General features: G+C 68.5%; 43 protein-coding genes (1 of these 43 running past the window's edge). 24 read left to right on the top strand and 19 right to left on the bottom strand.

All coding sequences use genetic code 11. The features are described 5' to 3' along the window. Window positions 1-1137 carry the 3' portion of a single-stranded-DNA-specific exonuclease RecJ gene (gene recJ, locus D7Y15_RS07640; RefSeq protein ID WP_120579145.1) on the top strand. Its footprint begins 579 nt before the window's first position, so the window shows 1137 of its 1716 coding nt (coding positions 580-1716); the start codon falls outside the window, past its left edge; it ends in the stop codon at window positions 1135-1137. Window positions 1138-1162: 25 nt separating this feature from the next. Here the strand turns inward: recJ and D7Y15_RS07635 are convergent, their stop codons facing one another. The 4 genes from D7Y15_RS07635 to D7Y15_RS07620 form a co-directional block, all read right to left on the bottom strand. Beyond that, on the bottom strand, window positions 1163-1402 hold the full coding sequence (locus D7Y15_RS07635) for a YHS domain-containing protein (RefSeq protein ID WP_120597215.1): 240 nt from the start codon (window positions 1400-1402) through the stop codon (window positions 1163-1165). A 201-nt stretch (window positions 1403-1603) separates the two neighbouring features. Further along, the gene (locus tag D7Y15_RS07630) at window positions 1604-2380 is read right to left on the bottom strand and encodes a hypothetical protein (RefSeq protein WP_121752150.1); all 777 of its coding nucleotides are present in this window, start codon (window positions 2378-2380) and stop codon (window positions 1604-1606) included. An 11-nt stretch (window positions 2381-2391) separates the two neighbouring features. Next, window positions 2392-3687, bottom strand: a complete 1296-nt coding sequence (locus D7Y15_RS07625; RefSeq protein ID WP_121752149.1) for a hypothetical protein — start codon at window positions 3685-3687, stop codon at window positions 2392-2394. Window positions 3688-3710: 23 nt separating this feature from the next. Beyond that, the gene (locus D7Y15_RS07620; RefSeq protein ID WP_121752148.1) at window positions 3711-4811 is read right to left on the bottom strand and encodes a hypothetical protein; all 1101 of its coding nucleotides are present in this window, start codon (window positions 4809-4811) and stop codon (window positions 3711-3713) included. Between the two features lie 190 nt (window positions 4812-5001). Here D7Y15_RS07620 and aspS point away from each other — a divergent pair, with 190 nt between their 5' ends. The 5 genes from aspS to D7Y15_RS07595 all read left to right on the top strand — a co-directional run bounded on the left by aspS (window position 5002) and on the right by D7Y15_RS07595 (window position 11428). Further along, on the top strand, window positions 5002-6819 hold the full coding sequence (gene aspS / locus D7Y15_RS07615; RefSeq protein WP_121752147.1) for an aspartate--tRNA ligase: 1818 nt from the start codon (window positions 5002-5004) through the stop codon (window positions 6817-6819). Between the two features lie 182 nt (window positions 6820-7001). After that, window positions 7002-8258, top strand: a complete 1257-nt coding sequence (locus D7Y15_RS07610) for a carbohydrate porin (protein ID WP_121752146.1) — start codon at window positions 7002-7004, stop codon at window positions 8256-8258. A 59-nt stretch (window positions 8259-8317) separates the two neighbouring features. After that, window positions 8318-9241, top strand: coding sequence for a cupin-like domain-containing protein (locus D7Y15_RS07605; RefSeq protein WP_121752145.1), 924 nt, complete (start codon window positions 8318-8320; stop codon window positions 9239-9241). Between the two features lie 484 nt (window positions 9242-9725). After that, window positions 9726-10538, top strand: a complete 813-nt coding sequence (locus tag D7Y15_RS07600; RefSeq protein WP_121752144.1) for a cupin-like domain-containing protein — start codon at window positions 9726-9728, stop codon at window positions 10536-10538. Beyond that, window positions 10535-11428: a hypothetical protein gene (locus D7Y15_RS07595; protein ID WP_126934539.1), complete on the top strand. Its 894-nt coding sequence runs from the start codon at window positions 10535-10537 to the stop codon at window positions 11426-11428. Before D7Y15_RS07600 ends, D7Y15_RS07595 begins: the two co-directional genes overlap by 4 nt. Before the next feature lie 12 nt (window positions 11429-11440). Here D7Y15_RS07595 and D7Y15_RS07590 read toward each other — a convergent pair whose 3' ends face one another. After that, window positions 11441-14215, bottom strand: coding sequence for a CHAT domain-containing protein (locus D7Y15_RS07590; RefSeq protein ID WP_158629018.1), 2775 nt, complete (start codon window positions 14213-14215; stop codon window positions 11441-11443). A 126-nt stretch (window positions 14216-14341) separates the two neighbouring features. After that, a complete protein-coding gene (locus D7Y15_RS07585) occupies window positions 14342-16006 on the bottom strand; it encodes a M14 family metallopeptidase (protein ID WP_121752141.1) in 1665 nt (554 codons plus the stop codon). 125 nt (window positions 16007-16131) lie between these two features. Between D7Y15_RS07585 and D7Y15_RS07580 the strand changes: the two genes are divergently transcribed. The 5 genes from D7Y15_RS07580 (at window position 16132) to D7Y15_RS07560 (ending at window position 20506) form a co-directional block, all read left to right on the top strand. Then, window positions 16132-17073 carry a hypothetical protein gene (locus D7Y15_RS07580; RefSeq protein ID WP_120580155.1) on the top strand — a complete coding sequence of 314 codons (942 nt, stop codon included), beginning with the start codon at window positions 16132-16134 and terminating at the stop codon, window positions 17071-17073. Next, entirely contained in the window at window positions 17060-18166 is a 1107-nt protein-coding gene (locus D7Y15_RS07575) for a hypothetical protein (protein ID WP_121752140.1), read from the top strand. The genes D7Y15_RS07580 and D7Y15_RS07575 overlap by 14 nt, the downstream gene beginning before the upstream one ends. 1 nt (window position 18167) lies before the next feature. Then, window positions 18168-19124, top strand: coding sequence for a DUF1152 domain-containing protein (locus tag D7Y15_RS07570; protein WP_233604856.1), 957 nt, complete (start codon window positions 18168-18170; stop codon window positions 19122-19124). Between the two features lie 131 nt (window positions 19125-19255). After that, a complete protein-coding gene (locus D7Y15_RS07565) occupies window positions 19256-19606 on the top strand; it encodes a hypothetical protein (protein ID WP_199745895.1) in 351 nt (116 codons plus the stop codon). Between the two features lie 114 nt (window positions 19607-19720). Continuing rightward, window positions 19721-20506 (top strand): hypothetical protein, encoded by a 786-nt coding sequence (locus D7Y15_RS07560; RefSeq protein WP_148712719.1) that lies wholly within the window; start codon window positions 19721-19723, stop codon window positions 20504-20506. Window positions 20507-20510: 4 nt separating this feature from the next. On the opposite strand, the gene nth is transcribed toward D7Y15_RS07560, so the two are convergent. From nth to D7Y15_RS07545, 3 genes are read right to left on the bottom strand one after another with little or no spacing between them, the layout of a single operon-like run. Beyond that, entirely contained in the window at window positions 20511-21146 is a 636-nt protein-coding gene (nth, locus tag D7Y15_RS07555) for an endonuclease III (protein ID WP_121752138.1), read from the bottom strand. 10 nt (window positions 21147-21156) lie between these two features. Next, a complete protein-coding gene (locus D7Y15_RS07550; protein WP_121752137.1) occupies window positions 21157-22323 on the bottom strand; it encodes an iron-containing alcohol dehydrogenase in 1167 nt (388 codons plus the stop codon). A 1-nt stretch (window position 22324) separates the two neighbouring features. Continuing rightward, window positions 22325-22642: a putative quinol monooxygenase gene (locus D7Y15_RS07545; protein ID WP_121752136.1), complete on the bottom strand. Its 318-nt coding sequence runs from the start codon at window positions 22640-22642 to the stop codon at window positions 22325-22327. 87 nt (window positions 22643-22729) lie between these two features. On the opposite strand from D7Y15_RS07545, the gene D7Y15_RS07540 reads away from it, so the two are divergent. Together D7Y15_RS07540 and D7Y15_RS07535 are read left to right on the top strand one after the other, a co-directional pair. Then, window positions 22730-23623, top strand: a complete 894-nt coding sequence (locus tag D7Y15_RS07540) for a 1,4-dihydroxy-2-naphthoyl-CoA synthase (protein WP_120564234.1) — start codon at window positions 22730-22732, stop codon at window positions 23621-23623. Window positions 23624-23776: 153 nt separating this feature from the next. After that, window positions 23777-25438, top strand: coding sequence for a hypothetical protein (locus tag D7Y15_RS07535; protein ID WP_121752135.1), 1662 nt, complete (start codon window positions 23777-23779; stop codon window positions 25436-25438). Between the two features lie 235 nt (window positions 25439-25673). Here the strand turns inward: D7Y15_RS07535 and D7Y15_RS07530 are convergent, their stop codons facing one another. Beyond that, complete coding sequence (locus D7Y15_RS07530) at window positions 25674-27737, bottom strand: lipoxygenase family protein (RefSeq protein WP_121752134.1); 2064 nt, start codon at window positions 27735-27737, stop codon at window positions 25674-25676. A 236-nt stretch (window positions 27738-27973) separates the two neighbouring features. On the opposite strand from D7Y15_RS07530, the gene D7Y15_RS07525 reads away from it, so the two are divergent. Both D7Y15_RS07525 and D7Y15_RS07520 read left to right on the top strand, forming a co-directional pair. Further along, entirely contained in the window at window positions 27974-30004 is a 2031-nt protein-coding gene (locus D7Y15_RS07525) for a lipoxygenase family protein (RefSeq protein WP_121752133.1), read from the top strand. A gap of 21 nt (window positions 30005-30025) precedes the next feature. After that, a complete protein-coding gene (locus tag D7Y15_RS07520) occupies window positions 30026-31444 on the top strand; it encodes a cytochrome P450 (protein WP_121752132.1) in 1419 nt (472 codons plus the stop codon). Window positions 31445-31494: 50 nt separating this feature from the next. On the opposite strand, the gene D7Y15_RS07515 is transcribed toward D7Y15_RS07520, so the two are convergent. Beyond that, a complete protein-coding gene (locus D7Y15_RS07515) occupies window positions 31495-32478 on the bottom strand; it encodes a GlxA family transcriptional regulator (RefSeq protein ID WP_158629017.1) in 984 nt (327 codons plus the stop codon). Between the two features lie 112 nt (window positions 32479-32590). Here D7Y15_RS07515 and D7Y15_RS07510 point away from each other — a divergent pair, with 112 nt between their 5' ends. Next, on the top strand, window positions 32591-33148 hold the full coding sequence (locus D7Y15_RS07510; protein WP_121752158.1) for a cysteine hydrolase family protein: 558 nt from the start codon (window positions 32591-32593) through the stop codon (window positions 33146-33148). 49 nt (window positions 33149-33197) lie between these two features. Here D7Y15_RS07510 and D7Y15_RS07505 read toward each other — a convergent pair whose 3' ends face one another. The 4 genes from D7Y15_RS07505 to ada form a co-directional block, all read right to left on the bottom strand. Beyond that, complete coding sequence (locus D7Y15_RS07505) at window positions 33198-34262, bottom strand: DUF3103 domain-containing protein (protein WP_233604855.1); 1065 nt, start codon at window positions 34260-34262, stop codon at window positions 33198-33200. A gap of 163 nt (window positions 34263-34425) precedes the next feature. Next, the gene (locus tag D7Y15_RS07500; RefSeq protein ID WP_121752129.1) at window positions 34426-35280 is read right to left on the bottom strand and encodes a CARDB domain-containing protein; all 855 of its coding nucleotides are present in this window, start codon (window positions 35278-35280) and stop codon (window positions 34426-34428) included. A 169-nt stretch (window positions 35281-35449) separates the two neighbouring features. After that, window positions 35450-36130, bottom strand: coding sequence for a 2OG-Fe(II) oxygenase (locus D7Y15_RS07495; protein ID WP_233604854.1), 681 nt, complete (start codon window positions 36128-36130; stop codon window positions 35450-35452). A 17-nt stretch (window positions 36131-36147) separates the two neighbouring features. Beyond that, complete coding sequence (gene ada / locus D7Y15_RS07490; RefSeq protein ID WP_121752127.1) at window positions 36148-37221, bottom strand: bifunctional DNA-binding transcriptional regulator/O6-methylguanine-DNA methyltransferase Ada; 1074 nt, start codon at window positions 37219-37221, stop codon at window positions 36148-36150. Window positions 37222-37451: 230 nt separating this feature from the next. Between ada and D7Y15_RS07485 the strand changes: the two genes are divergently transcribed. The 7 genes from D7Y15_RS07485 (at window position 37452) to D7Y15_RS07455 (ending at window position 50842) form a co-directional block, all read left to right on the top strand. Then, window positions 37452-40724 carry a C45 family autoproteolytic acyltransferase/hydolase gene (locus D7Y15_RS07485; protein WP_121752126.1) on the top strand — a complete coding sequence of 1091 codons (3273 nt, stop codon included), beginning with the start codon at window positions 37452-37454 and terminating at the stop codon, window positions 40722-40724. Window positions 40725-40871: 147 nt separating this feature from the next. Beyond that, window positions 40872-41492, top strand: a complete 621-nt coding sequence (locus tag D7Y15_RS07480) for a TetR/AcrR family transcriptional regulator (protein ID WP_120596180.1) — start codon at window positions 40872-40874, stop codon at window positions 41490-41492. A gap of 1 nt (window position 41493) precedes the next feature. Beyond that, window positions 41494-43125: a DHA2 family efflux MFS transporter permease subunit gene (locus D7Y15_RS07475; RefSeq protein ID WP_120577572.1), complete on the top strand. Its 1632-nt coding sequence runs from the start codon at window positions 41494-41496 to the stop codon at window positions 43123-43125. Window positions 43126-43128: 3 nt separating this feature from the next. Then, complete coding sequence (locus D7Y15_RS07470; protein ID WP_120577573.1) at window positions 43129-44361, top strand: HlyD family secretion protein; 1233 nt, start codon at window positions 43129-43131, stop codon at window positions 44359-44361. A 228-nt stretch (window positions 44362-44589) separates the two neighbouring features. Further along, the gene (locus D7Y15_RS07465) at window positions 44590-46599 is read left to right on the top strand and encodes a LodA/GoxA family CTQ-dependent oxidase (protein ID WP_121752125.1); all 2010 of its coding nucleotides are present in this window, start codon (window positions 44590-44592) and stop codon (window positions 46597-46599) included. Beyond that, window positions 46596-47768 carry a tryptophan 7-halogenase gene (locus D7Y15_RS07460; RefSeq protein WP_121752124.1) on the top strand — a complete coding sequence of 391 codons (1173 nt, stop codon included), beginning with the start codon at window positions 46596-46598 and terminating at the stop codon, window positions 47766-47768. Before D7Y15_RS07465 ends, D7Y15_RS07460 begins: the two co-directional genes overlap by 4 nt. After that, window positions 47765-50842 carry a hypothetical protein gene (locus D7Y15_RS07455; protein WP_148712718.1) on the top strand — a complete coding sequence of 1026 codons (3078 nt, stop codon included), beginning with the start codon at window positions 47765-47767 and terminating at the stop codon, window positions 50840-50842. The genes D7Y15_RS07460 and D7Y15_RS07455 overlap by 4 nt, the downstream gene beginning before the upstream one ends. An 83-nt stretch (window positions 50843-50925) precedes the next feature. Here the strand turns inward: D7Y15_RS07455 and D7Y15_RS07450 are convergent, their stop codons facing one another. From D7Y15_RS07450 to D7Y15_RS07440, 3 genes are all read right to left on the bottom strand, one after another. Further along, on the bottom strand, window positions 50926-51963 hold the full coding sequence (locus D7Y15_RS07450; protein WP_120577577.1) for a hypothetical protein: 1038 nt from the start codon (window positions 51961-51963) through the stop codon (window positions 50926-50928). Between the two features lie 198 nt (window positions 51964-52161). Next, window positions 52162-52644 (bottom strand): GNAT family N-acetyltransferase, encoded by a 483-nt coding sequence (locus D7Y15_RS07445; protein WP_121752122.1) that lies wholly within the window; start codon window positions 52642-52644, stop codon window positions 52162-52164. Between the two features lie 5 nt (window positions 52645-52649). Further along, the gene (locus D7Y15_RS07440; protein WP_233604853.1) at window positions 52650-53945 is read right to left on the bottom strand and encodes an MFS transporter; all 1296 of its coding nucleotides are present in this window, start codon (window positions 53943-53945) and stop codon (window positions 52650-52652) included. Between the two features lie 184 nt (window positions 53946-54129). Here D7Y15_RS07440 and D7Y15_RS07435 point away from each other — a divergent pair, with 184 nt between their 5' ends. Next, window positions 54130-55698: a glucan 1,4-alpha-maltotetraohydrolase domain-containing protein gene (locus tag D7Y15_RS07435; protein ID WP_121752121.1), complete on the top strand. Its 1569-nt coding sequence runs from the start codon at window positions 54130-54132 to the stop codon at window positions 55696-55698. A 245-nt stretch (window positions 55699-55943) separates the two neighbouring features. Here D7Y15_RS07435 and D7Y15_RS07430 read toward each other — a convergent pair. Continuing rightward, a partial coding sequence (locus D7Y15_RS07430; RefSeq protein ID WP_121752120.1) for a hypothetical protein occupies window positions 55944-57671 on the bottom strand: 1728 nt, incomplete at its 5' end.

Below are 57671 nucleotides of genomic sequence, written 5' to 3'. Positions count from 1 at the left end.
GCCGCGGGCGTGGCCTTCAACCTCTGCATGGGCCTGCGCAAGCGGCTGCGCGACGACGGCTTCTTCGCCACGCGCAAGGAGCCCAACCTCAAGGCGCTGATGGACCTGGTGGCGCTGGCCACCGTGGCGGACGTGGTGCCGCTCACCGGCGCCAACCGCATCCTCGTGGCGCACGGCCTCCAGGAGCTGTCCCAGGGCCGCCGTCCCGGCATCCGCGCGCTGAAGGAGGTGGCTGGCCTGGAGCCGGACGCCACTGTCACCGCGGGGCAGGTGGGCTTCCGCCTGGGGCCCCGCATCAACGCCGCGGGGCGCCTGCATGACGCGTCGCTGGGCCTGCAGCTGCTCTGCGCGGACTCCGTGGAGACGGCGCGCTCGCTGGCGCAGGTGTTGGATCGCGCGAACGCGGAGCGGCAGGGCATTGAGAGCGGCATCCTCACGCAGGCGCTGGCGCAGGCGGAGGAGCACAAGGACTCGCGCGGGCTGGTGCTCTACGACGAGGGCTGGCACCCGGGCGTCATCGGCATCGTGGCGTCGCGCGTGGTGGAGCGCTACCACCGGCCCACGGTGATGGTGGGCGTGAAGGACGGGGTGGGGAAGGGCTCGGCGCGCAGCATCGAGGCGTTCCACCTGTACGACGCGCTCACCGGGTGCTCGGACCTGCTCATGCGCTACGGCGGGCACAAGCACGCCGCCGGCCTCACCATCGACGCGAAGCAGCTGCCCGCATTCCGCGAGGCCTTCGCGAAGATTGCCCTCCAGCGGCTGACGCCGGAGGACATGATTCCTCGCTGCCGCGTGGACGCGGTGGTGAACCCTCGCGACCTGGACGCGACGGCCGTGGAGTCGCTGCAGAAGCTGGGGCCCTTCGGTCAGGGCAACCCGGAGCCGGTGCTGGTGCTGCGCGGCCAGCAGGCCCGGCCTCGCGTGCTGCCCGCGAAGTCCGGGGTGCCTGGCGCGGGGCACCTGAAGCTGGCGCTCGTGGACGCTCCGGAGCTGGATGCCATTGGCTTCGGCATGGCGGACCGCGTGTCGCTGGTGGAGGGACCGGTGGACCTGGCCTTCCAGGCCGGCTTCGACACCTTCCGTGGCCAGCGCAAGCTGTCCCTGCGCCTCAAGGACGTGCGTCAGGCCGCCTGACTCAAGTCCGAGGTTCCTGCCCGCGCTACGCGAGCCCCCAGCGCACCCGGCCCGGCGACATCAGCGCGCCGGCCCGCGCCAGCTCGTTGAGGCGGAAGCGCTCCGCCTGCCGCTCGAAGGCGGTGCGGCAGCCCTCCGAGCAGAAGAAGTACCGGCGCTTCTTGTACTCCGACGAGGGATGGCCCTCCGGCGCCTCCAGGTGCCTGCCGCACACCGGATCCCAGTGCCGGGTGTTGCCCTGCCCGTGTTCCTGTTCGCCGTTCATCTTCCACCTCCAGCCCGACGCCCCTGACTCCCCCAACCGGCGCGAATGTAAGCAGGGGGCATGCCAGGGGTCCATCTCCTTGGAATACCAAGCAGGGGGCCGTGCCCGCGGGCGCGAGGGAGGGGAAAAAGTTCAGCCCCCGCCACCGCTTCCCGGGTGGGAAGGGAGCGGGGGCCGAAGGACCCAAAACGGGGCGGTGCTTCAGAAGCCGACGCCGGCGCTGCCACCCAGGAAGAAGTCGTTGGCGTAGCCGCGCCGCAGGCCCATGGCCTCGATGCGGAAGGTGAGGTGCAGCGTGCGCGACAGGGCGGGCCGGCCGCGGATGCCCAGGCCGTATTGGACGACGGGCTTGAGGCCGTTCACCTGGGTCTCTTCCTCGCCCACGGTGATGCCGGTGTTCTGGTACGCGAGTCCACCACCGGCCTGAAGGTACAGACCGAAGGGCGAGTCGCCGAATTGGAACAACCAGGCGGGTGCGAGCGTGAAGTAGTGAAGCCGCGTGTCCCCCTTGATGAATTCCGTGCCGTCACTGAGGCTGCCGTAGAGCCAGCGCAGGTCCGCGAAGAGGGCCTCGCGCAGGGTCGCGTTCTCCGTGAAGAAGTTGCGGCCGAACTCCCAGGTGGCGCGCACGCCCAGGCCGGGCTTGTTGTCGGAGAAGTCGCCTCGGGCGCTGTCCACCATCAACAGACCGGCCACCAGCTCCACCGCGACGCCCAGGTTGGGGTCGTCCAGGCGGGACATGCCGCGGAAGCCGTCGTCGTTGGTGGCCTCGGCGGCCTCGCGGAACTCGTCCGTTTCGTCCACCAGCCTGCGGCGGCGATCGTAGGCGTCGTCGTCGTCCTTCTGGGCCTTCTCCTGGGCGCGTTCGGCTTCCTGCTCCGGGTAGGCGTAGGGGTCGTCGTCATCCGCGCTCTGGGCGAACGCGACAGGGGTGAAGAGCAGGCTGCCGGCGAGGCAGGCCTTGAGCCAGGTGTTCAAGGGAGCGGGCCTCACTGGAAGATGCTGGGGCAGGTGGTGCCGCCCGCGGCGCTGGCCGGGCAGAGGTTGGCGCCGATGAGCAGCTCGCGCGGGATCTGCAGGTGGTCCATGAACTCGTTGCAGACGGCCTTGCGCAGATCCAGGTCGGAGATGTGCGAGATGATGGCGGCGGCGGGGACCGCCAGCGAGAACTGGGACTGATCCCCCAGCACCAGCTGCGTGTACTGGTAGATGCCCGGCTTCGCGGGGTCCGTGTCGTAGTACGCGGAGACGATGTCGCGCTGCAGCTGGGCCTCCTGGCCGGTGGAGCGGCCCGCCTGGTAGAGCGCGGTCGCCAGCAGCGTGCCCACCTGGTACTCGGCGCCGTCGGCGGAGAAGGTGCCCACGTCCTGCTGCTGCACGCGGGCGTACAGGAGCGCGCTCATGCAGCGGTCCCCTCGCGACAGATCTCTCGCGTCCGTCACCCCGGCGAAGGGGCCGCCGTCGAAGGAGGTCGACATGAAGCGCGGATCACACCCGCTGACGCTGCGGCAGGTGGCGCCGTAGGCGTGGTAGTCCGCCAGGCCCTCGTCGAAGGACTTGAGCACGTTGGCGCCCTGGCTGGGGTTCCCCGCGGACCAGTTGGACAACGCCACGGGCAGGGACTGCCCGGCGTACGCCAGCCGGTTGAACACCAGGTGCGAATACTCGTGCGCCATCACCGCCGCGTTGAGGGGCAGGGGCGCGCGCTGGATCTGATCGAACGGCAGCACCATGAAGGACTGGAGCACCGGGTAGAAGATGGCGTTGTCGCGCGCTGGCTCCTTGCTCACCTGCGCCTGGATGAACTCCGGGAAGTAGTAGAGCGTCGGCGTGGGCTCGAAGGAGACGACCTTCACGTTGGCGACGGTGCGGAAGTACTCGTTGGCGCGCTCGAGGTTGTAATACGAGGTCACCATGTTCCAGGAGTGGAAGTCCGCGGGCCAGAGGACGTCATCGCCCGTCTTCTCGTCCTTCTGGCTGATGTAGCTGGCCTTCACGTCGTGGCCGGACTTCTTGAGCAGCACCTCCGCGACGTTGTCCGCGGTGGCGTTCTGGAGCGCGGGGTCGTTCACGTCGATGACGATGCGCGCACCGCCCTGGAGGTCGCCGACGGTGCCCTTCAGGCCGACGACGTCCTCGATGGTGGTGAGTTCGACCTGCGTGGGGACGTACTGGCCATTGCTGGAGCGGGACAGGACGGAGACCTTGACGGGGGCCTCGCTGTCCGGCGCGCAGCCCGTGGCCAGGGCCAGCCCGACGGCGGCGGTGGTGACTGTTCGGAGCATGACGCCGTTTTACTCCGGACCGCTCAGAACGTGTATTCCCCTCCGAGTGTGAGCAGGCCGGAGGTGTCCGCGGGGAGGCCCACCGGCACGTCCCGCTGGAGGGCCACGGAGGCCCACAGCCGCACCGCGTCGCCCAGGCGGACCGTCCACCGGGTGGCCACCACGTGGGCCACGCCCTCACCCGGCACGTACCGGGTGAAGGCGTAGGACAGCTGGCCCCGGAGGGCGGGGGTGAGGCGCCAGGAGAGGGACGGCCTCAGGTCCCAGCGGACCGGGGCGGAGGGGAAGCCGGTGGTGGCGTTGACCTCGCCCAGGCGCCGCGCCACGGCCGCGCCCAGGTCGCGCAGCTGGCGGCGGCTCAGTCCCGCCAGGGCCTTGCGGGCGGCCACACGGCTTTCGAGCTGGGCCTCCAACTGGTCCGTCTCCGCGTCGGTGAACTGGCCCGCGGTGAGCGGGTCCTCGCTGTAGAAGGCAAACGCCCCTCGCAGCCCCAGCTCCCATTGGCCCTTCCAGAGGAGCCGCGCCCCCAGCGTGGGGCGGGCCGACCAGAGGATGTCCTCCTGGGCATAGCGCTCCGTTGCGGCGCCGTCGGAGACGGTGAGCAGCTGGCGGCGCAGCGGGTTGCGGCTGACGCCCACGCCCGCGTCCAGGCCGTACTCCCAGGTGCCGAAGCCCGCCGAGTCCCAGGCCGCTCCCAGCTGCACCGCCTGGCTGCCGGAGCCCGTCCGGGCGGTGAGTCCGGGGACGTTGAGGCGGGGGCGCTCCTGGGTCAGCTCCGTGTCCGAGGCCTTGGACAGGCCCAGGCTGACGACGCCGGACAGGAGCCAGTGTTCGCCCGCCAGGTGATCCATGCCCACGGAGAGCTGATGGGTGGCCGCGGTGCCGGATTCCGGACGCACGCCGGTGTAGCCCAGCGTGACGAAGGTCGCTTCCCCTACGCCCACGTCGCCCAAGAGGCTCCACAGGGCATAGCCGTGGCCGCCGCTCGCCTCGAGCGTGACGGAGCTGTCCGCCACTTCCGCCCCTGCGCTTCGTGCCCCCAACAGCGCGAGCAGCACCCACCCCGCGCGCATGCACGGGGGCATGCCCTTGGGCCGGCGGTGGGTGTCCAGGTCCCCCTGCATGGGGGCTTCAACCCGCGATTCAATTCCCGGTTGCGGGGACGTGCGCGCCTGCCTGCTCATGCGCCCGTCTTCCGAGGGAGATGACGGTGAAAACACGGGGGCTTTCGGGCCATGGATTCCTTGACGCGTCGTTTCCACGATCCGCTATGGTGCCCGGCCTTCCTTCCCGAACCAAACGCAGGCGGTCTCCATGGCGGTCCCGTTCATTTCAGAGGTCAAGCGTACCCACACGTGCGGTCAGCTCACGGCCGCGAACGTTGGCGAAGAAGTGGTCCTCTTCGGCTGGGTGCACAATCGCCGCGACCACGGTGGCGCGGTGTTCATCGACCTGCGGGACCGCGAAGGGCTCACCCAGGTGGTGTTCGAGCCGGACAGCAAGGAGGCACATGAGACGGCCGGCCACCTGCGCCTGGAGTACTGCGTCGGCATCAAGGGCAAGGTGCTGTCGCGCGGCAAGAACGTGAACCCGAAGATGAAGACGGGTGAGATCGAGGTGAAGGCCTCGGACCTGACCATCTTCAACCGCTCGGAGCCCACGCCGTTCCTCATCGAGGACAACGTGGAGACGTCCGAGGAGAAGCGCCTGGCGCACCGCTACCTGGACCTGCGCCGCGGGCCGCTCCAGAAGACGCTGATGACGCGCTCCAAGATGAACACGCTGGCGCGCTCGTACATGGCGGGCAACGGCTTCCTGGAGCTGGAGACGCCCTTCATGGGCAAGTACACGCCGGGCGGCGCTCGTAACTTCCTGGTCCCCAGCCGCCTGAACCCGGGCAAGTTCTACGCGCTGGCGGAGAGCCCGCAGCTGTACAAGCAGCTGTTCATGGTCGCGGGCTTCGACCGGTACTTCCAGATCGTGAAGTGCTTCCGCGACGAAGACCTGCGCGTGGACCGGCAGCCGGAGTTCACGCAGATCGACGTGGAGATGAGCTTCGTCACCCAGGACGACATCTTCACCATCATCGAGGGGCTGCTGAAGAAGCTGTGGGGCGAGGTGCTGGGCATCGACATCCCGACGCCCTTCATGCGCATGGACTTCTACGAGTCCATGGCGAAGTACGGCAACGACAAGCCGGACCTGCGCTTCGGGCTGGAGCACGTGGTGCTCACGGACGTCATCCGCGAGCACGGCGCGGCCGGCGGCGTGCCCATGATGTGGGACGCGGTGCAGGACAAGGGCATCGTCAAGGCGATGGTCGTCCCGGCGGAGAAGGCGCTGTCCCGCGCGGAGAGCGACAAGCTGGAGGACTTCGCGAAGCAGGCGGGCGCCAAGGGCCTGGCGCGCGCGAAGGTGGGCGAGGGCGGTGAGTGGACCCAGTCCCCGCTGTCCAAGACGATTACGCCGGCGCTGCGGCAGGCCATCAACCAGGCCGTGAACGCGAAGACGGGCGACCTCATCCTGTTCCAGTTCGGCCGCGAGTCGCTGGTGCACACGGTGATGGCGAACCTGCGCGTGCACGTGGCGAAGAAGCTGGGGCTCATCCCCGAGTACGGCAGCGGCGGCCAGTGGAAGTTCCTCTGGGTCGTGAACCCGCCCCTCTTCGAGTACGACGACGAGACGAACACCTGGGCGGCGGCGCACCACGCCTTCACCCGTCCGCACGACGAGGACGTGCAGTACCTGGGGACCGACCCGGGCCGCGTGAAGTGCCACCGCTACGACGTGGTGCTCAACGGCTTCGAGATTGGCGGCGGCTCCATCCGCCTGCATGACCCGAAGGTGCAGAGCGAGGTGTTCAAGGCGCTGGGCATCCAGGAGGAGGAGGCGCGCGTGAAGTTCGGCTTCCTGCTGGACGCGCTCAAGTTCGGCGCGCCCCCGCACGGCGGCATCGCGCTGGGCATGGACCGCCTGGTGATGCTGCTCACCGGCGCGGAGTCCCTGCGCGACGTGATTCCGTTCCCCAAGACGAAGACGGGCACGGACACGATGACGGGCGCTCCCGGCGACGTGGACGAGAAGCAGCTGCGCGAGCTGCACGTGCGCTCGGTGCCGCTGCCGCAGAAGTAGTCAGTCACGTCCCGCCGGGAGGTAGACACTCCCGGCGCGCTGCTTTCGTTGCTCGCCGCACCCCGGGCCGTTCGAAGGGCCCGGGGCAGTGGCTGGAAGCCGACGGACAGCCCCCCGGCACGGCTGGACATCCCGGTGGCCGTGGCCATTGGGGACCCGTGGCGTGCGAGGGGGAGGGCGCGATGCGGGGACGGGCGTTCGGGGCCTGGGTGCTGGCGTGGGCCCTGCTGTGCTCGGGGCCGTCCTTCGCGGCCGAGACGACGAAGATGCCCCCGGGCCTCACCGGTGGCTGGGGCGGGGCGCGCGGACTGCTCTACGAATTGGGTGTGGCGCTCCAGGTCCGCTACGTGACGGAGCTCGCCTTCAACGCACGCGGTGGCAAGGGCCATGCGCTGCGGCAGGCGGGCCAGCTCAACGTGGGGCTGGGCCTGGACATGGAGAAGCTGGCCGGGCTCAAGGGCGGCACCTTCCAGTTCACGTTCACGTACCGCAACGGCAACAACCTGAACGCGGACATGGAGCTGGGGAACCTCCAACTGGTGCAGGAGGTGTACGGGCGCGGCAACGTGGGGCGCCTCACGCAGCTCTGGTGGGATCAGCTCTTCTTCGGCGAACAGGTGCACCTGAAGCTGGGGCGCATGACGGTGGGCGAGGACACGGCGGACTTCCCCTGCGACTTCCAGAACCTGTCCTTCTGCGGCGCGCAGCCCGGCAACATCGTGGGCAACTACTGGTTCAACTGGCCGGTGAGCCAGTGGGCCACGCGGTTGCGCGTGGACCTGGCGAAGGTGGCGTACGTGCAGCTGGCCGCGTACGAGATGAACCCTCGCAACCTGGAGGAGGCCTTCTATCTGGGGCGCTTCAGCGGGGCGACGGGTGTGATGCTGCCCCTGGAGCTGGGCTGGAACCCGAAGTTCCGCGGCGACCGGCTGGAGGGGCTCTACAAGGTGGGCGTCTGGTACGACACGTCCAACGCGCCGGATGTGTTGCTGGCCGGCGTGGAGCGCGATGGGAGATACGGCATCTACTTCGTCGCGCGCCAGCAGCTCACGCACGTGGCGGGCGCGGAGAACAAGGCGCAGGGCCTGAACGTCTTCGTCCGCCTGACGCACACGGACCTGGACACCTCCACGCAGGACGGCCAGTACACGCTGGGCCTGGGCTACACGGGCGTGTTCGGCCGGGCGGATGACGACGTGGGCTTCGCGCTGGGCGCCACGCACACCAACGGGCGCTACGTCACCGCGCAGCGGCAGAAGCAGGCGCAGGACCCCGGCACGCCCATCCCTCGCACGGAGTACCTGACGGAGCTGTACTACAGCCTCCATGCGACGCCGTGGCTCGTGCTGCGGCCCAACTTCCAATACATCCGCCCCGGCGGTGACGAGGACGCGCGCAACATCATCGTCCTGGGCCTCAAGGGGGCGCTCACCCTGTAGGGCATGTGGGGAGAGGGCCCCCTTTCCGTGCCGCTTCGCGGGTGGCCTAGAGTGGGGCCATGGCCCTGTCACCCTCGTGGGATGCGTGGCTGTCGGAGAACCTGCTGCGGGGCGTGCCTGAGGAGGCGCTGGCCCGGGCACTGGTCGCCGGAGGGGTGGCTCCGGAGGAGGCTCGCTCGGAGGTGGTGTCGCTCCTGGACGTGCGCGCGTCGCTGCATGCGCAGTCCCGCCGGACGGTGGAGCGGCGGCGGGGGGTGTCCGCGGAGGAGTTCCAGGCCCGCTACTACCGCGCGCACCGGCCCGTCGTCCTGGAGGACTTCCTGGAGGGCTGGCCGCTGATGGAGCGCTGGCGGCCGGAAGCGCTGGCGCGGGACTACGGCGACGTGGAGGTGGAGGTCATGGCGGGCCGCGAAGCCCGCGTGGACCATGACGTGTCACCGGATGCGTGCCGCACGGTGATGCGCCTGGGCGACTTCCTCCGCCGGCTGGAGCACGGCGGGCCGTCCAACGACCTGTACCTCACCGCGCGCAACTTCGCGCTGGAGCGGCCGGAGCTGCGGGGGCTGCTGGAGGACCTGCGGCCGGCCCCGGGCTTCGTGTACCCGAAGCGGCAGCACGGGAGCATCAAGCTGTGGGTGGGGCCCGCGGGCACGCACACGGCGCTGCACCATGACGTGGACTCGGTGCTGTTCTGCCAGGTCCACGGGCGCAAGCGCTTCTGGCTGGTTCCGTCGTTCGAGACGCCTCGCCTGTACAACCGCGAGCACGTGTGGAGCCCGGTGGACGCGGCGGCGCCGGACCTGGAGCGCTTCCCGGACTTCGCCACCGCGCACGTGCACGAGGTGGTGGTGGGCCCGGGGGAGATGCTCTTCATCCCCGTGGGCTGGTGGCACCAGGTGCTCGCGCTGGACGTGAGCGTGTCGCTGACGTTCCAGTCGCTGGAGGTGCCGGGCGGAAACGCGCGGTGGCACACCTTCGGTTGAGGTGTGCCCTCCGCTTCAATGGCTTGCGTCAGCCGTTGAGGTTTTCGTCCTTCGGCGTTTCAGGAAGGGGCGGTGTGGACGGCGGCGGCGTGGGCGATGGTGTTTCAGGCGTCCGCTTCCGGCTGAGGTCCTCCTGCGCGGGATCACAAGGGGGATTGGGGTTCGGGACGATCTTGTATGAGTTCTCGGGAGGCGTCATGGAGTCCGCTCGGGGTGGATGTGAACGACCCAAATGGTTCAGCCCGATTCAAGGGGGCTGGCGATGACGTCTTCCCTCCCCCCTGTATGGAGAACGTGGCTCGCGGAGAACCTTGCGCGTGGGGTGTCTTCCGAGAGCCTCGTGGCCCGTCTGGAGACGGCTGGAATCGCGCCAGAGGTTGTCTGGGAAACGATTCGGGCCGCGGAGATACATCCGGCGGTGATGCGGGCGCGTGAATTCACGACACGTCTGGGATTGCTTGAATCACTGCTGGAGACACGGTCGGTGTCGCGACGGCAGGCATTGCCCGCGTCGCGCGTGGAGCGGCGGTCCCGGCTGGCGCCAGCGGAATTCTTCACGGATTACTACCGGCGCAACCGGCCGGTTGTCATTGAAGGCTTGATGGAGGACTGGCCGGCGCGAACGCGGTGGACGCCCGGGTGGATGGCCGAGCGTTTCGGTGACGAGACGGTGGAGGTGATGGCGGGGCGCGATGCGCAGGAGCTGCCGGACCTGCATGCGGACCGCCTGCGCCGGGACGTGCCGCTGCGGGAATTGCTGACGCGGTTCGACGGTGCGCCGGCGAACGACATGTATCTGGTGGCTCGGAACAGCCTGCTGTTGCGTGACGCGTTCCGGCCGCTGCTGGAGGACCTGCGTGCGCCGGAGGGTTACATCCATCCGGACCTGCATGGGCCCGACCGCGTGCACCTGTGGCTGGGGCCGGCGGGGACGCTGTCCAACCTGCATCATGATCATCTCAACGTCCTGTTCTGCCAGGTGTGGGGACGCAAGCAGGTGTGGCTGGCGCCGTCGTGGGAGACGCCGTGGATGTCCAACGTGCGCGGCTTCTACAGCGCGGTGGACGTGCTGGCGCCGGACCTGGAGCGCTTCCCGGACTTCGCCCGGGTGGCATTGCACACGGTGGAGGTGGGGCCGGGGGACACGCTCTTCATCCCGGTGGGGTGGTGGCACGCGCTGCGGGCAGTGGAGCCGAGCCTGTCGGTGACGTTCGTGAGCTTCGAAGAGACACCTGGGATGAACACCTGCTGGCGGGAGGGCTGGCTGGGCGCCACGCCTCCGGAGGAGCACCGATGAGAGCTTCGCGTGAAGTGGAGGCGGGGACCTCGCCGCTGACACCCGAGTGGCGGCGGTGGCTGGTGGAGAACCTGGTGCGCGGTGCGTCGCCGAAGGAGTTGGTGGCGTCGCTGGAGAAGGCCGGGGTGTCGGCGGAGCAGGCGCGGCGGGCGGTGGAGGTGGAGCAGGAGGAGCCCTTCGTCGCGGGCGCGCTGCGCGCGGTGGGCATGCAGCGGAAGCTGGAGGGGCTGCTGGACGTGTACGCGGAGCTGTTCCAGCAGACGGATGGACCGCCGCGCGTGGACCGTCATGCCGCGCTGACGCCCGCCGCGTTCTTCGAGCGCTACTACTTCGACAACCTGCCCGTGGTGCTACGGACGGAATGGCGCGCGTCGTTGGAGCCGGAGGCCTGGAGCCCCGGGAACGTGGCCTCGCTGTTGGGCGAGCGCGAGGCGAGGCACGCGTGCTGCGTGCCCCTGTTCGAGGACTCGCGGCTGGAACGCCTGGCCCGGGGGCTGACGCCGCTTCGGGGCTTCACGGCGGAGGACGCTCGTGCGTGCGAGCCCCGCCTGTGGTGGGAGCCGCCCGGCGCGGAAGTGCCCCTGCGCGCGGCGCGGCGCAACGTGCTGCTGGCGCAGGTGCATGGGGAGCGGCGGCTCCAGCTCGTTCCGGCCTTCGAGTTGCGGCGGATGGCCCTGGCGTCGCCGGAGCCTGACGACGCACCCCTGCGCCTGGACGTGACGCTGTCGCCGGGAGAGTGCCTGCTGCTGCCGGTGGGTTGGTGGTACGGCTTCAGCGCTCCCGGGGGCGGCGTCGCTGTCTCATTCGAGGCCTTCGCGCTGCCGGAGCCGAACGTGACCTGGGACGCCGACGCGGAGCCCCAGCCTTCGCCGCTGCCTCCTCGCGACTGAGGGCCGCGGGCGCTACTGATACAGCAGCACCTTGTCCACCCAGTGCATGTTGGGTTGCTTCTTGTGCCAGTCGAGGCGCTCGGCTCGCAGCGCCTGGGAGGGCTCTTCTCCGGACTGGATGCGCTCGCGCACCGCGCGGAAGAACGCGCCCGCGTCGTTGGGGATCTCCGCCGTGGCAGCGAAGACGGCCCTCGCTCCCGAGGCGACGAACGCCTGCGGCAGCGATGACGTCTCATGCAGGATGGGCGGGAGGCGGGCCGCGCTGCATGCGCCCAGCACCACCAGGGGGGCGCCGTGCAGATGCCGACGGCGCAGCTCCTCCGCTGTGAGCGCGTAGCGGCCGTCCTGCTGCGGCGACAGCGCGATGACCGTGGCGTCCGACAGCGCGCGGTCCACCATTCCGTGCGCGTGGATGTCGATGTCCGTGGCCTGCTCCATCGCCTCCAGCACGCGCTCGGGCGTGGCCTGTGCGCCCTTGAGCCGCAGGAGCCGCTGCGCACCCGCCAGGTCCAAGTCCGCCGCCGAGGGCAGCCGCGCCAGCTTCAGCGTCAGGGGCGGCTCCACATCCGATACCACGACGTGCAGGGGCGGCTTCGCGGGTGACGACGCGTGCGCGCCCGTGCTGACCCGGTAGCTCCAGGCCAGCTCCACCGGCAGGATGCCCGCGCGGCTGTCCAGGGGCGGCGCGGCCAACACCGCCACGCGGGGACAGTCGCGCAGCAACTCCACCAGCTCGCCGGGCACCAACCCCGTCAGGTCATCGCGCAGGGGCACCGTGCGCGATGCGTCATAGTGGCCCTGCACCTGGCCGCGTGGACCGCGCACCACTGTCACGGTGCGCTCCGCCTCCACCGCCGCAGCCAGCACGCAGCCCTCCGGCACGGGCACCTGGAGGCTTTCGGCCACCACGTCCATGGCCTCCCGGAAGGCCCCGGCGTGGCCCGCGCTCACCGCGAGCGTCTGGAAGGCCACCGCCCTGGCGTCGCGCGCATCCGCGTTCACCCGCAGGAGCGGCTCCGCCTCCGCGATGGTCTGCCGCAGCACCCGCTGGCCCTCGCGCCAGTCGCGGTCCACCGCGAAGCGTCCCCGGATGAGCGTGGCCAGCACGCGCCGGCCCGCGTTCTCGCGAAGCGGACTCACCCGTGCCAGCTCCGCCATCAGGAGTGCCTCGTCGGACGGACGGGGCGCCAGCCGCGCCAGGTCCGCGAGGATCCACGCGCCCTGGAGCCCGGGCGTCTGGCCGCACGCCAGCGACTCCTCCATCTCCTGCCGCGCCTCCTGAGGACGGAAGCGCATCAGCGCCAGCGAGGCCAGGTTGCGGTGCGCCTGCGTGCGCGCCACGCAGTTGTCGGGCTGACGGGCCAGGGACTCGGTGAGATAGGCGCGTGAGAGCGCCACCCGCACCTGGAAGCGCGTCGCGTTGGCCAGCATCACCAGCGCCTGTCCCTCGCGTTCCCATTCGCCCAGCGCGGCGGCCTCCTGCCACGCGGCCCTCGCGGACTCCTCGCCTTCCACCAGCCGGTTCGACGCGGTCGCGCGGCTGCTCAACCGGATGAGCAGATCCACGCAGCGCAGGGGCAGCTTCTTCGCGCGGCACTCGCCCAGCGCTTCCCGCAACCGGTCCCCGGCCTGCGTCCCCTGGCCCGACAGGTCGTCCAGCCGCGCGCCCTCCTGCTCCACGCGCGAGAGGATCCAGGGATCCGTCTCGCCCACCGTCAGGGCGCGCAGTTCCTCGTGCGTGCGCGCCACGCCCGGCGTCCGCAGCAGCGCGCCCAGGAGCAGGTCCTTCGCCGTGGGCTCCTGGCGCAGCCGTTCGATGAGGCTCGCGGGGGTGGGGTGCGTGTCTTGAACCAGCTTCGCGTACTCCCGCGCGAGCGGCGCCCGGCGCGCGAAGTCCTGCACCGCCAGCCGCCGCACGGTGTCCTCCAGCACGGTGCCCCCGCCGGCCGCGTGGTCCAGCACCTCCGCGAGCGGCAGCAGGGCCTCCACCTGAGCGGAACTCTCCGACGTGGCCAGCAGCTCGTAGAACGACTCGCGCGCCATGCCCGGGAAGCGGGCCGCGGCCTCCACCGGCAGGGGCGCCTGGGGCGAGCGCAGCCGGGCGTGGAAGGCCTCGCGCGTGGCCTTCCATGCATCCGCCCGGGCCTGGAACCGGGCGCGCAGCGTCCGCGCCTGCTCGCGCGCCTCGTCGCTCCAGCCGGGCTCGCCCTTCGCGGCCACCGCTTCGAACGCCGTGGCGGAGAGGAGCGTCAGCCCCAGCTCGCGCGCCACCACGGCGCGGTTCCATCGCGCCTGCGGGTGCTCGGGCATGGCCTCCAGCGTGGCGTCCAGCAGGGTCAGGGCTTCGTCGGAGTGGCCGCGCAGGATGGCGACGGCGGCCAGGTCACTGTCGCGGTCCAGCGAGGGCGACGCGCGCTTCAGGTACGCGAGCCCCTGCTCCGTGTCGCCATGCAGCAGGTAGCTGACTCCCACGCCGTGCGCGTCGCCGCGCTCCTCCAGGCTGGACAGCGCGCCCAGGGGCACCGGCGGGGCCAGCACATCTCGTCCCCGCGGGGGCGCATGGGGGCGGTACACGTCCGCGGCGGGGAGGCTCAGCCGTACTTCCAGGGGACGGTGGGCCGCGTCCGAGAGCCACAGCGCGGGCGTCTCCGGCCCGGCGCCTCGCTGTTTCCAGGCGCGCACGGCGACGAAGCCCATCGCCATGCAGAGCGCCAGGGCCACGAGTCCCCAGACGCGCGCCACGCCTGTGCGCCCCGGAAGGCGCGTGCCTGGGGGCGTTTGCCGCATGCCAGCCATCCGGGGCCTCCCGCGTGCCCCCGCACCATCTCCGCGGGTCCTGCGGGGCCCAGTCTACGGCCAATGCCCCCGGGCATGACAGACCCGGGGGCAAGGAGGTGTCCGGAGGTGTGACGCCTACTCCACCTTCAGGGGGGGACGGGTGGCCTCCACGACGCGGTGGATGGGGTACAGCTCGCCCACCGTGAGGCTGTCATCCAGGAACTGCCAGCGGCAGAAGCCGTCGTCCGAGTGCGGCTCCAGCAGGTAGGTGATGAGCGTGCCCGTGCGCTGGTCGGTGGGGACCTTGAGGGTGCCGGCGGGGAACTCGCGCTCGGAGCGCTCGGGGGCCACGGTGAGGATGGTCTCGAAGCGCACCGGCTTGGGCTTCTGGCTCAAGGGGACTTCGTCCTGGCCAGGGGGCGGCACGTTGGCGGCGACGTCCGGGCTGAAGGTCTGCTCGCGGCGGGCGATGCGGTAGCTGTCCACCTGGAAGCGCTGCGCCTTGGACAGCTTCTCGAAGCGGATGCCGTGGCCTTCCAGCCGGGACGCGAGCGACGCGGGCACCAGGTACGCGGACGGCGTGCTCACCGACTGCGTGGGCACGAAGGTGCGGTAGTGCGGCGTCTTGTAGACCTTCTTGCGCTTGCCCGGGTAGCGGCGCGCCTGGATGCTGGCCTCGTCGAAGGAGTTGATGGCCGCGATGTCCTTGCCCAGCACGTAGGCCGGGTAGTCGAACACCAGCGCCCCTTCCGCGTCGCGCTGGGCGACGCCGAAGTTGATGCCCACCCATTCCTTCGCGTCGGGGGACTTGCCGCGCGCGATGATGGTGGCCTCCTCGAACCCGGTGGCGGCTCGGTACTGCTTGGCGTAGCGGGCGGCGTCGCGGATGAGCTCCAGCACCCACGCGCGGATGACGGCGCAGCGGCGGGGGAAGTCGATGTAGCTGTAGGTCTCCAGCAGCACGTCCAGCCGGCCCAGCAGGCCCCGGTAGTGGCTGCCGAAGCGGGGCAGCGCGGGGTAGGTGTGCCAGCCGGAGGTCGGGTCGCCTTCCTTGAGGAAGTTGCCGTACCAGAAGCTGTCGAAGCCGTGCTTCTTCTTCACGGCGGCGGACACGCGCTCGGCCAGCTCGCGGTTGAAGTCCCGCGACATGTGCATGAGGTCCGCGTTGCCGTGCGGGATGTCGAAGGTGAGGTCGAACCCGTGGATGCTGCCGTCGGTGGTGTGGCAGTCCACGAACAGGTGCGGCCACCACGTCTGGTACAGCTTCGCCATGGCGCGCGTCTCCGGCGCCTCCTGCTTCATGTTGTCGCGGTTGAGGTTCCAGCCCTCGCCCGTGTAGCGCATGCCCACGCCACCGGGCGGGTTCACCTGACCCTCCAGGTTCTTCAAATCCAGCGCGCGGTTGCCCTTGCTGATGCGATCATTGCCGTCCGGGTTGAAGTTGGGGACGAACACGAGGCACAGCCGGTCCAACAGCTTCTTGCCCAGCGACGTGAGCGTGAGGTCCCGCGCGAGCGCCTGGAGGGTCTCCTTGCCCTCCACCTCGCCGGCGTGGATGTTGGCCTCCACCATCACGATGATCTTCTTCTGCTTGTTCGCCAGCTCCGGCGTGAAGCAGTTGCGGTCGCTGAGGATGAGCGCCATGAGCGGCTGACCTTCACCGCTCTGGCCGAAGTCCACGCGCTTGGCGAGCTTCGTCTGGGCACACAGGGCGTCGACGAAGGCGACCACGTCGGCGCTGCGGGACGTTTCCTGGTAGTCGGTGGCTTCCGCGCGGGTGAGCAGCTTGGGAGTGGGCATAGGTGCCGCGCATCCGAGCGCTCCGGCCCTGCCGCGTCAAGCACGCGCGATAGGGGGCCGTCTTGCCGCGCCGTGGCGGTGTCCCATATGAAACCCCGACGAAATTGTGCAGTGGAGGGGGCCTCATGATGCGCAGTGATCAGCGGCACGTCTGGGGCGTGTTGTTGGCGGGCGCCGCGGCGCTGTCTGGCGCCGGCTGCAAGAAGGAGCAGCCTGCGACGGTGGACGCCGGCGTGGCGGCCGTGGCCGTGGTGGACGCGGGCACCCGGGGGGTGGACGCGGGGACGGTGGCGAACGGGGGGAAGCCGCTGCGCTTCTCGAACGTGGGGCTCCAGCGCGCGGAAGACGGCAGAGTGACCGTGACCTACACGCTCACCAACCCAGGCACGGCGCAGGCGCGCGAGAAGGTGTGCCTGATGCTGCTCGACGCACATGAGCTGGCCATCGAGGTCGGGGGGATGGGGAGCATCACCGTGAAGGGCGGGTTGGAGGACACGTTCGAGGACCGGGTGTACGTGGACGACCTGAAGTGGAACCAGGTCCGCTCCTTGAGGCTCTTCACGACGGCGGCCAACGACTACTGCTCCGACACGCCCATCAAGCCTGCCAGTGAGCCCTTCCGGATGCTCCCGACGGGAGCCCCCGCGCCCGCGGACCTACCGCTGCCCGATCCACCCCCGGCGTCGCTGGCGGAGGACTTCGAGGTGTCCGGCCTCCAGCTGCGCCAGGCCGGGACTCCGGAGGGCCCCTCCCTCACCTTCACGGTGAAGAACGTGAGTGACCACCGGACCTCGGGGGCGGGATGCCTGCGGGCCTACGCGCAAGAGGGCTCACCCGCTTTGGAAGAGGTCGAGGTCGGGGAGTTCGACATGGCCCCGAAGGCTTCGTCGACCCAGACGGCCCCCGTCGCCTTTCATCGCGCCAGACACTGGGAGGAGGCGACGGTGCTGCGCTTCTTCGTGGGCCCCTATGGCTGCGTGATGTCGGAAGGGGCAGGCGGCCCGGGCCATCCCGTCACCCTCCCGGAGAAGGCCGGCAGCGAAGAGGTTCATCATGATGCGGAGTGATTGGCCGGTGCGGATCCTGTGCGTGCTGCTCCTGTGCGGCGCGGGGGTGTCCGGGTGCAAGAAGGAACAGCCCCAGGCGAGCGCGCCGGTGGACGCGGGCGTGGTGGCCACGGCCCAGGCGGGGGGCCCGGAAACGAAGCCGGTGGCGAAGGTGGCGAAGCCGCTGAAGTTCTCCGGCGTGACGCTCAAGCGGAACCCGCACTTCGTGAACGTCACGTACACGCTCACCAACCCGGGGACGGCGCAGGGACGTGGGGAGTCCTGCCTGGCGCTGCTCGACGAGATGGGCTTCGTCACCTACGAGCGGAACCTGGGAAGCATCACCGTGAAGGGCGGCACGGACGACGTCTTCAACGACAACGTCTACCTGCCGCAGGAGAACTGGGATTCGGTCCTGACGGTGCTGCTGTACACGGTCAAGGGGGGGCGCTGCGAGGGGGCCGACTTCCAGGCGGCCAGCGAGCCGTTGCGACTGCGTGCCACGGGAGAGCCCGCCTCCGCGGACGCGCCGGCCCCCCGACGGCCAGGAAGACTGGAGCCGGGAGAAATCGAGCTGTCCGGCGTCAAGCTGTGGCAGGGAGGCGAAGGCGACGAGTACCAACTCCGATACACGCTGAAGAACGTGAGCAGGCGGCGCATCAATGCCCAGGTTTGCGTCCAGGGGTATGGAACGGACGAGGACGTGAGCGAGGACAGGGCCTCCGTGTTGGCGAACAACCTGAGCATGCACAGCCTGGCGGCCGGGGCGACAAAGACCTTCACCGAAAGGGTCGACCTCTCGGACAGCCAGCGTTGGGACGAGGTGGTCGCGCTGGACGTGTTCCTCGATGCGCGGGGATGCGAGTCGAAGCCGGAGAAGGCGCCGGTCCGTCTGCGGTTCGACAAGCCCGCGGCCCTCAAGGCTTCCGACGAGGACGGGTCGCAGCTGGGCGAGAGCGACGCAGACGACCCCGAGGAGGAGGCGGAGGAGAGCACCGCCGAACCCGCCGAGGAGGAGACGGGGATGGACGAGAGCGATGCCTACGACCCCGAGGTGGAGTTCCCCCAGCCGCCACCTGAACCTGACGACGCGTCGGAAGAGACGGCGGATTGACATGTCCATGGACCTGGCCACATCCCCGCTGTTCGAACGGCTCCAGCGTGCGGATCACGTGCTCCTCGCGGGCGCGGGAGGCGGCTTCGACATCTACTGCGGCCTGCCGCTGTATTTCCGGCTGCGCGCGATGGGCAAGCGCGTGTCGTTGGCGAACCTGAGCTTCACGGTCCTGGACCGCGTGGATGGACGCGTCGTGGCCCCGGGTCTGATGGAGGTCCGCGCGGAGACACAGGGGCCGGCGCACTACTTCCCGGAAGGCGTGCTCGCCCGTTGGTTCCAGGCGCGAGGCGAGTCCGTCTCCATCTACTGCTTCGACAAGGTCGGGGTCGCGCCGTTGAGCGCAGCCTGGGCTGCGTTGCAGGCGGAGCTGGGCTTTGACACGGTGGTGCTGGTGGACGGCGGCACGGACATCCTCATGCGCGGGGATGAGGCCGGGCTGGGCACACCGGAGGAGGACATCTCCAGTCTGGCGGCGGTGGATTCGCTGACGCTGCGGGACAAGCTCATCGTCTGCCTGGGCTTCGGCGTGGATGCGTTCCACGGCATCTGTCACGCGCACTACCTGGAAGCTGTCGCGGACCTGAGCCGGCGCGGGGCCTACCTGGGCGTCACCGCGCTGCTGCCAGGGATGCCGGAGGTGGACCGCTACCGCGAGGCGGTCATGTTCTCCTCCGAGGAGATGGCCCGGCGTCCGAGCATCGTGTCGCTGTCCGTGGTGGGCGCCATCGATGGGGACTACGGCGACCAGCACCGCACGTCGCGGACGCAGGGCAGCAAGCTGTGGATCAACCCGCTGATGAGCATGTACTGGGCCTTCGACCTGGAGGCCGTCGCCAGGCGCTGCCTGTACCTGGACCTGCTGCGGGACACGACCACCAGCTGGGAGGTGAGTGCGCGCATCGAGACCTTCCGCGCCCGGCACCCCACGAAGCCGTGGGAGGACATTCCCGTCTAGCGACCCGGGCAGGCGGGGGCTGACAGGCGAGCAGCGCCTTGAGACCTTCCGAGCGGGGAAGCGGGACTTCGTCCGGAAGCGGGCATGACTACGTTTCACCCCAGAGGGCCGGGACCCTCGGGGAGACGACCATGTGGACACGCCACTTCAACGGGCTCGTCGTGCTGGGTGTGATTGGAACCGTGAGCTTTACGGCCGGCTGCAATGAGCGCCAGCAGCAGGCCGTCAACGAGAACGCCCGGCAGGCCGGGCAGGAGGTAGGCGAGGCCGCCAAGGACGTCCAACATGGCGCCAGCCGGGCCGCGGAGAGCATCCGCGAGTCCAGCCGCGAGGCCGCCGACGGCTTCCGTGAAGGCGTAGGCGGCTCGGGCGACACGGCCTCCGAGGAACAGAAGGCCGACGAGCGCAGCGGGGACGGGCCGGACATCGGCCGCAATCCTGGCATCATCCACGACGGGGAAGGGCCGCTGGAAGAACGCTGAAAGACGCAACGTGGCAGACACGCCGCGGCCCGGCGGTGTGTTTGAATGTGGACCATGGTTGCGGCCCAAGCCCTCCGTGGTCCTCATGCGTCCTCCGTCCGATGGCTGCTCCTGTTGCCGTGCCTGCTGGCGGTGGCGTGCGTGACGACGAGCGAGGTGACGCGCGTCCCCACGTTGGAGGAGAAGTGCGACGGCGGGAGCGCCTGGGCCTGCGAGACCTGGGGGAAGCAGCTCCAGGTGGACAACCGGACGGAGGAGGCGGACCGGGCCCTGGGGCTCGCGTGCGCGATGGGCTCCACGTCCGCCTGCCTGTCGCAGGGCAGGGACCGGCTGTCGCGGGGCGACCTGGACGGCGCGGAGTCGCCGCTGCGCAAGGCGTATGACGAGGAGTCGGAGGAGGCCACGTTGGCGCTCGCGGACCTCGAGGACGCGCGCGGGGACGTGGCGGGCGCGGCGCACTTCCGCTACGAGGCGCTGTCCATCGACAAGTCGACGACGGAGTTCGCGCTGGGTTGGCGCGTCCCGTTCGACGGCGGCATGGGCATGGCGCTGGACGTGAACGTGCAGCCCATGGGGCTCAAGGCGCGGCGGCTGACGTTGGGCGTCAACGCGAGCGTGGACCCGAGGCGGGTGTCGCTGAACGCCACCGTGGGCTACCAGCACTTCGTGACGAACTGGTTCGCGCCCTATGCCCGGGCGCTGGTGGGCCCGTACCTGGATGACTCGCCCTCGCGGCGCGCCCCCATCAACCTGGGCGCCGAGGTGGGCATGAAGTTCTTCGCGGGGCCCATCGGCCACCTGGGCACCGGGTTTGGCACCTCGCTGGACGGCTCCACCTACTACTTCCTCCAGGCCGGGCTGGACTGGGTGCTGACGCTGGTGGTGCTCGCGCACATGTGATGGCTCAGGCCACGCCCAGCTTGGGGCACACGTCGTTGAGGAGGCACTCCGAGCACTTGGGCTTCTTGGCCACGCAGGTGTAGCGGCCGTGCAGCACCACGGCGGGGCCGAAGAAGGTCCAGTCGTCCTTGGGCACCCGCTTCATCAGGTCCGTCTCGATGGCCTCCGGCTTCTCCTGCTTCGTCAGGCCCAGGCGCTGGCTGACGCGGGCCACGTGCGTGTCCACGATGATGCCGGAGGCCTGCTGGAAGGCGGTGTTGAGCACGACGTTGGCCGTCTTGCGCGCCACGCCGGGCAGCTCCACCAGGTCCTCCATGCGGTCGGGCACCTCGCCCCGGTGGGCGTCCAGCAGCGCGCGGCTCATGGCCTGCACCGTCTTGGTCTTCTGCTTGAAGAAGCCGGTGGGCTTCAAGTCCTCCTCCAGCTCCGCGGTGTCCGCGTCCGCGAGCGCCTGGGGGCCGTCGTATTTCTTCCACAGCTCGGCGGTGACGCGGTTGACGCGCTCGTCGGTGCACTGCGCGGCCAGGATGGTGGCCACCAGCAGTTCGAAGGGCGTGTTCCAGTTCAGCTCGTACTTCGCGTCGGGGTACTTCTCGCGAAGGCGTTCGAGCACCACGGGGACGAGGGCGGCGGGTTTCATGGGTGGGTCCTCACATCGACCGTTCGACGAGCGCCGTCAACTCCGCGTCCGTGAGCGGGAGCGGATTGCCCTTCATGCTGCTGGCGGCGCGGGCCTTGGTGACGAGCTCCGGGATGGCCGCATCGGTGAGGCCCATGTCGCGCAGGCCCCGGATGCGCACGGAGTGGACCAGGTCCTTCACCCAGAGGATGCCGTCCTCGGCGCGGGCGTTGGACTGGCCGGTGAGCAGCACCGCCAGCTCGCGGAAGCGGGGCAGGGCGGGGTGGTCCGGAGCACGCGAGCGCAGCGCCTCCAGGTTCAGCTCCAGCGTGGCCCCGAGCAGCGCGGCGCACAGCGCGCCATGGGCCGCGCCGAGCATCCCGCCCAGCGGCGCCGCGAAGCCATGCACCGCGCCCAGGCCTGAGTTGGCGAGGCACAGGCCACCGAAGAGGCTGGCGATGGCCAGGTCTTCGCGCTCCGCCGGGCCGGGGCCGTGCAGCACCGCCTTGCGCAGGGAGCGCGCTGAACGCTGCATGCCTTCACGGGCGAGCGCGTCCGTGAGTGGCTGGGCGCGGATGGACAGGAACGGTTCGATGAGCTGTGACAGCGCGTCCAGGCCGCCGGCCGCGAGCACGTCCGCGGGCGCATGCTCCAGCAGGTCCGGATCCACCAGGGCGACGCGGGGGAGCATCATCGGGCTGCGCAGGCTGGCCTTCACGCCGGCCTCCTTCGAGCCCAGCACCGCGTTGCGAGTCACCTCCGAGCCGGTGCCCGCCGTGGTCGGCACGGCCACGAACGGCAGCGACGGTTTCGTCAGGGCCTGTCCCCGGCCGATGACCTCCAGGTAGTCCAGCGGGTCGCCCCCGTTGGCGGCGAGCGCGGCGATGGCCTTGCCCGCGTCGAGCGAGCTGCCACCCCCGATGGCGACCACGGCGTCACAGCCGGAGTCCACGGCGGCGGCGGTGCCTTCGCGTGCGAGTTCGACGGTGGGCTCGCCCGGGACGCGGAAGGAGGTGGAAGGGATGCCCAGCCGTTCGAGCCCCGCGCGGACGGGTTCGGCGCGGGCGGGGTTGGTGCCGGTGACGAGCAGGACCTTCCGGCAGCCGAGGCCTCGCACGAGGTCGGGGACTTCCTGGACGCGACCCGGGCCGAAGAGGACGCGGGTGGCGGTGGCGAACTCGAAGGGGGCGGTGGGCATGTCACCAGGCCGCGTCGTCGGGGAAGCGGTTGGAGTAGCGGTGGGGGATGCGGGGCTCGGCCAGCATGGGGGCGACGGTGTCACGCCACGTGAGGTAGTGGGCGGTCTCCTTGTGCGCGGCCGGAGCTTCGGCGGTGCGGTAGGCCTCCACGAGGACGAAGCGGGTGGGGTCGTCGTTGTCCTGGCAGACATCGAAGCGGGCGATGCCGGGCTCCTTCACGCTCTCGCGAGCGTTGGCGAGGGTGGCCTGGAGGAAGGCGTCGACGTGCTGGGGCAGCACGTGCACATGGACATGGACGACGAGCAGGCTCGTGGACATGGCGCGCACGGTAGCGCGGGCGTCCCCGAGCGGAAACCGCTAGGGTTCCGGGCCGTTCACTCCCCCATTTTCGGAGCAAGACTGCGCATGGTCTCGGACCTCTTTGACGCGTCCCGCTGGCAGCCGGTGGAAGGCCACAAGTTCAAGGACATCACGTTCCACCGCGCGGTGGATCAGGGCACGGTGCGCATCGCGTTCAACCGGCCGGAGGTGCGCAACGCGTTCCGTCCGAAGACGGTAGACGAGCTGGCCCGGGCGCTGGAGGCCACGCGCTTCATGACGGACGTGGGCGTGGTGCTGCTCACGGGCAACGGGCCGTCGCCGAAGGACGGAGGGTGGGCGTTCTGCTCGGGAGGCGACCAGCGCATCCGCGGCAAGGACGGCTACAAGTACGAACCCGGCGAGGACGCGGCGGACCCGGCGCGCCTGGGACGCCTGCACATCCTGGAGGTCCAGCGGCAGATCCGCTTCCTGCCGAAGGTGGTGATGGCGGTGGTGCCGGGCTGGACGGCGGGTGGCGGGCACAGCCTGCACGTCGTCTGTGACCTGACCATCGCGAGCAAGGAACACGGGATGTTCAAGCAGACGGACGCGGACGTGGCCAGCTACGACGCGGGCTACGGCAGCGCGCTGCTGGCGCGGCAGGTGGGGCAGAAGCGGGCGCGGGAAATCTTCTTCCTGGGCCAGGCCTACACGGCGGACGAGGCGTTCCAGATGAACGCCATCAACAAGTCCGTGCCGCACAAGGACCTGGAGAAGGTGGCGCTGGAGTGGGCGGCGGAGATCAACACCAAGAGCCCCACGGCCATCAAGATGCTGAAGTATGCCTTCAACCTCCCGGACGATGGGCTCGTGGGCCAGCAGCTCTTCGCGGGCGAGGCCACGCGTCTGGGATACGGAACGGAAGAGGCACAGGAAGGCCGCGACGCGTTTGTTCAGAAGCGCAAGCGTGACTTCAAGCGGTTCCCCTGGACGTACTGAGCAAATCTTTGTTTCAACAGCCTAGGCGAGTGAGGGTGGTGCCACGCTGCTTGAAATTGATTTGTTTAGACAGGATGGCGTGTTGATTTCTGGTGGGGTTGTCGCAAATTGATCCGGCCTGCTGTTTAGATGAGAAAATGACTATGGGATTCCATGGCGGCAGGCTGGGAGGGTTGTGATATGGGAAAAGAATATTCATGGCCTGCCACGAAGGAAGGCGAAGCCATTGTTCGCAAGCTCTTGTCTGACAAATTCGGAATGAGTCGTTTGGTGGAAGTGGCAGATGAGATTGGGATTGATGGTGTCCCAGTTTTTTCGTCCGCTAATGATTTGGCAGGGTTGATTGTTCAGAATGTCCCGTCTGGGAAGGTGTCTTGGTTGATTGCCACGGCATTAGGGGAGGGTTCAATACGACCTCGAAAGAGTCGAGGTTCCGAAGAAGCCGAGAGACGGCTCAGGCAGTTGTGTCAACTTCATGAGGCGGAGACTGAGCCGCTTGATAACTCAGAAGAGACGAGTACGCGTGGCACTGAAAAGGCTGCGCCAGTCCCTGCGGAGGCCGAGCAAGCAATCGGAAGCTCATCGCTTTCGCAAAGTACCAAGGAGGTGGAGGGATTAATTCGGTTGATTGAAGATTACTTGAAGGTACTTGGTCCTAAGCGGAACTTGTTTATTGATCGGGGGCGCTTGACAGAAGTCGATCGCCTAAGGCGCCATGGGGCTAAGTTGGTTCACAAGAATGCCCCTTGGTTGATTAGCGATTGGAATAGAGCGGCGCGAGGGCCTACTGAGCCGAATTTGGTTCATATAGATGTTGTGGGGGGCAGTGTGTCGGTGGCCTATTTGATGCGCGAATTCGAGGAAAGGCTAGCGATTCTTGGGGCCCTAAAAGAAGAGATTCAGAAGGCAAGCGAGCCGGAGAAACAGTCAGTTCCGCGGTCCGGTGATTCTGAAAGGGCGAAGGGAAAAGCTATGTCCGGTGCTGGTTTGGGCGCGCAGGCCAAGGATGAGTCGGTCGATGTGGTGATTGTATGCGCTCTTCATAAGCCCGAATTGGAGAAGGTAAGAGTTGCGAGCAAAACAAAATGGGAGCGGGTTGCTGCCAGTCGCGTCGATCCGAGCGTTTATGAGAGAACAGAATACATTACGAAGGGAGGAACAACGCTGAGGGTCGTCGCAGGGGCTCCCAATCAAATGGGGCTTTCGGCAGCGGCGGTGCTTGCGACAAAGATGGTTATGCGTTTTCGCCCGAAAATTGTGGCAATGGTTGGCATTGCGGCAGGCGCAAGTGCCGAAAAACAGGGATACGGAAATATATTGGCGGCAGATACGACTTTTGATTATGGGGCGGGGAAAGTTGTTGATAATGGCGGGGCGATTGATTTTCAGCCGGATCCTGCGCCCCTCTCAATTGATAGTCGGCTCAGGTCGCTGCTTAAGGTGTGGGAGAGTGGGCATTCTGAGCTGAGTAGTATATATCAATCTTGGCCCGCCAGAAAGCCTCAAACCGTGCTTGGACTGCACGTGGGGCCTTTGGGATCTGGTGCGGCTGTTATTGATGATGGGGGAGTCGTCTCGGATGTGAAGAGTCATTGGCGCAAGCTTGTGGGTATTGAGATGGAGGCGTATGCTGTACATCGGGCGTGCACTGATACTGTCTCTCCAGCTCCCGTTTTTCTGTGTCTGAAGTCTATTTGTGATTTCGCTCATCAGAAGAACGACGGTTGGCAGGAGTATGCCGCATTCACCGCGGCCGAGTTTTGCTTCCGATTCCTTGGTGGAGAGTGGGAGAGCCTTTTCCCCGATGAGGATTAGGGTGTTGAGATTTGATTGATGTTTGGAAGGGCGGGTTGAGCAGTTGTAGTTCCAAGTCTGCTGATTTGTGCGAATTGGAGCCATTGTTAGCTCTTGGCAATGGGCTGCCGAACTTGTTGTTTACGGAATGGTCTTGACCCTGCGAAACATGGCTTGTGGTGCTTCGGGCTCCTATGTCGTGTTGCAAGGTGTGGCTATTGTGTTGACTTTTGATTGAAAAGCTTGCTGGTGGCCCTTAAATGTTGATGCGGGAACTGACCGTCCGGACATCCAGGCCCAGGGCCGCGAACTCCGCGGCGCGGGCCCGGAGCAGTGCCAGTAGCCGGGGATGCACGTCCTCCTCTTCGTTGGACAGGATGAAGCCGTAGTTCGTCTTGGTCAGCATCCAGGAGATCCACAGCATCTCCGTCGCTTCGTCTGGCGTGGGCGCGACGTCCAGGTCCTCCTCTGGAGACAGCGCGCCGCCTTTGCCCCAGCGCAATCCCAGACACGAGTACAGGACCTCTCCCGCGTCCTCCCACTGGAGGTTGTTCGCCCAGGCGTGGCGGAACGTCGCGAAGAAGATGACGTAGCGGCAGAGGTGCTTCAGCGCCTCCACTTCACCGGCCTGCGGTGCATCCGTCCGTGTCACCGCACTCACGGACTTGGCGGCTGGCTCCGCGACCTTCGCCCCCAGGTCCATGCGCTCCGAGCGCACGAACCACGGTGCTTCCCTTCCTGGAACCGTCGCTCGCAGGTAGCGGCACACGAATGCGGGTGCGGAATGCGCGACCAGGTCATCCGAGAACCGGCGCACCTCGTGCCACTGCGCCTCCACCGCAGTGCCGTGCTCCGCGAAGAACGCGTCGATGTGCTCGCCGAGCAGCTTCCAGAACAACTGCCCCGCCTGTGCGTAGCGGTGGCCCTCGCAGACTGGCGTCGCGGGCGCGAAGCCCTTCCAGTCGTAGCTGCCCAGCAGATGTTCCAACCGCTGGTGGATGCCTGCTTCCGTCAACGCACTGGCCCGCGTGATGTACCCCGTGGGGCCCACCAGGAATCCGGTGGCGGCGTGGTTGATCAACACCACCTCCCGCAGGTGCGGCATGAGCAACCAGCGCAAGGGGTTGTGCCGCAGGTTCCGGTGCGCGGCGATGGCGTACTGCTCCACGTTGAAGTGGCACTGCCCCAGGTGGTTGCCCAGCTCCACGTCCAGCGTCGCGCTCACGCGAGCCATCCGCTTCGCCGCTTCCCAATCCGCGCCGTCCGCGGGCGTGTACGTCTTGCGAGTCACCGGTGAGCCGGGCGCCGTTGCTCCGGGTTCCCGCATCCCCAGGATGATCCGCTGGGGCATCAGCTTGCCATCCAACAGCCGCAGCCGGAGGTCCACGTCCGGCAGGCAGTGGACGCCGTCCTGCTCATAGGCATTCCAGGGCAAATACAGCCGGAAGGCCTGGTCATCCCCCGGCACCTCCGGGTCGCGGTCCAGGATGCTGGAGAACATCCCGTTGAGCAGGCGCTCTCCGAACCATGAATCACTCCGCGAGGAGCCTGGCGATTCGCGCTCCATCCGGACCGTCATCGTCTCCGGGTAGTCCGCCTGGATCTTCGCGAGGCTCAGCACCTGTCCCAGCCGGATCTGCATCTGGTGCTGGCGCTTCACCAACTCGATGGGGGCGACGGCCTTGAGCATCGCCAGTGCACGTCCCGGCGCGTAGGCCGTTGGCGGAGTGCCTTCCTCCACCACGAGCAGGCGGGCCAGCGGCGTCGACGGGTCGTATTCCCAGTACGGCAGCCGGAGTGTCCCGAAGTCGTACTCCCTCCCGCCGTGGTCGTCCGGCCCCCGCTCCGAACCGATGCGCTTCCACGTCTCCACCACCCGGCCGTCCTGACGGAACGTGTGCCGCGGTTCGAAGAAGCGCAGCTCCAGGTCCGGCAGGTCCCGCTCACCCGCGTCCGACGGGTCGTAGCGGATCTCGAACGCGCCATCCGGGCCCGTGAAGGACTCGCCCAGGAAGTCGTCCGGCGTGCCGAAGTCCCGGTCCCACAACTCCACCTTGATGTGGTGCAGGGGGATGGCCCCGTGCGGTCCGTCCTGCTCGAACACGAGCCGGCCCCAGGCCCGAGCGGGCAGGGTGGCGGGATCCCTCGGCGTTCGTGGCGCTCGCACCTGCTTGACCAGGTTACGGCTGACCGCCAGCCGCTCCTTCAATCCCAGCCCCGCGTACCAGCGGGCCAGCTCCTCCGCCTCCAGGAGCGGCGGCTCCCCGGCCTTGGATGAGAACCCCAGGGAGGTCAGCAGTCGGCGCCATGCGGTCGGCATCAGCTCCGTGCCTCAATCTCAGCCAGGGGACGACGGGAAGCGGGCTTCATCGCGCGGAAAGGTACCATGCCTGCGGCAATCCCATACTCGCGCCCTCGCCCCCGAGGGCAGGTGGCTAGCGGATCCACGGCAGCCAGCTTTCGTCACATGCTCCGCATGCACTGTGACGCCTCCGCACATTGTCCGCCCCGCTTCCACCGGCGTACCTTGCGTGCCACGTGGTAGTGGGAGAATCCATGAGTACCGAATACACGCTGACGATTCGCACGAGCTCGAAGCTCGGCGCCGGAACGAACGCGGCCATCTCCGTGGTCCTGGTGGGGACGAAGGGCGAGAGCCAGCCGCAAGCCCTGGACAAGCGCTTCCACAACGACTTCGAGGCCGGCGCGGTGGACGCCTACTCCGTCAGGTCCGAGGACCTGGGAGACCTGCTCCTGCTCCGGTTCTCCAACGCGGGTGGCGGCGTCGGGGGCGACTGGCTCCTCGACTCGGTGACCGTCACCGCGCTGGGGAAGCACTGGTTCTTCCCGTACTACCGCTGGGTGCTGGCCAGGACGACCGCGGAGGTCCTCGAAGGCACCGCCCGGCTGCCCCAGCAGGTCCAGCACGAGCGGGAGAAGGTCGCCCGGAACGACCTGCTCCAGGCCCGCCAGCGCATGTATCCCTGGCGCCCCGCGGAGGCCACCGCCGGGCTGCCCGGCGCGCTCGACATCACGGAGGAGCGCCCGCTGCCGAAGGACGAGCTCTACCGGGGCCTCGTGGACGGCAGCTATGAGGTCGTCATCGCGAAGACGCTCGCGGCCATCAAGCTGCACATGCCCGTGCTCGGCAAGGCGTGGAATGGCCTCGTGAACGTCTTCGACTTCTTCAAGGGCCTCGAACTGCCAACCATCGCCAGGCGCTGGCAGGACGACATCGAGTTCGCCCGGCAGGCCGTGCAGGGCATCAGCCCCGTCCACATCCAGTCCATCACCGAGCTGCCGGAAGGAATGCCCCTCCAGGACTCCGAGCTGCGGGGCCTGCTGGCTCCTGGCACGACGCTCCCGCAGGCGCTGGCCGGCAAGCGCGTCTTCTTGCTGGACTTCGAGATCCTGGGCGACGTGCCCATGTTCAGGAAGGCGGACAAGGCCGGCGTCGAGGAGCGCCGGTGGGCGCCCGCGTCCCGATGCCTGCTGTACCTGGACGACACGCGGCAGCTGCGGCCCATCGCCATCCAGCTGGGCCGCGACCCGGCGCTGGATCCAGTGTTCACGCCCAATGACAGCCCGCACGACTGGCTGGCCGCGAAGATCTACCTCCGGTGCAGCGAGGGCAACACGCACCAGATGGTGGGGCATGCGCTCCGGACCCACTTCGTCGCCGAGCCGTTCGTCATGGCGACGATGCGCAACCTCCCGGACCCGCACCCCGTCTACAAGCTGCTGCGCCGCCATTTCCGCTACACGCTCGCCATCAACGATGGCGCCCGGAAGGGCCTGCTCGCGGCGGGCGGCGTGTTCGACGATCTCATCGCCACGGGCGGCCCCGACCAGGGCCACGTCTTCCTGGGCAAGAAGGGGTACAGGGCCTGGACGCTCGCGGACAACAAGCCGCGCCTGGACATCGAGCGCCGTGGCGTGCTCGACCCGGCGGTGCTCCCGCACTACCCGTATCGCGATGACTCGCTGCTCCTGTGGGAGGCGCTGGAGGAGTACGTGGGCGGTGTGCTGGGGCACTTCTACAAGTCCGACGAGGACCTGGTGCACGACACCGACATGCAGCGTTGGTGGAAGGACCTCACCGAGCACGGCCTCCCGGTGGAGAAGCTGCCCTGCGCGGAGCTGAAGCGCGTCGCGGACCTGACGGACATCCTCACCACGGTGCTCTTCACGGTCAGCGTCCAGCACGCGGCGGTGAACTACCTCCAGTACGAGCACTACGCCTTCGTGCCCAACGCGCCCCTGTGCATGCGCCAGCCTCCGCCGAGAGAGAAGGGCGTCCTGGGTGAGAAGGACATCGACGCGATGATTCCCTCCAAGACGCAGATGCTCTGGCAGGTGGCGGTGGGCCGCGCGCTGTCCAGCTTCGGGGACGACGAGGAGTACCTGCTCCACGAGGGTGGCTGGCGCGAGGACTACTTCCAGGAGCCGGAGCTCATCGCCATCCGCGACCGCTTCCACGCCCAGCTGCGCGCGCAGAGCGAGGCCGTGAAGGCGCGCAACGCGAAGAGCGCGGTGCCCTACACCGTCCTGCAGGCCGACCGCATCCCCTGTGGCATCACCGTCTAGCGCCGTCAGGAGACTCCGCCCATGCCCAATGCCCTCTCTCGCGGCATCTTCAACCTGTTCTTCGGCGCGAATCGCAAGCCGTTCGCGTCGCTGCCCGGTCCCCAGCCGGGGCTCCTCGGCACTGCTGGGGACTTCCTGGGGGCGTCGCCCTGGGACGTCTGTGCGCGCTATGGCCGCGAGTACGGCGGCGTCACGCTCATCTGGATGGGGCCCAACCCCGGGCTGGTGCTCAACGACCCGGCGCTCATCGCGGAGGTCTACGAGTCCCCGCGCCGGATGGAGTTCGAGAAGGGGAACATCAGCGAGCAGATCCGCCCGTCGGTGACGGACGACACGGCGTTCACGGCGGAGCTGCGCGGGGACTGGGTCCGGAAGCGCCAACTGGAGCCCGGCGCGCAGCCGTGGGCCACGGAGTGGCTGGCGGATCAGGTGGGCCCCATGCAGGCGGCCATTTCCGAGTCCGCGGACGCCCTGCTCAAGCAGAGGCACATCGACCTCACGCCCGCGCTGCGCCGGCTCACGTTCGACGCGTTCTCGGTGGCTTCGGTGGGGGAGAAGCTGTCGGATCAGGTGTTCGAGGACTTCATGCTGCTCGCGAGGGCGGCGGACGCGCGCATCCAGTCGAAGCTGCCGTTGAAGTTCGTGAAGCCGCCCAAGGACTTCGACGCGGTGAAGGCACGCTTCTACGGGCACTTCGTGGACCGCATCCGCGAGGCTCGCAAGCGGCAGGACCCGCGTGCCGTGGACATCATGTCCCGCTACCTGCGGGAGACGCCGGGCATCGATGATCAGGTGCTGGCGCACATGCTTGGGGGCACCTATTTCGGTGGTGCGTTCTCCTCCAGCGTCACGCTGGTGGGGGCGTTCCACCAGCTCAACAAGTACCCCGACGCTGACGCGCGCCTCGCCGCCGAGGCCGCCTCGTTGGTGGCGGACGGGCCGCTGACGCTCGCGAAGCTGGACGCCGCGAAGTGGGTGGAGGCGGTGGCGTATGAGGCGCTGCGCATCCTGCCGGCGGTCCGGGTGATGACGCGCACGCCGTCGAAGGATGCGCAGCTGGCCGGGGTCACGTTGCCAGCGGGGTCGATGATCATGATCTCGAATCAGCACCTTCACCGCGACCCGGCGCACTGGCCGGACCCGGACACGTTCAAGCCGGAGCGCTGGCTGGACGGGGGCACGACGCGGGACCCGCTGGGGAGCGGCCACTTCTTCCCCTTCGGCCGGGGTCCGCGCGCGTGCGTGGGCGCGGACTTCGCGATGACGTTCCTGAAGACGGCGCTCGCGACGATTGCCTCGCGGGTGAAGATCCAGCTCGACTCGACGGAGCCCTTCGAAGAGGGCTTCTTCTTCGGCGTGGTGCTGCCGAAGGGCGTCACCGGGAAGCTCGTCGCTCGCGCAGCCTCGTCATCCGAGGACGTGCGCGCCCGGAGCGCCTAGAACGGAGGCCATCACGGTCGCGATATTGAAGGACCGGGTTCTTTGTCACATCAGCGCAGCGCGAACCGCTTCCTGTAGGAACCCGGAGACAGTCCGGTGCGAGCCTTGAAGCGGCGGCGGAACGACGTGGTGTCGGCGTAGCCGACGGACTGGGAGATGTCCTCCACGGTTCGAGGAGTGGTCTCCAGGAGTCGCCGGGCGGCCTCGATGCGTAGGCGCTGGACATAGTCCAGGGGCGTATCGCCGGTGGCCTTGCGGAACCGACGCAGCAGCGTGCGTTCGCCCAGGCTCGCGGCCCCGGCCGCTCCCGCCAGGGTCACCGGCTCCGAGAGGTGGGCCTCCAGCCACTCCTGGGCGCGCAGCACGGCGGTGTCGCCGTGGTCGCGAGGCGTGGCGTGCACTGCGTCGGGGGCGAGGAACCGACGGCCGGGTTCCACCAGGAGCATCCTGGCGCAAAGCGCGGCCAGCTCCGCGGAGACCTGCTTCGCGACCAGGTGCAGGCAGAGGTCCATGCAGGCGGTGATTCCGCCCGTGGTGAGCACGTCGCCATGGTCCACCAGGAGCAATTCCGGCTTGAGCGCCACGCGGGGATAGCGGGTCGCGAATTCCCGGGCCAGCCCCCAGTGGGTCGTGGCCTCCCGGCCCTCCAGGAGCCCCGCCTCGGCGAGCAGGAAGGCGCCCGCGCACACCGCCGCGAGCTTCGCGCCTCGCGTGTGCTGTCCCGCCAGCCAGTCCGTGGTGGAGCGCTTCGCCACGCGTTGCTCCAGGTCGCCCACGAGCGCGGGGATGATGACGACGTCGAAGCGTTCCGTCGGGGCCGGCACTCGCGCGGCGCCCAGCATCAGGCCATGGAAGCTGCGCACGGGGCCGGCGAGGGGCGCCACCAGTTCCGTCGTGAAGGGTTCTCCACCGCCCTGGTCCCGGCTCAGGCGGTTGGCCATGGCGAACACGTCCAGTGGGCCCGCGACGCTGGAGGCCACGCAGCCCTCCAGGGCCAGCACCGCGACACGAATCGACGAGGACCCGGCAGGCATGCGCGTTTGTCGGTTTCCGCCCCGGATTTGTCCATCCGGACACTCCCGCCAGGGCGCGGGCCCGCGTACTCGACGTGGCGACGCATCATGACCCGAATGAAGGAGGACGTCCGTGGAGAACACCGCGCTGCTGCTCATCGACATCCAGAATGACTATTTCCCCGGGGGGCGGTTCGAACTGGATCGCTGCGATGCCGCGGCCACCCAGGCCCGTGCGGCCTTGGACTTCTTCCGGGAGCGCGGCCTTCCGGTCATCCACGTGCGCCACGAATCCTCGCAGCCAGGCGCTACCTTCTTCCTGCCGGGGACCCCGGGCGCGGAGATTCATCCCCGAGTCGCGCCTCGACCGGGTGAAGCGGTGGTGCTCAAGCACTTCCCCAATAGCTTCCGCGAGACGGACCTCCAGGAGCGCCTGCGGACCCTGGAGGTGAAGCACCTGGTGGTCGTGGGAATGATGACCCTCATGTGCGTGGATGCCACGGTGCGGGCGGCAGCGGACCTGGGCTACACGGCCACCGTGCTGGGGGATGCGTGCGCGGCCCGGAGCCTGGAGTTCCAGGGCCAGAGCGTGCCCGCGCCCCAGGTCCATGCCGCGTTCCTGGCGGCGTTGGGGATGGGCTACGCCAGGGTCCTGCCGACCGCCGACTTCCTGGCCCAGGCCGGACGCTGACCGAAGGGGTCGAGCAGCGCCGCCTCGACCCCCACGGGCCCGCCGACTGCTACTGGCCCAGGAGTTCGTACGGCCTGAGAGTCACCACCGCGTTGCCGCGTGCACCGCTGTAGTTGGTGTAGGTGTGGTTCTTCTCCAGGGTGTAGAACGAATCGACATAGTCGTCGTCGTTGGCGAACCATTCACCCGGCATGCGATCCACCAGCCCGCTGCCCAGGGCCACCAGGGCGCCGATCTCCGGCTGGCCCACGGCGGTCAGGATCTGGCTCGCGACATTGAACAGGTAGCTCACCAGCTCCTGGTAGCTGGTGTTGTCGTCGTGCTCCATGAGGATGACGTTCGCCGCCGCCCAGCGGTAGCGCTCCCAGAAGATCAGGACCTGGTTCGGGGAGTAGGTCCTCCCGTCCGTGTCCAGATAGGGCATGTCGACGATGTCCAACTGCGGTGCGTCACGGCTGGGGTCGACACCATTGACGATGGCATAGACCTCCGCGTTACCGGAGATCCACGGCTCCTCGTCGTCGTTCAGGTAGATGCGATCGAGGATCGTCACCGGCGTGCTGGCCGCCGCGGCGGACGTGTCCAGGACGGGCAGGGGACGTTGCCCGAGGGCCACGAGGTGCTCGCGCATCAGCTTGATGCCGGCGGCCAGGTCCCTGCGCGCGTCGATGTCCACCACCAGCACCGGCTGTTCGGGCAGGCGGTGCACGTCGAGGCGGTGCACGCGGCCAAGGCCATCGAAGGCCTCGATGAAGCGCCACTGGGAGTCATCGCCATCCGGTTCGTACGCGTAGAGAGGCTCAACGCCTTGCTGCAATGCCGTCAGCATGGACGCGCTGGCCAGACGAAGCTGAAGCAGGCTGTCGAGCTCCCGATTGATGCCCTTGAGCCGACGGATGTTCAGGTCCGCTCGCTCCGCCACGCCCGTGACGGAGGACGGGGCCGACACGGCGCCCAGCCACTGCTTCAGGTCCACGGCGAGGTGCTCGCCGCTCAAGCGGGAGGCGAGAGCCTTCCGCAGCACCGGGTCCTGCTTCGCCAGGGTCAGCGCCACCTCGCGCTTGTCGGCGGCAAGCGACACGCTGATGCGTTCGCGCAGCGCCGCTGGCTTCATGGAGGCGGCTCGAGCTTGGGGGGCTGCGTTCATGCAAACGAACAGCGCGATGACCATCCCTATCCGCTTCATTGGATTCTCCGGTGGGTGAGAGAGGGTTCCGGGCCGGCAACAGCGGGGTGCCGGGCCGGATGCGCCCGGTCCCCGCGGCTGGCTCACTTCATCAGCGCGACATCGACGCGTAGCCGTCCACGTACCCGATCGTCGGGGCGTACTGTTCGATGTGCTGGCGGACCGGGCCGGGCAGGTTGGAATCCAGGGCGCTGGCCGAGTCCTGGACCGTCAACGGCTGACTCGCGACGACCTGCACGGTGAAGGCACCCTGGTTGTTGGCCTCGTTGCTCTCCGCGATGTCATCGTCCAGGTCCGCCACGAGGACCAGGTAGTAGGTCCCCGGCGCGATGGCCGTCGAGAAGGTGATGCCCGTGGACGGAACGGAGAACGTCCCCGCGCCCGTGCCCACGGAAATCCCGCCGATGTAGCTGAGCACGTTGTAGCTGGTATCCGTCAGGAAGACGCCCAGCGTGGACGAGGTCGTCACGGGACACGCCGTGTAGAGGTCCGCCGAGAAGCTGACCGTGCCCCCCGGCATGATGGTCGTGGGCGTCAGCGTTCCGGCCGTGAAGTAGAAGTCCGGGAGCTTGGTGGTGCCAATCAGCGTGTCGTCACCCCACGGGAGCCCAAAGTCCGCCTCGACCTGGATGTAGAAGCTCTGCGGCGCGCAGGCACTCGCGGCCGCCGCCAGCACGGTCTGCGCGCTGGCCTGGACCGTGGCGTAGGAGAAGGACGCTGTCTGGGTCCCCGTGGGCGGCAGGTAGAGCCCGTTTCCGGCCCACCCGAGCGTGATCTGACGCGAGTTCATCAGGACCCGGTTGGAGGTCCCCTGCGGGGTGGTCGCCAGGTAGAAACGGATTTGTGACGTGGCGATCAGGCTGCTTCCATTCAGGCCGTAGCTGATCGTGAAGGTGGAATAGGGATTGGCAACCGTCGTGGGCGCGGTCACCGTCGTGATACCCACCGCCGCCTGGGCCGGGACCGAAGCAATGCAAACCACTGCGAAGGCCGCCAACAGCAGATGCCTGGGTTTTGTCATTTTCGCAGAATGGACAATCCAAGGCATTCAAATCAAGAGTTCTCTGTGTGGGTGAGGTTGGCCCCGCCAGGTGATGTATGCCCGGTATCCGGGGCTACGCCGCATCATGGAAAATGATGCCCACCGTGTGTCTCATGCCGGAGCGCACGCGGCTGACACCGTGCCGCAGATTGACGCGGTAGGTGCCTCGCGTGCCCTGGACCGGGCGATGATGCACCGCGAAGACAACCGCGTCTCCCTGACGCAACGGGACGACCTCCGCCCGGGACTGCATCCGCGGCCGCTGCTCCGTCAGCACGAACTCGCCACCGGTGAAGTCCCGTCCAGGTTCGGAGAGGAGGACGGCCACCTGGAGCGGGAAGACGTGCTCGCCATACAGGTCCTGGTGCAAGCAGTTGTAGTCGTCCGCGCCGTAGCGCAGGAGCAGGGGCGTGGGCCGCACCTGCCCGGCTTCGTGGCATCGCGCGAGGAAGTCCGCGTGGACGTCCGGATACCGCACGTCGATGCCCATGGCCGTGTTCCAGCGGTTCGCGATGGGCGCCAGGCATGGATACAGCGCCGTGCGCAGTTCCGTCACGACCTCCGGCAACGGATGGTCGAAGTATTTGTATTCGCCCCGGCCGAACCCGTGCCGCGCCATCACCACTCGGCTGCGAAAGGCGTCGTCCACGCCGTAGAGCAACGCCAATGCTTCGCACTCGTCAGGCGTGAGCAGTTGCTCCAGCACCGCGCACCCACGGGCATCCAACTCCCGGCCCGCTCCCTCCCAATCCACCGAACGAACCCGTCTCCTCACCGCTGAGCCTCACGCTCCAGCAACGCGCGCTTTCGCTCCACGCCCCACCGGTAGCCAGACAGCGCCCCGTCATTCCGCACCACCCGGTGACACGGAATCACGACCGCCAGCGCGTTCGCGCCACACGCCTGAGCCACGGCCCGCACCGACTTCGGCGAACCAATCCGCTCCGCGATGTCCATGTAGCTCGCCGTCTTCCCCGCAGGAATCTCCCGCAGCGCCTGCCACACGCGCTGCTGGAACGCCGTGCCCCTCACGTCCAGTGGCAAATCCAGCCCCACGCGCGGCGCCTCCACGAAGCCCACGACCTTCGCGACCAACTGCTCGAACTTCGCGTCCCCGCCCACCAGTGTCGCCTGCGGGAAGCGGTCCTGGAGGTCCTTCGCCAGTGCGTCCGGATCATCTCCCATCAGGATGGCGCACACGCCCCGGTCGCTCGTGGCCACCAGGATGGGGCCCAGCGAGCACTCCGCGATGGCGAAGTGGATCTCCGTGTTCGCGCCCCCGGCGCGGAAGTTCGTCGGTGTCATGCCCAGGACCTGGCTGGAGGTTTCGTAGAAGCGACCGCTCGAATTGAATCCGGCGTCGTAGATGGCTTCAGTGACGGAGCCGCGCTTCGTCAGCCCCGTGCGGATCCGCTCCGCCCGCTGCGCCGCCGCGTAGCCCTTCGGCGTCAACCCCGTGACGGCCTTGAACACCCGGTGCAGGTGGTACGGCGACAGCCCCGCGCGCTCCGCCAGCTCCTCCAGGCTCGGCATCTCTTCGGCGGCCTGGATGAAGCGGCACAGCTCGGCCACCCGGTCCGCGTGCTTCACGGCGAGCGAGGGCTCCCCCGGCTTGCATCGCTTGCACGCCCGGTACCCCGCCTGCTCCGCCGCCGCCTTCGTCGCGTGGAACCCCACGTTCTCCGGCCGCGGCGTCCTCGCGCCACAGGACGGACGGCAGTACACACCCGTCGTCCTCACGGAATAGAAGAAGCGCCCGTCCTCCGCCGCGTCCCGAGCGACGACCGCCGCCCAGCGCGGGTCGCCCACCGTCGCCGCCGCGAGGGCCTCCGTCTTCGTCGCCATGCTCAGCCTCCTTTCGATGACCACGAGGCGAAACCTAACTCCCGGTTCCCAGGCCAGCACTCCGCGCCTTGCGGTCGAATTCGGACCGTCATGGGACAGGGCGTCATGTCGTGATGCTGTCCAATCGCGCCAGGAGTGAACCTCTCGCCATGCTCACGCAATGCGTGCCAGCACGCCCGCGTACGACGTGACAGGATGCCGCACCCTTTCCTCCTTCCCATGAGCAAGCCATGTCCCACCTGCGTCTGATGTGGAAGCGCTCCCGTCTACTCTGGCCCACGCTGGCCGCCTGCGCCTCGGCCACCGCCTGGGCCGCCCCCGCGTCCATCGCCGTCCCCAACGCCGGCTTCGAGACCGCCGCCGCCACCGGCCTTCCCCAGGGCTGGACGGCCTCGGGTCAGGGCAAGGTGTCCGCCCGCACCGACGCGAAGTCGGAGGGCAGCCGCAGCCTCGTCATCGAAAGCCCCCAGGGCGGCGCGGAGACCACCGTCGTGTCCGAGCCCGTGAAGCTCCAGGTGGGCCGCCTCTACCGGCTCTCCGCCTGGGTGCGCACCAAGGGCGTGCAGGCGGATGCGCAGGCGCGCTACCCCACGGCGCTGGGCGCGTGTCTGTCCATGCAGAGCTTCCCCTTCACCAACTGCTCTCCTCCGCAGGGCGCGGACTCCAGCGGCCGCGTGCAGGTGCTGTTCTTCGCCACCCAGTCCAGTGATCGCGTGCGCGCGCACCTGGGCCACAACGGCAAGGCCACCGGCACCGCGTGGTTCGACGACGTGAAGGTGGAGGAGGTGGACGACATCACCTCGTACATCCCCATGGAGAGCGTGCGGTGGGCCGGCAAGGGCTTCCGCTACGACGACGGCGGCTGGGTGTACGTGCACATCGAGGGCGAGCCCTACGAGCGCGGCCGGCAGTACGGCGAACTCGTGTCGCAGGAGATCGTCCGCTACATCGAGAAGCTGGGCATCCAGAAGGACAAGGCGGACGCCGCGAAGGGATGGGCGCAGGTGCGCCTGCTCGCGGACTCGCTGTTCCTGCGCCGCTTCGACCCCGAGTACCTGGAGGAGATGAAGGGCATCGCCGACGGCGCCAACGTGGGCGGCGCGAAGTTCAAGGGCCCGGATGGCAAGGAGCGCGACCTGGACGTGCTCGATGTCGTCGCCATCAACTCCGCCGTGGACCTGGGCCAGCTGGAGGACGCCAACCGCGTCACCGCGTCTCCGCTCTCCGGCCGCACCTTCCTCAAGGGCGAGGATGAGAACGGCCGGGCAGGGGAGGGCGACCACTGCTCGTCCTTCGTGGCCACCAAGTCCGCGACGAAGGACGGCCGCGTCGTCATGGGCCAGATCTTCATGTGGAACGGCTACACCGGCGTCCACTGGGACGTGATGCTGGACGTGCAGCCCACCAAGGGCCACCGCTTCGTGATGCAGACCTTCCCGGGCGGCATCCACAGCGGCTCTGACTGGATGCTCAACGACGCGGGCATCGTCATCGGCGAGACGACCGTGGGCCAGACGCCCTTCAACATCGACGGCACCCCGCAGAGCAACCGCATCCGCAAGGCCGTGCAGTACGCGAACTCCATCGACGACGTGGAGCGCATCCTCAAGGACCGCAACAACGGCCTCTACACCAACGACTGGACGCTCGCGGACACCAAGACGGATGAGGGCGCGTGCCTCCTCTTGGGCACCGCGAAGACTCGGCTGTGGCGCACCGGCAGCAAGGGCAAGGCTTCGGACACGCCCGGAAACCTCAAGGACTTCATCTGGGCCAACAACAACAACCGCGACCCGGAGGTCCGCAAGGAGTCCGTGCCCAACGCGAGCAACGCCCCGGTGGACCTGGCCTTCAACACCTGGAACCGCGACATCGCCTTCCAGGAGGCCTACGCGAAGTACGGCAAGGGCGGCTTCGACGTGGACAGCGCCACGCGCATGATGGCGTCCAGCCCCATCAACCGGCCCCACGCGTGTGACGGCAAGGTCACCACGTCGGAGATGACCGAGAAGCTGATGTTCCTGGCCCACTACGGCAAGACGACGCTGCGCGAGAAGATGGTGGGCAGCCGCTGGATTCCGGACCTGCCCGGCGCCACCCCGCACCTGTCCCTGGGCTACACCGCCTTCAGCCCCATCTACGTCGCGGATCAGCTGAAGGCAGCCAAGGCGAAGCAGAAGCCTGAGCCCAAGGCGGACAAGCCCAAGCGCGACTTCGCTCGCGTGAAGGACGCGCTCGGCTTCGACGAGAAGAAGCTCTGGGCCAACACGGTGTTCCCCGCCACGGACGCGGACAACTGGTTCGGCAGCGGCTCGGCGGCGTACTGGACGCTGCTCCGGGACCTGCCGGAAGGGGATGACCTCTCCAAGGCCTTCGACGCCCAGCGCGACGCGCTCGCGGACCTCAACGCCCGCTACCTCTACGTCACGGCCCGCGAGGGCGACGTGGTGCCCACCGCCGCGCGCACGGACTACGGCCGTTATGGCCAGTATGCGGTGCCTCGCATCAAGGGCACGTACCTGCTGCACCAGCTGCGGCTGACCCTGGGCAACGCGAAGTTCGCCAAGGTGATGGACGCGGTGCACACGAAGTTCGCGAACAAGAAGCTCACCACCCAGGACTTCATCCGCACCGCTTCGGAGGCCGCGGGCCAGGACGTGGGGCCGTGGGTGAAGCAGTGGGTGGAGCGCGGGGGCCTGCCCGCGCCGCGCCTCACCTCCCGCGCCCAGAAGGCGAAGGAGGGCTTTGAGGTAACGCTGAAGGTGGACCAGTCCGGCACGCCCTGGCGCTTCGCCACGCTAGTGGAGGTGCAGACGGAGAAGGGCGCCGTGCTGGAGCGCGTGGAGGTGAAGGGCTCGAGTGACACCTTCACCGTGAAGGTCCCGGACCGGCCGGTGCGCGTGGTGTTCAACGTGGGCAACGACATCCCTGTGGCCCGCGAGCGCTACCAGACCCTGGCCAACACGCTGGATGACTGGGACAAGCTCCTCTTCGTGTACGGCTCCGCGCGCCAGGTGGAGTCCATGCGCACGCTGGCGACGAACTACCGCGAGCAGTTGGCGGACGCGTCTCCGGAGCGCCTGGCCCCGCTCAAGCCGGACGCGGAGGTGACGGACGCGGAGCTCGCGGACCGCGACCTGGTCGTCTTCGGCGGCCTGGAGGACAACGGGCTCATGGCGCGCCTGGCGGCGGAGAAGAAGCTGCCTGTCGAACTGGGCCGGCGCTTCTTCCGCTGGCAGGGAAGGACGTACGGCCGTGCGGATGACGGCCTCGCGCTGGCGCTGCCCAACCCCTGGAACCCGAAGCGGACGATGTACCTCTTCGTCGCCAACAGCGGCCTGGAGCTGTGGCACATGACGCGCTCGTTCCAGCGCGGCCTCCAGAGCTGGGCCCTGTTCCGCGCGGGCGAGGTCAGCGGCAAGGGCTTCCACGCCACCGAGGGCCTCACCCAGGAGCTGTCCGTGGAGCTGCCCGCCCCCAAGCTGGGCATGCTCACCCCCTGAGCCGCGGTCGCTGAAATCCAGAAGCACCCAGGAAGGGCCGGCGGAGCGCGCTCCCGCCGGCCTTTCTTGCGTTCGGCTGCTTCCTCCCTCTGGAACCCCAGGCCGATTTGACTCCTGTGGGGAGAGGGTTAAATCTCCATTCAGAGAATGAATCGAGATTCAAAATCTGAGGCGCCCGTCAAGAAGCTGCGCTCTCGTCTGAAGGAAGCCACCGCCGACGCCATCCTGTTGGCGGCCGCGGCGGTGTTCGCTCGGGACGGCCTGCACGCGGCGAAGATGGAGTCCATCGCCGAGCAGGCAGGCGTGTCGGTGGGGACGCTCTACAACCACTTCACCGACCGCGCGGCCCTGCTGGACGCGCTGCGCGCGAAGCGCCGCCAGATGATGCTGGACCGGCTGGACGCGGCCCTGGCTCCCGTGGCGGAGCGGCCCGCTCGCGAACAGCTGCGCGCCTTCGTGACGGCGCTGTTCGCCCACGCGGCGGAGCGCGACGCGTTCGTGCGGGTGCTGGTGCAGCTGCCGGAAGACCCGGCGCGCAAGAGCCGCATCCTGGCGGAGCTCAGCAAGCGCGTGTCGGTCATCCTCGACCGGGGCATCCAGGCCGGGGAGGTCCGCGCGGAAGGGCGCGCGTTCTACCCGAATCTCCTGATGGGAATGGTGCGCGGCGCATTGGACCGCCTGCGCGAGGACGACGCCGCGAACCTTCCGGCAGCCGCCTGGGCGGAGGAGATCCTCCGCGTCTTCTTGAAGGGCATCGAGGTCGACTGACATGGCGACAGCCGTCGCAACACCGGAGGTCCTGGCGCCGGCAACGCCCAAGGCCCCCGTCAACAAGTGGCTCGTCACGCTGTCGGTGACGTTCGGCACGCTGATGGGCGCCATCGACTCGTCCATCGTGAGCGTTGCGCTGCCTCAAATCCGCGGCGCTGTCGGCGCCACGGTGCAGGAGATCACCTGGGCCACCACCGGCTTCGTCATCGCCACGGTGATGGTGATGCCGCTCACGGGCTTCCTGGGCCGCATGTTCGGCCAGAAGCGCGTGTACCTGGCGTGCCTGGTGCTCTTCGTCGCGGGTTCGTTCCTGTGCGGCTTCGCGTGGAACCTGCCCACGTTGGTGCTCTTCCGCTTCCTCCAGGGTCTAGGGGCAGGCGCGCTTCAACCCACCGAGCAGGCCATCCTCCGGCAGACGTTCCCGCCGAAGGAGCAGGGCACCGCGATGGCCATCTTCGGCATGGCCGTGATGGTGGGCCCCGCCATTGGCCCCACGCTGGGCGGCTACATCGTGGACAACTGGCACTGGTCCTGGATCTTCTTCATCAACGTGCCGGTGGGCATCCTGGGCTTCTTCATGGTGGTCCGCTTCGTCCAGGAGGACGAACAGTTGCGAGCCACCGCGCGCCAGGAAGCCGAGAAGCAGCGCAAGCACATGGACTGGTCCGGCATCACGCTGCTCTGCATGGGCCTGGCCTCGCTCCAGTACTTCCTGGAGGAGGGACAGGCGGATGACTGGTTCGAGTCCCCCATCATCGTCATCTGCGCGCTGCTCTCCGCCACGTGCCTCATCGCCTTCGTCATCCGCGAGCTGACCGCGGAGGCGCCCGCGGTGAACTTGCGGCTGTTCAAGGACCCGGTGTTCGCGTCCGGCACGCTCCTGGGCGCGCTGGTGTTCGCGGTGCTCATGGCCAGCATGTTCCTGCTGCCGGTGTTCATGCAGGAACTCCTGGGCTTCACCGCGACGCAGTCCGGCCTCTCGCTGATGCCTCGCACGCTGGTGATGATGGTGATGATGCCCATCGTCGGACGGCTGTACGGCAAGGTGCCGGCGCGGGTGTTGGTGGGCATAGGCATCGTGTTCGCGGGCTTCGGCGCGTTCGAGATGAGCCACTTCTCGCTCGCCACCGGCTCCAGCAACATCATCGCGGCCATCGCGCTGCAGGGCGTGGGCTTCAGCCTGATGTTCGTGCCGCTCAGCGCCACGGCGCTCGGCAACATCCCGCGTGAGCGGATGGCGGACGCGACGGGCCTCAACTCCCTCTTGCGCCAGATTGGCGGGTCCGTGGGCCTGGCCATCTTCACCACGCTCCTGTCGCGCTACACCGTGCTGTCCAAGGCCTCCATCGCGGCGCACCTCAACCCGGAGCGGTGGGAGGTCGCCAGCCGCATGGCCGCCACGCAGAAGGGGCTCATGCAGCACGGCCTGGACGCCGCGAGCGCCAGCATGGCCAGCCTCCAGATGATGGTGGGCAACGTGTCACGGCAGGCCATGGTGCTCGCGTTCGACAAGCTCTTCGTCTTGGCGGCGCTGATGTTCGTGGTGGTGCTGCCGCTCATCTATTTCCTCAAGGACCCCCCGAGCGTCGGGGGCTCCCACGAGAAACCGCACATCGACGTGGAGATTTAAGACATGGCAACGACAACGACTGCTCCCCAACTCGTCCCCGAAGCGGCGCCCGCGCCCGCCTCCGCGGCGCAGGCGAAGCGCGGCAAGCGGGGCTTCCTCATCCTCGGTGGCGTCGTGGCGGCCATCGTGCTGGCCATTGGCGGCTTCAAGATCGTCACGGCAGGGCAGGAGACCACCGACGACGCGCAGGTGGAGGCGGACGTGGTGCCCCTGGCCGCGCGCGTGTCCGGCCCCGTGGTGAAGGTGGCCGTGCTGGACAACGCCACCGTGCACCAGGGCGACGTGCTCCTCCAAATCGACCCGCGTCCCTATGAGGCCCGCGTGAAGCAGGCGGAGGCCGAGCTGGAGTCCGCGCGCGCCCAGGCCGTCGCGGCGGACGCGCAGGCCACGGTGGCGGAGGCCGGCGCGAAGGGTGGCCTGTCCAGCGCGAAGGCGCTCGTGTCCACGAGTACGTCCGCGGTGAGCGGCGCCCAGGCGCAGGTGGCGGCGGCCCGCGCGGCGCTGGCTCGCGCGGAGGCGCAGGCCCGCAAGGCCACGCTGGACCTGGATAGGACCCAGAGCCTGCGTCAGCAGAACGTGGTGGCGCAGAGCGCGCTGGATGACGCGCGGACGTCCAACGAGACGGCGCAGGCCGCGCTCGAAGGCGCCCGCGCGCAGCTCGCCCTGGCGGAGGAGGGCCGACGCACCGCGGAGAGCAAGGTGGCGGAGGCCAGGGGCCAGCTCGACGTGAGCGCCCCCATCGACGAGAAGATCGCCGCCGCCCAGGCCAGCGCGTCGCTGGCGCACGCGCGGGTGAAGGGCGCGGAGGCCGCGCTCGACCAGGCGAAGCTCCAGTTGGAGGACACGCGCGTCGTCGCCCCGGCGGACGGCCAGGTGTCCAAGCTGTCCGTGCACGCGGGCCAGCTGCTCACCCCCGGCCAGGCCGTGGCGGAGCTGGTGCCCACGACGACCTACGTGGTGGCGAACTTCAAGGAGACGCAGGTGGGGCACATGCAGCCCGGCCAGCGCGTGGAGGTGGAGCTGGACGCCTTCTCTGGTGAGAAGCTGGAGGGCAAGGTGGAGAGCCTCTCTGGAGGCACCGGCTCCCGCTTCTCCCTGCTGCCGCCCGACAACGCGTCCGGCAACTTCGTCAAGGTGGTGCAGCGCGTACCCGTGCGCATCTCCTGGGTGCACCCGCCGCAAGGCCTGGCCCTGCGCGCCGGCCTCTCCGCCGACGTGACGGTGCACACGAAGTAGGCCCCAGCCCGAAGCCCCACACCCCAGCGCCGCGCCCCCCACGGGGCGCGGCGCTTCTTTTTGGGGCTGACACGTCATGGCCAATCCTTGACGCGTCAATGGCCACGTCCGCCACTGCCGGGACATGGCCCCTGTCTGTAGAATGTGCAGTATTTCTGGAATTTCTGCGCTTCCCTTGAGGGGAGTGTCTTTTGCATCAGCTCCTTCCCCACCGCGAGGAGCAAAGGCATGAGCACGACCTACAAGATTCACCCGGCCATTGGCGTGGCCCGCGTCGGAGACAGCGAGGACTACTACCTCGGTCCCGAGGAGGCAGGAGGACTGCCGCTGGAGGTGGCGGGCGGCAGCGTGACCCGGTTCCGCGATGCCAGCATGGCGGTGCGCAGACAGGCGGCGCGCTTTCAAATCCACGCCTACGACTCGCCCGGCTCCAACGGGCGCAGGGTCCAGCCGGGTGAGGGCGGAATCAAAGACATCCGCTGGACGGTCCACCTGGCCAACAAGAAGTCCGCCTGGTACGAGTTCCGGCAGCAACAGGGTGCGGACGGCACCTACGCCGTCGACCACCCGCTGCGAAATCCTCGCACCGTGGGGAATGACCGCAACGCGCTCATCCTCGACGCGGGGCCGCGCACCGTCACCTGCCTGGGCAGCGCGGGCGGTCCCACCACTGTGCAGTGTGAGCTGCTCCCGGCGTCGGCCCGCCCATCGCGACTCCTCCCCGAAGGCAGCGACATCACCACCCTGGGAAAGCTCGTCACGGATGCCCGGGGCTATCTCCACGCGGTGGGCGGCTACGGCAAGTCCGGTGTGTCGGTTCGCTATGACATCACGAGTGGGCTGCTGGAGGACTGGGCGCGGTACCACACGCTGGAAAAGGTGAGCGGCCTCAGCGGGAAGGCGCAGGACATCCTCCTCGCGCTGAAGAGCATCGCGGACATCGGCTACGACACCCAGGCGGCGTTCGACGCCGCCGTCGCCTCCGTCCTCACGGCCCCCAGCCTGGGGCTCACGCCCGATCAGGTGACCCAGGCGAAGGGGTTCATCGACACGAACGCCTACCCCCAGCCCCGGCTGGACACGTACGCCAACAACACCTTCTGGTGGGATGACATCTCGGACGGGCCCGTCACCGCGACGCTGGTCATGGATGACAACTCGGAGCACGAGGTGGAGTTCCCCGCGTGGGTCGTGGTGGGGCCCCCCGGGTACGCGCCTCAAATCCTCAACGTCATCACGCTCTACGACACGCTCTTCGACACCTTCGTCACCCAGAGGGGGCTCGTCCCCGGGCTCTACCAGGGTGGGCAGTTCCAGCAGGACTACACGCCCAACTTCCAGGCGGACCTTCTTCCCATCCTCAGCCGCCCCGCCGCCTATCAGTGGGTCGCTGACGTGGGTCCGCAGGGCAATGGCAGACACGATGCCATCCAGGGCGGCAACCTGGGCCCCCGCTTCCTTCAGCGAATCCGGAACCCCGACGACGTCAACGCGCCGACGCCGGACCTCATGCCGAAGATGGCGGGCGACAACCCCATCTCCGACATCATCCCCCGGAAGTTCCTGAGCCTCACGCGGACCCAGTACTTCCTCCTCCAGCAATACAGTGCCGGCAAGGTCGACCACTCGTCCCCCCCGCCCCCCGCGTCGGAGGGAGCGCGGCTGGACCGCGCCGTGCTGGAGAACTGCGTGGGCGGCGCGTTCTGCCCGGGCATCGAGATGACGTGGATTGCCCGGGACGCGAACTTCTTCCAGGACGACCCGGCCGCGGGCTTCCGCTTCAAGCACCGCGACAGGCCCACCGGCCAGCCGCTCCAGTGGAGCATCAATCCGCACGACGGGCTGGGCCTGGAGCCGGGGGATGCCAGCAAGTACATGGCGCTGCCATGGCAGGCCGACTTCAACGAGTGCTCCAACCAGACCGTCCAGGGGACGTCGCTCTGGTGGTGGCCCGCCCAACGGCCCTACTTCGTGAGCTACCTGGGAGACGACCAGCAATGGCACCAGGACTATTGGACGCGTCCGACGGACATCAACTTCGACACGGACGAAGCCATGGTCTTCCATTGGAAGGAATTGGGCTTCGTCCTCAAGCGGTCGGATGCCCCCGCCCCCCAGCAGGGCCCTGAATCCGCGCCAGGATTGCCGCCCGCGCCCACGTTCATCGAGGTGGAGCGGACGTACGCGCCCGCCACGGGCCAAGAGGAACCGGCCCTCGCGAAGGTGGCCAACTCGTGAGCGAGGACTCCTGCGACGTGGCCGTCATTGGCGGCGGCCCCGCGGGCGCGGCCATGGCCGTGGCCTTGAGGAGGAAGGCGCCGTCGCTCTCCGTCACCCTGGTCGAGCGGACCACCTATGACGCCCCCCGGCTGGGGGAAACCCTGCCGCCGGACGTCCGCCTGTCGCTGTCACGGCTCGGCGTCTGGGAAAGCTTCCTGCGCGACGGGCACCTTGCCTCCCGCGGCACGGCGTCATGCTGGGGCAGGGCGGAGCCGGGCTTCAACGACACGATGATGTCCCCCTGGGGTTCCGCCTGGCACCTGGACCGGACGCGCTTCGACGAACGGCTGAGCGTCGAAGCCGCCCGGCAAGGCGCTCGGGTGCTGCGGGCGACGACCCTGGTGGACTCGGAATCCCTGGGGCGCAACGGCTATCGGCTCCGCCTGTCCCATGGGGCGGCAGACCCCAGCACGCTGCGGGCACGCTTCGTCGTGGACGCCACGGGAGGCAAGGCCACCTTCGCCTCGGCACGCGGCGCGCGGCGGCTCGTGAGCGACCGCTGCTTCGCCGTGTATGGCTCCTTCCAGCTTCAGGGCGGCGCGGTCTTCCCCACCCACGCGCTGGTGGAGTCCTGCCCGGAGGGTTGGTGGTACTCGGCGTTGCTGCCGAGAGGGCGGGTCGTCGTCGCGCTCGTCGGCGATGGGGACTCCTTGCGCGGCTTGCGCTGGGCCACGCCCGAGCCCTGGATGAACCTGCTGAAGCAGGCGCCGGTGACCTGGGCGCGGCTGGACGCTTGTGACTTCGTCGGCGAGGCGCTCATCGCGGTGCCCGTGCTCGTCGGACAGTTGGACCGGCCACGAGGGGAACAGTGGCTCGCCGTGGGCGACGCGGCGTGCACCTATGATCCGCTGTCCTCCCAGGGCATCACCAAGGCGTTGGGCTCCGCGCTCCTGGCCGCCGACGCGCTGGAGCGCTGCCTGAGCGGCGACGCGGACGCGCTCCAGGACTACGAGTCCATGCTGAACGCGCGGTTCCAGGACCATCAACGCACACGCGGCGTCTACTACCGCCAGGAACAGCGGTGGCCCCAGGCCCCCTTCTGGATGAACCGGTGGGAGGCGCTGCCCGCTCCCGCCGCGTCCCCAGCGCAGTCCCGCCGCTCCCATTCCACCGAGGTGAACCCATGAAGACGAGATATGCGCGTCATGTGATTGTCGCGGCGGGCGTAGGGCTCGCCATCGCGGCCGCGGTGGTCGTGCGGAGCGGGGCGCCCAAGCCAGTGGTCCTGGCCACGAGCGGCAGCGGAGGGGATGGCCTCGTCCCTCCGCCCTATCCCGTGTTCCCGCGAGGCAATGCCCTGCTCACGCCTCTCGCCGAGTCCAGCGACGAGGCCCAGGCATTCCTGAAGTTCTACTCGACGCAGTTGGGTGTTCAGCTGCCCAGGATCCAGAGCGCTGACCTCGTCAAACTGCCGCCCCGGAACCTGGACATCGCGCACAACGGACTGAACCTCGGCAGCCAGGACTTCAACTCCTCGCTGGTGTGCCAGTCCTGCCATGACTCGGATTGGAAGGCCCAGGGCAGCGACCTGCCGGAGATGGCGTTCTGGCAGCAGCCCACGGTCAACAGCCTCTGGCCGAGCGGTGGCGCGGGCCCCATGAACCTGTCCGCCAACTGGTCCCCCTTCGGAGACTGGAGCGCGTCCATCAAGGCCCTGGCGGGCCGGGACCCTGTCTTCCTCGCGCAGGTGGAGACGACCCGTTCGTTGTCTCCTCACCAGCCCTACCAGGTGGACCAGCTCTGTCTGCGATGCCATTCCCCCCTGGCGGAGCGCCAGGCCCTGGCCAACAACGCCCCGTTCGACCACTTCACCCTCTACGCGACGCCAGAGGGCGCGCCCTACAAGAACCCGTTCCCCTCGGCCTCCTCGGCGGATTCGCAATACGCGACCTACGGCGCGCTGGCCCGGGACGGACTCTCCTGCGCCGTCTGTCATTCCATGGCGCCGAAGGAGGGCCAGCCCTGGAATGGCGCCGACTACGGCTTCTTCTATGGCTCCGACGGAGACCTCTTCGGCGCGGGCGTCTCGGACCGGCTGGTCAGCGCGGAGGAGAAGAAGACGCAAACGCCGCCGTCCTTCCCCTTCACCTCGTCCATGAACCTGCACCCCGGCGCCATCCTCGGGCCTGACTTCGGCCTCAACGCGAAGCCCATGGCCGCTGCGGGGGTGAGCCTGGAGACCGCGGCGCACGTGGACGGACACAGCTACCTGCGCGACTCCATGGTCTGCGGCGCCTGCCACGTCGTCATCCTCCCCAAGGTCCCCACCAACTACAGGCCTGGCATGCGCATCGCCGACGCGAGCGAAGGCTACGAGCGCCCCGCGAGCTGCGACGCCAGCAAGACGACCTTCGACGCCAACGGCAACTTCACGAAGGACCCCTGTGTCGCGCTCGCCTATGAGCAGACCACCTACTTCGAGTGGCTCAACAGCGGCTATCCCGACTCCAAGACGACGTGCCAGGGCTGCCACATGCCGCTCACCTCGCCGTCATCCCCCCACGACAACCGCGTGTACGTGGCGCAGTACAACGACGACCTGGACCCCTTCTACCAGGGCAGTCCGCCCCCGGTGGCGCGCGAGTACAACCGCCACACGTTGCTGGGCATCAACCTGTTCGTTCACGAGATGTTCCAGCAGTTCCCGGACGTGCTCGGGCTGGACTTCTACCTGTCGCAGGACTCACGCATCCCGCCCTACCTCCAATCCCCAGACATCCTGAACCGCACGCCCAACCTCGTCCCCAATCCGGGCGCCGAGGATGGCAATACGAAGGGCTGGAGCGAGCAAAGCGCCATCGCCGCCGTCCAGAAGGTCACGGGCGACCACGGCCGCTCCATCCACCCGAGCCACGGCCGCTACTTCTTCCAACTCAACCCGGGCAGCGCGACGCTGAGCATCGACCTCAGCCGCTACCAGGACGCCCTCCAGAAGGGAGGCGGCAAGACGACCCTCCTCTGGGGCGCCACCGCCTGGTGCGACCAGCTCTCCTGCGGTGAGCTCGTCGTGCGCGCCTTCAACGCGCAAGGAGTCGCGGCGTCCACGACACCTCCGCTCGCGGTCGACCCGGGACAGTCGAGGTGGCAGGCGCGTCAGGCGACCATGGCCGTGGGCGCGGACACCCGGCGGCTGGAGCTGGGCTTCACCGGCCGGAGTGGCGAAGTGCTCCTCTTGGATGACCTCTTCCTCGCCCTGCGCTTCCCGGATGGCACCGTCGCACCGCTGACGGATGCCAGACGCAACTACGTGGTCGCGCAGAACCTGCTCAACGCCGAGCAGTCCATCCTGGACCTCGCGTACAGCACGGCCCAGGGCTCCTACAATCCGCGGCTCCCCGCGGTGCAGGTTTCCCTGGGGAACATGTCCACCGACAACGGCATGCTGAGCGTCCCCGTCACCCTCCTCAACAACGCGGGTCACAAGTTCCCCAGCGGCGCGGGCTTCCGCCGGGCATTCATCCAGTTCGAGGTCCTGGACGCGTCCGGCAAGGCGCTCTGGGCGTCGGGACAACCCAACGCGCAAGGCGCCATCTGCAATGGCCCCTGCAATGCCAATGGCGACAACATCCTCACCAGCGAGTTCTCGTCAGACCCCGGCCAGCTCCAGCCGCACTTCCAGACCCTCCAGCGGCAGGACCAGGTCCAAATCTACGAGGTCCGCGTCATGGACGACGTCAAGAAGGTCACCAGCCTGGAGCTCCAGCAGTTCAAGGACTTGAAGGACAACCGGATCCTCCCCGCGGGCTGGAAGCCGCCGAGCCTGCGCAAGTCCGGCGAGCTTCAGCTGGGGCTGGACCTCTACCAGCTGGCTCAAATCACCATGCCCTTGAGCGCGGTTCAGGGAACCCAGCCTGCCATTGAGAGCGACCCGGACTACCCCAACGACAGCCATCCCCAGGAGGCCGAGGGCGAAGACACGCTGGTGTACCAGGTTCCCCTGGCGGAGATTCCTTCGTGGGCCTCCATCCGGGTCCGGCTGAACTACCAGAGCATTCCTCCGGGCTATCTCGGCGCGCGGTTCAAGGACGCGCTCCAGGGAAACCAGCAGCCGGGGCCTGCCATGAGCCGGCTCATCTACATGAGCAGCCACCTCAACACGAAGACGTCCATGCAGAGCCAGACCTATGGCGCCGCCCAGCCCACAGAGATCATGAACAACTGGTCCATGGTCCTGGGTGAGGCCCGGGTGACGAAGCGCTGAAGCACCGCGGCACCCACGAGAAAACGGCCACCGGCTCGCAAGAGCCGGTGGCCGCTTTCATTCAGCCAGGCTTGCCGCTCCGCTCAGCGGAAGACGGTGGTGTGGGAGCCGAGCACGATGCCGCGCTTGCCCGCCAGCGCCTTGCACCGCTCGGGAGACATCCCCAACTGCTCCGGCGTGAAGAGCCGGCCGAAGAGGCGGTGGTCATCGGAGACGAACGGCAGGACGCGGACCGTGATGGACATCCCCGGAAGCGGGGCAAGGCCATGGGACCAATACGAGTAGTCAATGGTCGTCGAGTAGTCGGCCGGCACGAAGCAGTCGATCCCCGTGTGCCAGTTGCGGTTGCCGTCCTGGTCCGGGAGCGTCTGGGGCACCGTGGTCTCCCCCAGGCTGATGAGAGGCGAGGGCCCCGGAGTCCCCGCCGAGAAGGCGACGCTCGCCCCTGCGGGGACGTTCACGCACTTGATGTCGAAGGTCACCATCGCCGCGGCGGAGCCATGGGGGTAGATGACGCCCTTGGTGGTGTAGTCCGGCTTGTTTGCATCCACGATGGTGACGTTCCGCCAGCCGAACCCCGGGTTGTCCAGGATGAACTCCGTCAGCTGGTCCATGTTGCCCACGGCCGTGGTGGGAACAGGATTCGGGTGCGCCGTGGTGGAGACCCGGGAGATGAGGCAGTAGTGGTCAGGGGTGGGGGCTCTCCAGACGAACGGGTTGTCCGTCACGGCAACCTTGCCGCTGTCGGCCTTGATGATGTTCTTGCTGTTGTTGTCGACGTTCTTGTCGCTGGTCTGCAGCTCATTGCCTGCCCACAAGTAGGGGTACAAGAGCAGCGTCGCCGGCACGGCATACAGCGACACGCTTCCGGACTGGGTTGCTCCCGCCAGGTTCTTGGCGCGCAGGTAGATGTAGTTGTCGCCGCTCTCCGTCAGGTTCTGCCCCACATCCGAGCTGTAGTTCCCGGCGAAGAACTCCGCCGGATTGAGCGTGGGGGTGAGGCCCTGGGGAATGATGTCCGGCGATTGATAGGCAATGGTGTTCTTCGACTCAGCTCCGAAGTTGCGATCACCGGTGTCACCGGTGTTCACACGGAAGAACAAATCATTGTACTGGGTCATGGGTGTCCGCCTTGGGTTGGGTGACATTCCCCGTGAGGCGTGGCTCGCAGGGGTGCGGCCCTGCAAGTGCATCCTGAATGCCAAGGATGTTCGAATCCCAACTGGTTGGAACCATTTGGGCGGCCCGGCGAAACGGTGGGCCTTCCCCATGACCCTGACGTGGCAGGCCCAGGGGCTGACGTGTCAGCCCGCCTGCCGTCAGAGCGTGACGGCCATCTCCACGTCCGCGCGCGAGTAGCCCGTCTCCCGGGCAATCTCCGGGCCCTCGCGCGTGGTGACGAAGCCATGCTTGCGGTACAGGCCCAGCGCGGGCCCCAGCGCGCTGTTCGTCACCAGCACCATCCGCTTCGCGCCACGCTGCCGGGCCGTGACCAGCGCGGCCCGCATCAGCGCGTCGCCCAGGTCTCGGCCCCGCGCCTCCGGGGCCACCGCCATCTTGCACAGCTCGAACGTGTCCGCGTCCTCGCGCCTGAGCGCACACGTGCCCAGCACCTGTCCGTCCACGAGCGCGAAGAACACCTCGCCCCCCGGCGCCACGAACATCCCGTGGGGATCCGCGAACGAGGCCTCATCCGAGCCCTCGATGCGGAAGTCCTTCTCAATCCATTGCCGGTTGAGCCGCGCGAAGTGCTCGAGCAGCTCCGGCCGGTAGGGGACGACCTCGACGGATGCAGGGGCCATGGCACTCACGCGGTGGCGGCCACCGCGGCGGGCTTCTTGCGCAGGAAGAGCGCGAAGATGAGCGCCACGATGCTGATGCCCACCAGCGTAATCAGCCCGTCCGCCGCGATGGTGGCGCGCGTGCCGATGCCGCGGAACTCCGACGCGTGCCCGTCCAGCGCCGTCGTGTAGCTGATGGCGAAGTTGGAGGCCGCGACGAAGAGCGAGTACTTCGTCGTCACCGCCGCGCCGTCGTTCACCATCTCCAGCACCATGCCGGCGAAGGCCGCGAAGCCCGCGCCGTTCGCGAAGCTGTACGCGAGCGAACCCCAGATGTACGTGTCCGTCGTCATGGGCCCCGCCGCCATGGCGAACGCGCACATCGCGGTGGCCCCGCCCATCAGCGCGTACGCGAGCTTGCGGTTCATCCGGTCGGACAGCCAGCCGCCCATCAGTGAACCCACCGCGCCGGTGACGGCCATGCCCGGCCCGTTCACCATCTCCACCGTGTGCTCCGGCACCTGGTACGCGCCCGCCATCGCGCTGAAGAGGTTGCTGAGCGCGCCGCAGCTCACCGGCGCCAGGCAGAGCACCAGCATGATGAGCCCGTCGCGGCTGAAGGCCGTCTTCACCAGGTCCATCACGATGCTCTTCACCCGGTCCACCGCCGCCTTGAGCAGCGGCCCGGTGGGCACGGTGGAGGGATCATGCCGCTCGGTGATCCAGAAGATGCCCGCGCCGCTCGCCAGCACCAGCGTGGCCAGCACGATGCCCGCCACCTGCCGGGAGAACTGGGTCGCCAGGAAGATGGCCAGCGCGCCCATCATCGCGGTGGAGCCCACGTTGCCCGCCATCTGCCAGCCGCCCGTGCGCCCCTTGTCGGACGGCTTGGACGTCGTGGCCATCAGCCCGTTGAGCGCCGCGTGCGCCGTCGTCGCGGCGGCCTGCAACGCCGTGAGCAGCAGCGTGAAGACGCCCAGGTGCTGCGCGGGCTCCGGGAACATCGCGCACGCCAGGAGCAGCAGCGCGGTGAGCAGCGTGCTCACGCCGTACCAGACGCGGCGCCACGGCCCCAGGTCGATGAGCGGCACCCACAACAGCTTCCACGCGTGCGGTGAGAACGCCGTGCCGGACAGCACGCCAATCTCCGCCAGCGGCATCCCGTCCTTCGCCAGCCAGTACGGCACCGCCGTCTGCAGGTATCCCACCGCGGCGCCGAACTGCACCTCCAAGAGGCCGAACAGCGGGGGCCAGGCCCAGCGCGGTTCCTCGGCGGAAGCGGTGGCCGGAAGGGCAGTCTCTTGTTCAATCAAGGGCGACACCTACAGGGGAGGACAGGGGAGGGTGGGATTCTAGACACCTCCTGCGTCCTGCACAGCCCAACGCACTGCGCCGTCTCCTCGGAAGCACGGGGTGGGAGGGTGCCCTTCAACGGGGAGTCCTGGTCCATGCCGGAAGGCAGGACTAGCTTGCCCGCGCTTCCCCCCACAACCCCGAGGTCCCCCGATGACGTTGAAGACCCGACTGCTGGTCGTCTCCACGGCTGGCCTGTTCGCCGCCGCGCCCGCCGTGGCCAAGCCGCTGGATGGCGCCAGCACCGACGTGATGATCCAGGGCTTCCACTGGAACTCCGCCAGCGCGGGCGGGTGGTGGAACACGGTGAAGAACAACGCGGCCGCGGTGAAGGCCGCGGGCTTCACGATGATCTGGCTGCCGCCGCCCTCGGACGCGGCGTCCACGCAGGGCTACCTGCCCCGGCAGCTCAACGTGCTCAACTCCAGCTACGGCACGGAGGCGGAGCTCACCCAGGCGCTGGCCGCGCTCAACGCGCAGGGCGTGAAGCCCATCGCGGACATCGTGGTGAACCACCGCGTGGGCACCGCCAACTGGGCGGACTTCACCAACCCCACCTGGAGCGGCTGCAGCGCGGTGGCCGCGGGTGACGAATGGCCGAGCGCCTGCGGCAACGCGGACAGCGGCGAGGGCTACGCCGCGGCGCGAGACCTGGACCACTCGCAGGCGAACGTGCGCGCGGACCTGAAGACGTGGATGGGCACCCGCCTGAAGGGCGTGGGCTTCGCGGGCTGGCGCTTCGACTTCGTGAAGGGCTTCGCGGGCAGCTACGTGAAGGAGTACGTCACCGCGACGGACCCGTGGTTCTGCGTGGGTGAGTTCTGGCCCACGAACTACTTCGACGCGAACAACCCCAACAACTGGAAGCAGCAGATCACCAACTGGGTGGACGCGACCACGGGCACCTGCGCCGCGTTCGACTTCGCCACCAAGGGCCTGCTCAACGACGCGCTCACCAACAACAACTACACGCGTCTGAAGGCGTCCGACGGGAAGCCCGCGGGCGGCATCGGCTGGTGGGCCAGCCGCCACGTCACCTTCGTGGACAACCACGACACCGGCCCCAGCGAGACGTGCGGCAACGGGCAGAACCACTGGCCGGTGCCCTGCACCAAGGTGATGACGGGCTACGCCTACGTGCTCACCCACCCGGGCATCCCCACCGTCTACTGGGGGCACTACTTCAACTGGGGCCTGGGCAGCTCCATCAAGACGCTGATGGACATCCGCAAGAACGCGGGCCTCACGTCTGAGTCCACCGTCAGCATCCAGCGCGCGGAGAGCGGCCTGTACGCGGCCATCATCGGCGGCAAGGTCGCGGTGAAGCTGGGCACCGGCTCCTGGACCCCCGGCACCGGCTGGACGCAGGCCGCCACCGGTACGGACTACACCGTGTGGACCACCAACACGCCGCCGCCCACCGGCACCACCGCCAACGTGGAGTTCGTGTGCAACAACGGCACGACCGTGATGGGCCAGAACGTCTACGTCACCGGCGGCGTCGCGGAGCTCGACACCTGGAGCCCCACCACCACCAAGATTCTCAGCCCCACCGCGTACCCCACCTGGCGCGGCACCTACGCGCTGCCCGCGAACACCACCGTGCAGTGGAAGTGCCTCAAGCGCGACGGCAGCGGCAACGTCGTCTGGCAGGGCGGTGGCAACAACACCGTCACCACCCCGGCCGCCGGCGGCAGCATCACCGCCACCGCCAGCTTCTAGGACGCACCCCTCCAAACCTCTTCGGCATCGGCTCCCTGGGGGGAGGAAGCCGGGCTGGCTGGCGAGCAGGTAAATGCGCTGCGAGGGGCTGCTCCAGCGGCACGCCCTGGCCCCTGTGCGGACGGTAGCCCCTTGGCCACTCTTGGCCTGGGGGTCCACCGTCATGGCCCGGGTGGTGCTGGAGCGTGCCTGTGACGCGGCGTGGAGGGGGCGGGCTGAAGCGCGTTGATCAGCCTGCACTCATCTCAGGGGGAGGACATCAGCCGGACGCCATGCTCGCGCACCAGCGTGGCCCTCGCGGCCTCGGAGACAGCCGTCTCGCGCAGGTCGAGCTCACGAAGGAGGGGAAGCCGGTGGAGCGCGGGCATGCCGGCGTCCGTGACCTTCGTGCGCAGCAGGTACAACGTGAGCAGGGAGCCCGGGAGGTGAACGAGCGCCTCGTCCCCGAGGCGGGTGCCGGCGAGGCTCAACCAGGAGAGCTTCTCGAAGCCCGCGAGCATCCGCGCCCCGTTGTCATCCAGCCAGGTGCCTCCCAGGTCGAGCTTGACGAGGTGGGGGAGCTTCTGGAGCGGTACCAGCCCTGAGCCGCTGATGGGGTTCCCCGAGACCTGGAGTGACTCCAGCTCCCGCAACTCGGAGAGCTGGCCAAGCCCCAGGTCCGTGAGGAGCGTGCGGATGGCGCGGAGCGACTGCAGCCGGGAAAAGGTCCGAAGGGTGGCCACCCACCCGTCGTTGAAGTCGGTCCGGCTCAGATCCAGGTGCCGCAGGACCATGCGCGAGCCGAGCTGCTTCAATGCCTCGGGGCCGATGCGCGTGGCACTGAGGTCGAGCCGGGAGAGCAGCTCCAGGGGCTCCAGCGACGCGAGCGACGCATCCGCCAGCGCGAGACCCGAGAGCCCGAGGCTCTCGAGCTCCTGGTGGCTGGCCAGCGCAGGGAGGCCGCTCCCGGTGACCGCCGTGCGCGACAGCTCCAGGTCGCGCAGGTGGTGGAGGCCCTGCAGGTGGCGCAGCGCCGCGTTCCCGAGCAGGGTGTCGTCGAGATGGAGAACCTCCAGCCGTGTGAGCCCGGCAAGGTGACGAACCCCTGGGCCGCGGATGCGTGTCTTGCTGAGCACCAGCACCCGGAGCACCGGCAACCGCGCCAGGTGGACGAGCCCCGCATCCGTCACCCCGGTGCTTCCCAGGTGGAGCGCGTCCAGCATGCGCAGCCCTGCGATGTGCGCCAGGCCTGAGTCCGAGACGGCCGTCCGCGCCAAGCCCAGCCAGCTCAGGGCCGGCATTCTCCTCAGGGCGCCGAGGCCGGCATTCGTGACGTGGGTGCCGCTCAAGACGAGTGTGCGCAAGCGGTCCCCGGGCAGGGACGCAAGGACCGTGTCATCGACCGTGGTGTCCGAGAGATCCAGCCACTCCAGCTCCGTCTGTGCCGCGAGCAGGCCGAGCCCCCGCGGGCTCACCGACGTGCCGCTGAGCGAGAGCCGGCGCAGCGTCGTCAGCGAGGCGAGGAGAACCAGCCCCCGGTCGGACACCGCCGTGGCATCCAGCCGCAGGATGGCCAGGTGTGGCATTCCCTGGAGAGAGGCGAGCCCCGCATCGGTTACCCGTGTGCCGTCGAGGTGCAGGGCCTTCAACCGTGCCGCGTTCCTCAGGGCGGCCAGGTGCTCGTCGCCGAACGCGGTATCGGAGAGATGGAGCGATACGACCGAGGAGCCCTCGACGAGGAGCGCGAGCAGGGCTGGGGCGGGGAGGCCTTGCTCCCCGAAGGAGAGACCGGGGACGCGGTATTCGCGCAGCACGGCGGCCAGCGCCTGGGCCTCGGCCGGTGTGCTCACGGGCTCCAGAGGCTCCGCGTACCAGTCTCCGTCGGGAAGCGGCTGGGGGGCGGCACCACCCGCCGGCAGCAGGCCCCACGGGGAGGACGTCCCGTCCGGCAGGAGCCGGTACGTCTGGAGGGAGGGACGTGGAGGGGCCACGAC

It is taken from the genome of Corallococcus sp. AB030 (assembly GCF_003668965.1).
Lineage (GTDB): Bacteria > Myxococcota > Myxococcia > Myxococcales > Myxococcaceae > Corallococcus > Corallococcus exiguus.
This window is presented reverse-complemented; position numbering and strand designations above follow the sequence as displayed.

Bases quoted from the DNA above. Each gene is read 5' to 3' on its own strand.
- D7Y15_RS07635 (WP_120597215.1), bottom strand. From the start codon at position 1,402: ATGAACGGCGAACAGGAACACGGGCAGGGCAACACCCGGCACTGGGAT.
- D7Y15_RS07625 (WP_121752149.1), bottom strand. From the start codon at position 3,687: ATGCTCCGAACAGTCACCACCGCCGCCGTCGGGCTGGCCCTGGCCACG.
- D7Y15_RS07620 (WP_121752148.1), bottom strand. From the start codon at position 4,811: ATGCAGGGGGACCTGGACACCCACCGCCGGCCCAAGGGCATGCCCCCG.
- aspS (WP_121752147.1), top strand. From the start codon at position 5,002: ATGGCGGTCCCGTTCATTTCAGAGGTCAAGCGTACCCACACGTGCGGT.
- D7Y15_RS07610 (WP_121752146.1), top strand. From the start codon at position 7,002: ATGCGGGGACGGGCGTTCGGGGCCTGGGTGCTGGCGTGGGCCCTGCTG.
- D7Y15_RS07605 (WP_121752145.1), top strand. From the start codon at position 8,318: ATGGCCCTGTCACCCTCGTGGGATGCGTGGCTGTCGGAGAACCTGCTG.
- D7Y15_RS07595 (WP_126934539.1), top strand. From the start codon at position 10,535: ATGAGAGCTTCGCGTGAAGTGGAGGCGGGGACCTCGCCGCTGACACCC.
- D7Y15_RS07590 (WP_158629018.1), bottom strand. From the start codon at position 14,215: ATGCGGCAAACGCCCCCAGGCACGCGCCTTCCGGGGCGCACAGGCGTG.
- D7Y15_RS07585 (WP_121752141.1), bottom strand. From the start codon at position 16,006: ATGCCCACTCCCAAGCTGCTCACCCGCGCGGAAGCCACCGACTACCAG.
- D7Y15_RS07580 (WP_120580155.1), top strand. From the start codon at position 16,132: ATGATGCGCAGTGATCAGCGGCACGTCTGGGGCGTGTTGTTGGCGGGC.
- D7Y15_RS07575 (WP_121752140.1), top strand. From the start codon at position 17,060: ATGATGCGGAGTGATTGGCCGGTGCGGATCCTGTGCGTGCTGCTCCTG.
- D7Y15_RS07570 (WP_233604856.1), top strand. From the start codon at position 18,168: ATGTCCATGGACCTGGCCACATCCCCGCTGTTCGAACGGCTCCAGCGT.
- D7Y15_RS07565 (WP_199745895.1), top strand. From the start codon at position 19,256: ATGTGGACACGCCACTTCAACGGGCTCGTCGTGCTGGGTGTGATTGGA.
- nth (WP_121752138.1), bottom strand. From the start codon at position 21,146: ATGAAACCCGCCGCCCTCGTCCCCGTGGTGCTCGAACGCCTTCGCGAG.
- D7Y15_RS07550 (WP_121752137.1), bottom strand. From the start codon at position 22,323: ATGCCCACCGCCCCCTTCGAGTTCGCCACCGCCACCCGCGTCCTCTTC.
- D7Y15_RS07545 (WP_121752136.1), bottom strand. From the start codon at position 22,642: ATGTCCACGAGCCTGCTCGTCGTCCATGTCCATGTGCACGTGCTGCCC.
- D7Y15_RS07540 (WP_120564234.1), top strand. From the start codon at position 22,730: ATGGTCTCGGACCTCTTTGACGCGTCCCGCTGGCAGCCGGTGGAAGGC.
- D7Y15_RS07535 (WP_121752135.1), top strand. From the start codon at position 23,777: ATGGCGGCAGGCTGGGAGGGTTGTGATATGGGAAAAGAATATTCATGG.
- D7Y15_RS07530 (WP_121752134.1), bottom strand. From the start codon at position 27,737: ATGCCGACCGCATGGCGCCGACTGCTGACCTCCCTGGGGTTCTCATCC.
- D7Y15_RS07525 (WP_121752133.1), top strand. From the start codon at position 27,974: ATGAGTACCGAATACACGCTGACGATTCGCACGAGCTCGAAGCTCGGC.
- D7Y15_RS07520 (WP_121752132.1), top strand. From the start codon at position 30,026: ATGCCCAATGCCCTCTCTCGCGGCATCTTCAACCTGTTCTTCGGCGCG.
- D7Y15_RS07515 (WP_158629017.1), bottom strand. From the start codon at position 32,478: ATGCCTGCCGGGTCCTCGTCGATTCGTGTCGCGGTGCTGGCCCTGGAG.
- D7Y15_RS07505 (WP_233604855.1), bottom strand. From the start codon at position 34,262: ATGAAGCCAGCGGCGCTGCGCGAACGCATCAGCGTGTCGCTTGCCGCC.
- ada (WP_121752127.1), bottom strand. From the start codon at position 37,221: ATGGCGACGAAGACGGAGGCCCTCGCGGCGGCGACGGTGGGCGACCCG.
- D7Y15_RS07485 (WP_121752126.1), top strand. From the start codon at position 37,452: ATGTCCCACCTGCGTCTGATGTGGAAGCGCTCCCGTCTACTCTGGCCC.
- D7Y15_RS07480 (WP_120596180.1), top strand. From the start codon at position 40,872: ATGAATCGAGATTCAAAATCTGAGGCGCCCGTCAAGAAGCTGCGCTCT.
- D7Y15_RS07475 (WP_120577572.1), top strand. From the start codon at position 41,494: ATGGCGACAGCCGTCGCAACACCGGAGGTCCTGGCGCCGGCAACGCCC.
- D7Y15_RS07470 (WP_120577573.1), top strand. From the start codon at position 43,129: ATGGCAACGACAACGACTGCTCCCCAACTCGTCCCCGAAGCGGCGCCC.
- D7Y15_RS07465 (WP_121752125.1), top strand. From the start codon at position 44,590: ATGAGCACGACCTACAAGATTCACCCGGCCATTGGCGTGGCCCGCGTC.
- D7Y15_RS07455 (WP_148712718.1), top strand. From the start codon at position 47,765: ATGAAGACGAGATATGCGCGTCATGTGATTGTCGCGGCGGGCGTAGGG.
- D7Y15_RS07450 (WP_120577577.1), bottom strand. From the start codon at position 51,963: ATGACCCAGTACAATGATTTGTTCTTCCGTGTGAACACCGGTGACACC.
- D7Y15_RS07445 (WP_121752122.1), bottom strand. From the start codon at position 52,644: ATGGCCCCTGCATCCGTCGAGGTCGTCCCCTACCGGCCGGAGCTGCTC.
- D7Y15_RS07435 (WP_121752121.1), top strand. From the start codon at position 54,130: ATGACGTTGAAGACCCGACTGCTGGTCGTCTCCACGGCTGGCCTGTTC.